The organism is Microbacterium sp. NPDC089321, from assembly GCF_040684935.1.
Classification (GTDB): Bacteria; Actinomycetota; Actinomycetes; order Actinomycetales; family Microbacteriaceae; genus Microbacterium.
The window spans coordinates 283,884-339,918 of record NZ_JBFBGX010000002.1; the positions used below are offsets into that span (position 1 = coordinate 283,884).

Consider the following 56,035-nt stretch of genomic DNA (forward strand, 5'->3'; position numbering starts at 1 on the left):
GCCGCCGGTAGATTGTCGTCCGCGCGGCTTGTGCCGTGCGGACGACGGTGTGCGCATCGTCTCCTCGACCCGACACAAGAACGGACCCATTCATGAACGGCACCGCCCGCAAGGCAGTGGCGGAAGCACTCGCCACCTTCCTGTTCGTCCTCAGCATCATCGCCGCCGTCAACAGCGGCAGCCCTCTCACGCCCCTCGCCATCGGCATCGCGCTCGCCGTGCTGGTGTACGGCACCGGGCACATCTCGGGTGCTCACCTGAACCCGGCGGTCTCGATCGCCGTCTTCATCCGCGGCGGTCTCACCGTGGTCGACCTCGTCGCGTACATCGTGGCGCAGCTGGTCGGTGCGGTGCTGGCTGCTCTGGTCAGCTTCGCCGTGTGGCCGGCGGCCGAGAAGGCCGTCGAGATCGATCTCGGCAAGGCCTTCATCGTCGAGCTCGTCTTCACGCTCATCCTCGCCTATGTCGTGCTCAATGTCGCGACCTCGAAGGACACTGACGGCAACTCCTTCTACGGCCTCGCGATCGGTGGCGTCGTCTTCGTGGGCGCCACGGCGGTCGGCTCGATCTCGGGCGGCGGCTTCAACCCGGCAGTGGCGCTCGGCCTGTCGGTGAGCGGCCAGTTCGACTGGGGCAACCTGTGGCTCTACGTCGTCGCGCCGATCGTCGGCGCCGCGATCGCGGCTGTGCTCTTCCGCGTGCTGAACGCAGACGACAAGGTCTCGGCCTGATCGTTCGCGCCCGCGCCACGGGGTCCTCGCTTCATCGAGCGAGGGCCCCTCTGTGTTCCGACACGCCGGTATCGCCGTCGTCTTTTGATTTGATCCAATCAAAGTTAGGGTGGTGCACATGACCGCACAACAGCTGATCCCCGCCGAGGTCGCCATCCGCGCCCGCGGCCTGCGGGTGACCGAATCGCGTCGTGCGGTCTACGACGCGCTCGCCGGACACGCCCACGCCAGTGCTGACGAGGTGTTCGAGCGCGTGCGATCGCAGCTCGAGTCCACGAGCCGGCAGTCGGTGTACAACGCGCTCGGCGACTTCACGACCGCGGGCCTCGTGCGCCGTATCGAGCCCGCAGGGCATCCGATGCTCTTCGAATTGCGGGTCGACGACAACCATCACCACCTCGTGTGCACCGGCTGCGGTGCGGTCAAGGACGTCGACTGCGCCGTCGGCCCCTCTCCGTGCCTGACACCGGCCGACACACACGGCTTCGCGATCACGACGGCGGAGGTGACGTACTGGGGACTGTGCCCCGCCTGCTCCGCGAAGAACTGACCATCCACCAAGAAGGAGACCGATGACCGACGCGATCCAGAACCAGGCCGACAGCGCGCAGTGCCCTGTGGTGCACACGTCCCCGCGCGAGAAGAGCACCAGGAAGGCGAGTCACGACTGGTGGCCCGACCGGCTGAACCTGCGGGTGCTGGCGAAGAACCCGCCGGCGACCAACCCGTACGGGCCCGAGTACGACTACCGTGCGAAGTTCGCCACCGTCGACCTCGACGAGCTGCGCCGTGACATCGAGCACGTGCTGACCGACTCTCAGGACTGGTGGCCGGCCGACTTCGGCAACTATGGGCCTGCGTTCATCCGCATGGCCTGGCACAGCGCCGGAACCTACCGTGTCACCGACGGCCGTGGCGGCGGCAGCACAGGTCAGCAGCGCTTCGCGCCCCTGAACAGCTGGCCCGACAACGCCGGCCTCGACAAGCCGCGTCGCATCCTGTGGACCGTGAAGAAGAAGTGGGGCGACCGCATCTCGTGGGCAGACCTGATGATCTTCGCAGGCAACGTCGCGATGGAGCAGATGGGCTTCACCACCTTCGGCTTCGCGGGCGGGCGAGTGGATGCCTGGGAACCGGACGCCGACATCTACTGGGGCTCGGAGACGACCTGGCTCGCTGACGACCTGCGCTACTCGCCCGAGGGGCGACGTGAGCTCGAGAGCCCACTGGCCGCCGTGCAGATGGGTCTCATCTACGTGAACCCCGAAGGCATCGGAGGCAACCCCGACCCCGTCGAGCTCGCGCACGACATCCGTGAGACCTTCGCCCGCATGGCCATGAACGACGAGGAGACCGTCGCCCTGATCGCCGGCGGCCACACGTTCGGAAAGACCCACGGCGCCGGTCCCGTCGATCTGGTCGGACCGTCGCCCGAGGACTCGCCCATGGAGCACATGGGAATGGGGTGGAAGAACACCCACGGCACCGGGATGGGCGACGATCAGACCGCCAGCGGCCTCGAGGTCACCTGGACCTATCACCCCACGCGCTGGGACAACGAGTTCTTCCACATCCTCTTCGCGTACGAGTGGGAGCTCATGGAGAGCCCGTCCGGCGCGAAGCAGTGGCGGCCGAAGCACGGCGCCGGCGCCGACATGGTGCCGATGGCGCACGACGCGACCAAGCGCCGCGAGCCGCGCATGCTCACGAGCGATCTCTCGCTGCGGTTCGACCCGATCTACGGCCCGATCTCGAAGCGGTTCCGAGACGACCCCGAGGCATTCGCCGACGCCTACGCCCGTGCCTGGTTCAAGCTCACCCACCGTGACATGGGGCCGTCGAGCCGATACCTCGGGAAGCTCGCGCCCACCGAGGAGCTCATCTGGCAGGATCCGGTCCCCGCGGTCGATCACGAGCTGATCACCCCGGAGCAGGCCGAGCAGCTCAAGAAGAGCATCCTGAAGTCCGGACTGACGGTGTCGGAGCTCGTGGCGACCGCCTGGGCCGCCGCCGCATCCTTCCGCAGCAGCGACAAGCGCGGTGGCGTGAACGGCGCTCGCATCGCTCTCGAGCCCCAGCGGTCGTGGGCCGCGAACAACCCCGAGCGCACCGAGAAGGTTCTCGACGTGCTGCGCGGCGTCAAGGCATCGTCGGAGGAGTCGGGTGTTCGCGTCTCGCTCGCGGACCTCATCGTGCTCGCCGGCAACGCCGGAGTCGAGAAGGCAGCTCGGGATGCCGGACACGAGGTCACGGTGCCCTTCCGTCCTGGCCGGACCGACGCCACGCAGGACAAGACGGACGTGCACTCGTTCTCGTTCCTCGAGCCGATCGCCGACGGATTCCGCAATTACGTCGGCCCGCTCGCGACCGCCGCGGAGGTGCCGGCCGAGAAGCTGCTGGTCGACAAGGCGAGCCTGCTCGACCTCACGGCGCCCGAGATGACCGTGCTCGTCGGGGGCCTGCGTGCGCTCGACGCGAACTGGGACGGCTCGAAGCACGGGGTGCTCACCGACCGCCCCGGTGTGCTGACCAACGACTTCTTCGTGAACGTGCTCGACATGGGCTACGAGTGGACGCCGCTCGACCCGGGGTCGCACGCCTTCCTCGCGACTGAGCGGGCGAGCGGCGAGCGTCGCTGGGTCGGCACCCGCGCGGACCTCGTGTTCGGCTCGAACTCCGAGCTGCGCGCTGTGACCGAGGTGTACGCCGCCGACGGATCGGGCGAGAAGTTCGTCGCCGACTTCGTCGCCGCGTGGACGAAGGTCATGGAGCTGGATCGCTTCGACCTCGTCTGACCTCCTGCGACAGAACGTCGGCCCCCGTCCGAGAGGACGGGGGCCGACGTTCGTCATGCGGTCAGAGCCGTCCGGCGGCCTTCAGCTCGAGGTAGCGGTCTGCGATCCGCGGCGGCAGCTGCTCGGGGTCCGAGGCGATCGCCTCACCGCCGGCGCGCCGGATCGCGTCGGCCACGATCTGGGCATCCGACATGGTCTGCTCGGCCGCGGCCGCGAGGTACACGTCGGCGCGCGAGTCGCGTCGACGAGCGAGCTCGCCGATGGCCTCGTCGGTCACCGACCCCACGAGCACCGTCGTCGCACTGGAGGCGTTCGGGAAGGCGCCGAGGAAGCCGCGCGCGGTCTCGGCGGCATCCTGCGCAGTGAGCACCACGATGAGCGAGGGACGTGTGGTGAGCGTGCGGATCGCCGCGAAGGCACCGCCCCAGTCGGTGTCGACCAGTCGCGCGTGCACGGGCGCCATGGCATCCGTCAGCGCGGGTAGGAGCGCGGCGCCGTCGACGCCGGTCACCCGAGCGCGGGCCACGCGGTCGTACATGAGCAGGTTGATGTGGTCGCCGGCGCGTGCGGCCAGCGCCGCGAGCAGCAGCGCTGCCTCGAGCGAAGCGTCGAGACGGGTGCTGTCGCCGACCCGGGCGGCGGCTGTGCGACCGGTGTCGATCAGGATGACCACCTGCCGGTCGCGCTCGGGACGCCAGGTGCGCAGCATCGTGGTGCCGGCGCGTGCGGTGGCGCGCCAGTCGATCGAGCGGATGTCGTCGCCGCGCACGTACTCGCGCAGCGAGTCGAACTCTGTGCCCTGTCCGCGCACCTGGATCGACGTGTTGCCGTCGAGCTCGCGAAGGCGTGCGAGTCGCGACGGAAGGTGCTTTCGGGAGGTGAACGCGGGCAGCACCCGCATGGTGCCGCGCACGTCGTGGCGAGCCTGGCGCCCGGCGAGGCCGAGCGGACCGCGCGAGCGCACCACGACGAACTCGCTCACCAGCTCGCCCCTGCGGCGCGGATGCAGCAGCACCTCGACACGCCGGCGCTCGCCTGCCGGGACGCTGATGCGGGGCCGCTCGGCTGGGGCCCCCGCGGTCGGCTGCCACGCGTCGCGCAGCTGGCCGCGAAGAGTGCGCGACCCGATGTTCTGCACGGCGACGCTCGTCAGCACGGGTTCGCCGAGACGGCCTCGCGCGGGCACCGAGCGCGTGACGATGAGGGCGCGCGGACTCGGGGCGGTGATGACATCGATCGAGACCAGGACGATGCACAGCAGCATCCAGGCCCCGAAGACCGCCCATGGCGGCGCGCCGGCGGTGCCCAGCAGCACCGTCGGCACGACGCCCAGCGCGATGAGCGGGGCGAGAAGCGCGGTGACGAACATGTCAGATCGGCACTCGCGTCTGCTGCACGACGGACTGCAGCACGGCATCGGCCGATACGCCCTCCATCTGCGCGTCCGGCCGGAGCTGCAGACGGTGCCGCCACACGGGCATGAGCATGGTCTGCACGTGATCAGGCGTCACGGCGCTCGAGGCGTTCAGCCATGCCCATGCTTTCGCCGCCGCCAGCAGCGCGGTCGACGCGCGGGGACTGGCGCCGAGCTCGACCGAAGGCGACTGACGCGTCGCGCGGGCGAGGTCGACGACATAGCCCAGCACGTCGTCGTTGACCTGCACGCGCGCCGCCGCATCCTGCGCGGCGCGGATCTCGTCGGCCGTGACGGCCGCCTCGACGCCCGTCAGCAGCCGGGGCGAGAAGCCGCTCGCGTGCAGACGCAGCACAGAGACCTCGGCGTCGCGCTCGGGCATCCCGACCACGAGCTTCATCAGGAATCGGTCGAGCTGAGCCTCGGGCAGCGTGTACGTTCCCTCGTGCTCGACGGGATTCTGCGTTGCGGCGACGAGGAAGGGGTCGGGCAGCGGCCGGCTGAGCCCGTCGGCCGAGACCTGGCGCTCCTCCATCGCCTCGAGCAGGGCGGCCTGCGTCTTCGGCGGAGTGCGGTTGATCTCATCGGCGAGCAGGATGTTCGTGAAGACGGGCCCTGCGCGGAACTCGAACTCGCCGGTGCGCGCGTCGTAGACGAGCGATCCGGTGACGTCGCCCGGCATGAGGTCGGGGGTGAACTGCACGCGCTTGGTGTCGAGGCCGACCGCACGTGCGAAGCTGCGCACGACGAGCGTCTTGGCGACGCCGGGCACCCCCTCCAGCAGCACGTGACCACGGGCGAGCAGGGCGACGAGCAGTCCGGTGACGGTGCCGGCCTGACCGACGACGGCCTTGTCGACCTCGGTGCGCACGCGGTGCATGGCCTGGCGCAGCGCGTCGTCCGACGGCGGCGCGGGGGGAGTGGTGCTCTCGTCGCTCACGGGCGGTTCCTTTCGGTATGGGCGGTGTCGACCGCCGTCTCGAGTTCGGCGAGTCGTCTGGCGAGATCGATGAGCTCGCGGTCGTCGACGGGCGGCATGCCGTCGAGCAGGCCGTGCAGCGATCCGCGGGGGATGCCGAGGCGGTCGGATGCCGCGTCCGCGATCTCGGCAGACGTCGCACGAGGGCTGAGGGCGAGACGCCGTGCGAGTCGTGCGCGGGTGCCGGACCGGATGGCTGCGGCCGCGTGCGGGGCATCCGCCGCCTTGGCGGTCAGCCGAGCGCGACCGTGCATGGTCTCGGAAGCCCGGACGGTCACCGGGAGCGACTCCGAGACCAGCGGCCCGAAGCGGGCGCCGCGCCACCAGACCGCCGCGATGCCCGCAAGGAGCAGGAGGAGGATGGCGGGGGTCAGCCACGTCGGGGTGAGGTCGCCGAGCGAGGCAGGCTCATCTGCGACGCGGTCGCCGTCTTCGAACGATCCCGCGTACCAGACCACGTGATCCGTCTGCGCGAGCAGCGCGAGGCCGAGAGCGGCATTGCCGTTCTCCGTCAGATGGCGGTTCGAGAGCATGCGAGAGGCCTCGATGAATGAGAGCTGCGCTCCCTCGCGTTCGGCAAGAAGCAGGGCCGCACCGCCGCCGGTGCTGCGGAAGCATCCGACGACGTCGTCGGCAGGGGTGAACATCCGCTCAGCCTCGACCTCTCCGATCGCGGCGAACTCCGGCCGGTCGCAGCCGGCCTCCACGGAGTCCAGACCGCCGGCTCCCGTGCCCAGCTCGAGCAGGTCGAGCATGCGCGTGCTCGTGCTGAGGAGCACCACGCGGTCTGCTTCGCCGATGAGGGTGAGCACCGCCTCATCGCTGAGCGCGACGGGATCGGCGAGCACCAGGGTGCCGCCCGGCTCGAGGGCGCTCGCCGCTGCCGTACGGCTGCGCACCACCTCCACCTCCGTGCCCTGCTGACGCACCAGCTCGGCGATCGCCTTGGCGCCGCCCGGACCAGGGGACTCCGGGTTGAGGACTCCGGCGAGCGAAGGCGCCGTGGTCACCAGCCGAAGCGACAGGAGGGCGATTCCGACGAGCAGGACGGCCACGAGCAACCAGCCCAGGACGTTCGCCCGCCGTCCGGCGCGCCGCGGCGCTGCCGTGCTGCCGGTCACGTCGTCGTTCGCCGTGGCGAGGGCGGTCATGCGGGCACCTGCCCGGACGTGCGGTGCACGTCAGCGGCGAGCTGCGGCGCGGTGGCCTGGACGGCATCGTCGGTCGCCGCGAGCGTGCGGTACTGAGCCTCGGTCGCATCGGAGCCGAGGTACCGCACGGCATCGAAGAGCGATGCGGCTTCGTGCAGCGCCTCCGTCATGGCGGCAAGAGCAGGAGCGGCTTCGCGGGCGATGCCCTGCGCGGTGGCGCCCGGTGCCGGGTCGATGAGGTCCCTCTCGAGGAGTCCACGAGCAAGCGCGCGGAAGCGCAGCACGACGGCTCCGCTCCAGTCGCCCTCGCGGACGCGTCGTTCGGCGTCCGCGCGCAGCTGAGCCGCCGTGCGGTCGTTCTTCTCGCCGAGCAGGTCGCCGCGACGGCGGGTCGTCCGTGAGGCACGCGGACGACCCCAGACGAGCAGGGCGACGACGATGGCGGCCACGACGGCGATGGTGATCAGCGTCAGCGCGAGGGGCGCGACCGAACCCGCTCCGTCACCGGTGAAGAGCCCGAAGAACCATTCGGCGGCATCGGCGGCGAGCTGGTCGAACCAGTTCGGCTTGGCCGCCTGGTACTCGGCCTTGGAGAGCTCCTCCTGCGCCCACCGCCGCGCGTCGTCGCCGTCGGGGACGAAGACGTCTGCGGGAAGAAGCACTGCGATCATCCGGCTCCGCCCGGCGCGGCCCAGCCGTCGGACGACGGCTCTGCGGGGGCTGCGGCCGCGGATGCGTCATGCGCCGTGTACGGCTTGCCGGGCGCCGGCGGCTGCGCGGCGTACGGCGACTGCTGCGGCGCACCGGGGTGCGGCTGACCCGGGTACGGCTGGCCGGGGTAGGGCTGGCCGGGGTACTGCTGTCCCGGGTGGGGCTGGCCGGGGTACTGCTGTCCCGGGTACTGCTGGCCGGGGTACTGCTGGCCCGGATGCGGTGCGGGATAGCCGTTGGCGACGAATGCACCCGGTGCGGCTGAGGGCTGGGCCGCGTACCCGGCCATCTGCTTGGGCGGGGGAGTCTTCGACACGGCTCGTGCGGGATCGACCACATACGGGTCGCCGAGGTCTGCATCCGATGCGCCGAGGGCGCTGCGCTCGATGTGCCTGATCAGCGTCTGGTCGAGGCCTTCGTAGCGCATTCGGCTGTCGAGGTAGATGAGCGTCGCGCCCGTGCCCTGCACGACGAGCGTGATCGCCTGCACGGCGAGCACGAGGATCTGGGGGAGCACGGTGAGCGCGATGAGTCCGATGACCTGGCTCTCGTCTGTCGAACCCGTGGGTGCCATGACGCCGCCGATCACCCCGGAGAGGATCGAGCCCGGCACGCTGACCACCTGCGCCGCGAGCCCCATGATCGCTCCGATGAGGAACATCACGCCGAGCGCCGGCCAGAAGCGTCCGCGGATCAGACGCCACGACCGCACCAGGGCGCCGCCGATCGTCGCCTGCTCGAGCACGAGCGCCGCGGGCACGACGAGCAGCTTGGTGGTCAGCCACACCGCCAGCGGAATGCTGGCGAGAACGAGCAGAACCACGAGACCGACGGCGATGCCGATCGAGCCATCGGCGAATCCGCCGCCCGCCATGATCGCGATGGCTGCGCCGCCGACCGCGAGCATCCACAGCAGCGCCGCGAGGCCCTGCAGCAGCGCGTAGGCGAAGAGCCGCCAGAAAGCAGGACGCACCCGGCTCCAGAGCGTGCGCAGCGTCGCCCTGCGTCCGAGGGCCGCGAACGACACATCGGCCGCGACCAGGCCCTGCACGATCGAGGTGAAGGCGACGCTCGCCAGGGTGAGGACGACGCCGAGCAGGATGCTGAGCGCGATGGTTCCCGCGACGATCGGGCCCTGGTCGGGGGAGCCGGGTGGGACGCTCGCGATCCGCGCCGCAGCGAAACCGGCCACGAGCACGATCACGACCACCGCTATCGCCGTGATCGCGAACTGCACCGCGACCGCGAACCCGAACAGGACCTTGGGGTTGTGGCGCAGGGCGCTGAAGGATCGACCGAGGATCATCCCGAACGTCATCGGGTGCAGTGGGATCGCACTCTTCCTCGGCGCGGGCGTCCAGGTGTGACCGCTCATTCGCATTCCCTCCGTGTGCTCCTCCATCGTGGCACACCGCTCGCCTGAGGCGGAGCGCGCACGCCTCCGCGCGTACGGGGCAATCTCAAGTAGGCTGATCCGAGTCGCACGGCTGGGGGGAAAGCCGGTAACGCGCAGGAGAGAAAGCTGAGGCGGAGCGGAACATGACCTCTCGTATCCTCGTGGTCGACGACGACACAGCGCTCGCCGAGATGATCGGCATCGTGCTGCGAACCGAGGGGTTCGAGGCGCTGTTCTGCGCCGACGGGGCACAGGCAGTCGATGAGTGGCGCGCGACGCGCCCCGACCTGGTGCTGCTCGACCTCATGCTCCCCGGCATGGACGGCATCGAGATCTGCACGCGCATCCGCGCCGAGTCCGGTGTCCCGGTCATCATGCTCACCGCGCGCAGCGACACCGCCGATGTCGTGCGCGGGCTCGAGGTCGGCGCCGACGACTACATCGTGAAGCCCTTCAATCCGAAGGAGCTGGTCGCCCGCATCCGCACGCGCCTGCGACCCGCACCTCAGGCCGAGACCGAGGTCCTCCGCGTCGGCGACCTGACGATCGACGTCGACGCACACGAGGTGCGGCGCGGCACGGCGCCCATCGCGCTGACACCGCTCGAGTTCCAGCTGCTCGTCGCCCTGGCATCCAAGCCCCAGCAGGTCTTCTCCCGCGAGATGCTGCTCGAGCAGGTGTGGGGCTACCACTACAAGGCCGACACCCGGCTGGTGAATGTGCATGTGCAGCGGCTGCGCGCGAAGGTCGAGCTCGACCCCGACAACCCGCGCATCGTGATGACCGTGCGCGGCGTGGGCTACCGCGCCGGCAGCGTCGGCTAGGCGCAGATCATGGCCGCGAACCCTCCGACGCGGGCCGTGCCCGCGCTCCGGGGCGGCCCGAGCGCGTGGTCGGACGCGATATCGGCATCATGGCGCAGCTCGATGCGCTTCAGGGCCACCGCGATCACGCTGATGGCCACCTCGCTCGCCATCTTCATCATCTGCGTGGTCATCGCCCTCGTGATCAGGAGCGATCTCTTCGAATCGCGCAAGGACGAAGCGCTGCACAACGCCCGCGCCGCAGTGTCGGCGGCGCAGAAGCAGCTCGACTCCGGTCAGACCGGTGACGATCGGGCCACCATCGCAGCAGTATGGGGCGAGGCGCAGCGAGTGCTGGGGCGCACCGCATCGTCGAGCCGCATCGTGGGGTTCATCTCCGAGACCCAGGGAGACGGATACACCCCGACCGGCTTCCGCAGCCTGGAGTACTCGTCGAATCAGATGACCATCAGCGACGAGCTGCACACCCGCGTGACTCAGGTGCGCAATCGTCAGGCATGGCAGTCGATCCCGCTGCCGCAGTCCGACGGCTCGGAGGCGGCGGGCATCGTCGTCGGGCAGCTGCTCGAGTTCCGCGGTGTGGGCACGTACGAGGTGTACATCGCCTATGACCTGATCGATGCCGACGAGACCCTGCTCTTCGTGCAGCGGACGCTGTGGTTCGCCGGCATCACCCTGGTCGCCCTCATCGCGGCCATCTCTTGGCTGGTGCTCAGATCCGTGTCCGCGCCGATCATCGAGGCGGCCGAGACCAGTGAGAGGCTGGCGGCCGGAGACCTCGAGGTGCGCCTGCCCGTGCACGGCGAGGACGAGCTGGCCAGCCTGGGCCGCTCGTTCAACGCGATGGCCGACAGCATCCAGAGTCAGATCAAAGAGCTCGCGGAGCTGTCGCTCGTGCAGCAGCGGTTCGTCTCCGACGTCTCGCACGAGCTGCGCACGCCGCTCACGACCATCCGCCTCGCGGCCGAGATGATCAACGACACGCGTGAGGATTTCGATCCGGTCACCGCCCGAACCGCCGAGCTGCTTCACACGCAGGTGCAGCGCTTCGAGACGCTGCTCGCCGACCTGCTCGAGATCAGCCGCTATGACGCGGGCTCCGTGCAGCTCGAGGTGGAGGCCACGAGCCTCGCGCAGCTGGCCGAGGAGATGGTCGAGCAGCTGCGTCCGCTGGCCGCCGCGCACGACACCGAGCTGCGCCTGGTCGCGCCGGGAGGGTACTCGCCGGTGGACATGGATCCCCGACGTGTGCGCCGCGTGCTGCGCAATCTCATCGGCAACGCCATCGAGCACGGCGAGGGCGAGCCGATCATCGTCACGGTCGACAGCGACCAGCGCGCAGTCGCCGTCGGCGTGCGCGATTTCGGACTCGGCATGCGCCCGGAGGATGCGGAGCATGTGTTCGACCGCTTCTGGCGTGCCGACCCGTCGCGCAAGCGCACCATCGGCGGCACCGGGCTCGGACTGTCGATCGCGCTCGGCGACGCCAAGCTGCACCGGGGCACCCTCGAGGTCTGGTCCGAGCTCGGCGTCGGGACGAACTTCGTGCTGACCATCCCGCGCAGCGCGGATGTCGAGATCGGACGAGGTCCGGTGCCGTTGGAGCCGGAGGATTCGGTGGTCGATCTCGTCGACGTCACCGAGCCGATCACCGTGCGCGGCGTGCGCGATCTGATGCATGATGCAGACCCTTCGGGCCGGGATGATGCCGTAACCGGCTCCGCGGACGCGGACGGGGATGACGCCGGGCACGGCCCCGCAGAGCAGAGGGAGCAGAGTTCATGACCGCGCGTCTCCGCATCCGCCTCTCCGCGATCGCCGCGGCACTCACGACCGCGCTCGTCCTCGCAGGCTGCACGGGTCTGCCGACGGCCGGCCCGCCCAATGCCGGTCTCGAGGTGGGGGGCGAGGAGACCGACGAGCGGCCGTTCTCGGCGATCGCGGAGGGCCCGGAGCCGGGCGGCAGCCCCGCGCAGATCGTCGAGGGCTTCCTCGACGCGTCGATGTCGCCCACGAACTCGTGGGAGACGGCGCGGAAGTTCCTCACCGAGGACTTCAGCCGCGAGTGGAAGCCCGAGGCCGCGGTGACTGTCGACTCCTCCGTCGATGAGCGCGACTACGACTCGTCGGTTCAGCCCGACGACGAGGACGCGACCTCGGCGGAGGTCGGCGTGACCCTGGACCAGGTCGCGAGCGTCGATGCAGACGGCGCGTACAGCGCTGACACCGGAACCGCGAAGGCCATGTACCGGCTCGTGCGCGAGAAGGGCGGCGAGTGGCGCATCGCCGAAGCCGCTCGCGACGGCATCACCCTCGACGTCGAGACCTTCACTCAGGTGTACGAGAAGTTCTCGCTCAAGTACTTCGACCCGACGTGGACGCATCTCGTGCCCGACGTCCGCTGGTTCCCGCGTCGAGCCGCCATGGCCACGACCGTGGTGCGCGCTCTGATGTCGGGTGAGCCGAGCGAGTGGCTGGCTCCCGCCGTACGGCCGTTCTCGTCGGATGTGGAGATGGTCGGCGACGCTGTGACCGTCGACGAGTCGCAGGTGGCGTCGGTGCCGCTGAGCCGGGCGGCGCTTTCGGCCTCGCCGACGGATCTCGCCCGGATGCGGACTCAGCTCGAGGCGAGTCTGGAAGGCGCGGGAGTCACCCAGGTGCGTCTGGTCGTCGACGGTGTGCCGCTCGATGCGGGCAGGGTCACGGTCGAGGAGCCGATCGTCGACCCCGGCGTGCTGGTGCTCGACGACGAGACCTTCGGAACCGCCACATCCGGTGGTGAGATCACCCCCGTCGCCGGGCTCACGGCGCAGATCGCCAAGATCGTGGACCCCATCGGCGCGATCGATGTCTCTGCCGACGCCCAGCTGGCCTCGGTGCAGCTGCGCGACGGCCGTGTCTTCGCGGTCAGCGACGGCGACACCAACCAGGTCGACGGCCGTCCCGGCCTGATCGCGCCGTCTCTGGACCCCTTCGGATTCATCTGGACGGTGCCGACATCGAGTGCGTCGAAGCTGCAGGTGGCGACGACCAAGGCCGAACCCCTGTTCGTCGCGGATGCCTGGCCCGGCGCCGAATCGATCAGCCAGCTGCGGGTGTCGGCCGACGGTGCGCGAGTCGCCGCCATCGTGAGTTCGGGGGGCGGTCGCCGTGTGGTCGTCGCGGCCGTGATCCGCGACGAGGAGCAGCAGCCCATCGGTCTCGGGGCGCCGTACGAGGTAGCCCCGCTGGCAGGGCCGGCGCAGGGGCTCTCCTGGGTGGGTGCCGACTCGGTGGCCGTGCTCAGCACCGTTCCGGATCCCACTCTCACGATGCACATCATCGGAGGACCGTCGACCGTGTCATCGGCGCTCGCTCCTGCCGGCGCGATCACGCTCGCGGGGGCGAAGACCGTCACCGGTCTTCGTGTGCTGTCCTCCGATGAGTCGGTGTACGCCCAGCGCGGGTCCTTCTGGCAGGAGGCTGTCTCGGACGTTCGCGTTCTGGGCACCCGAGCCGGCTACTGAGTCCTTCTGCACGGACGACCCGCGCCGCCGGTTCTCCACAGAGAAGGACGTCGGCGCCTCCCGACCGCCCGGGGACGCGGCAGAGTCGGGGCATGAGATCGGATGCCTGGCAGCGGATCGCCCATGACGCGCTCGCGCTGCTGCTCGCGTCGAGCTGCCCTGGCTGCGACCGCGGAGGAACTCTGCTCTGTGACGACTGCCGGATGCTGCTGCGGTCCGACCCTCACGACACCTGCACACCGCAGGGGCGGGCCGTGCATGCCGCGCTGCGATATGGAGGCGTGCCGGCGCGCGCGATCAGACGGCTGAAGGAAGAGGGCGCGACCATGCTGTCCTGGCCCCTCGGTGCCGCGCTGCGGCCGGTTCTGCAGGCTCAGGGGAGTGAGGCGCTGATCGTCCCGGTGCCGACGAGCCGGGTCGCGTTCCGGCGTCGCGGCTACCGGGTCCCCGAGCTTCTCATCCGTCGGACAGGTCTCACGGCGCACCGCGTGCTCGTCCCGGCCCGCCGCACCCAGGACCAACGCGAGCTCGGTCGCGCCGCGCGCGCCCGGAACGTCGCCGGCAGTATGCGCGCGCGGGTCCACGGGCGAGGCGCGGTGGTGATCGTCGACGATGTGGTGACCACGGGGGCGACGCTCGACGAGGCGGCGAGGGCCCTGCGCGCCGCCGGATTCACCCCGGTCTGCGCTGTCGCGCTCGCAGCCACGCCTCGTCTTCACGACACGGCGAATTCATGATGAACGGATAGTGACATGTCGGTGTGCGGGGACTAGCGTAGGTGGTCACAAGGCGACCACGGTCCGCCCTTGGCCGGGAGGACCGGGACAAGGAGACACTGATGGAAACGAGCATCGTCGGCGTCGGAGTGAGCATCTCCGACCGATTCCGCACCGTTGTCGAAGAGAAGACAGCCCGTATCCAGACCCTCGCCCCGCGCGCGCAGCGACTCGAGATCAAGGTCACCCATCGCGCGTATCGCAACGGCCGACTGCCTGATGAGACGGTCGAGCTCACGCTCCTCGGAAAGGGGCCTGTGGTTCGCGCCGAGGCGATCGATCCTGACAAGTTCGCGGCATTCGACATGGCGCTCGACAAGCTCGCCGAGCAGCTGCGCCGTGCGAAGGAGAAGCGGATCGACGGCCGGAACCACCCGCGTGGCGCGCACTTCGAGAAGGGAAGCGGGGCGCTCGAAGGCATCGACGTCCAGCCGGCGTCGGTCGATGTGCTGCACGCCGTCGCCACGGGGGCGATCCCGGTGCAGCAGGACGAGGAGGAGACGTACTCGCCCGTCGTCATCCGCACCAAGAGCTTCGACCCGGAGTGGATGACCGTCGAGGAGGCGGTCGACCGCATGGAGCTGGTCGGCCACGACTTCTTCCTCTTCGTCGACGCCCGAACCGATCACCCCAGTGTCGTGTACCGCCGCAAGGGCTGGGATTACGGCGTCATCGCGCTCGAGACCGCCGCTCCGCCGGCGGAGGAGGAGCTGGCATCCTGACCCGCTGAACACGACAAGAGAGGCTCCCTTCGCGGAAGGGAGCCTCTCTTGGCGTGTATGACGCGGATGGCTGTCAGTCGAAGAATCCGTCCAGCATGCTGCCGATCACCAGTCCGCCCAGGACGCCGCCCATGATGTCGCCGCCGCCCATGCCACGGCGACCGCCGCCGTAGGCATCGTTGCCCCACCCCTGGTTCTGAGGGCGGGAGGAGTCGATGTCGCGCTGCGCGAGCTGAAGGGCTTCGGAGGCCAGCAGCGCCACGCGCCTCGCCGAGGAGAGCGCCTGCTCTCTGGTGTCCTCTGCGGGCAGAAGGTTCGGCACATCGATGCGCAGCCGTTCGGCCTCGGCCAGACGCGTTCGAGCATCGGCGCCGATCCATCCCCGGTGCCCGGCGATGAGACCCCGCGCGACTCCGAGCTGGCGATCCGCATCGTCGAGGGCGTGCTGAACGTGCTCGAGCGAGGGGAGCGGATTCTGCGCGCGGTACTGCGCCTTGGCGATGGCCTCGTCGAGCGCGGTGTTGGCACCGCGCAGCTGGGTGAGCTCGGCGAACGGATCGTTGCGGGTTCCCGAGGGGGTGAGCGCCAGCAGCGCCGCCTCGAGTTCGCCGGTCGCCTTGGCCACCTCTGGCGTCTGCGGTGCGTTGCGGGCGGCGATGATGTCGGCCCGGGAGTCGGCGACGACGTCGGCGAGCGTGGACTCGGCGCGCAGCGCCTGGATCTCGAAGTCCTCCACGGCATCCAGCAGCGCACCGGCGCGGCGCACGGCTTCCGTGGCCGTCTCGAGTGCGAGATTCGCCTCTTCGTTCTGGCGCGCGGCGCGGCGGCGCTCGGAGACGTCGGCACCGTGCGTGGCGAAGGCGAGCAGCTGCTCGGCCTCATCGCCCGACGAGGCGATGCGACGCATTGCGGTCTCGGAGTATCGCGACGACAGACGGTCGATCGTCGAGCGGGCCTGCGGAATGCGCGACGCCAGCTGCTCGGCATCCCGTCGCACCTGCGCGATGATCTCGGGAGCACGGCGCACCTTGGCGACCGTCTCGGCGAGGTCGCCGGTCTTCTCGTCCAGCAGGCTCTCGGCCCACTCGCACAGCTGCATGATCCGTGCGTTGCGGGTGCGCAGCTCTTCGACGGTGTCGGGGATCTCGTCGTGGTTCAGCTGGTGCAGCTGGAAAGCCTCTCCCAGGTGGGTGCGCACCGACCGCAGCGCGTTGTCGAGGTCGGCCGTCAGCGAATCGCCGAGCTCGGCCTGCGCGAACGCCAGCTCGTCGGCGGTCGTGCGGATGCGCTCGTCTGCGGCGACCAGCGCCTGCTCGGCCCTGCGCGCGAGATCGGCGTCCTGCGCGGCGAGCGCCTCTTCTTCTCGTTTACGTCTGCCCCAGAAACCGGCCATGTTCTCGATCCTACGGTCGTCGGACGATGCGCAGGCTGTGCATCCGGTGCGCCCGCGGCGAACAGCGCGAGTCCATCCGGATGCAGGGGGCGCAGGCGATCGCGGTGGGGCGAGTCAGCACGTCACGATCGGACCTTCGCCGGGCGGCCGCGCTTGGGTCGTTCGGTCGAGAGCTCGAGATCGAGTGCGTGCTGTGGATGCATGCTCAACCGCTGCTCGGTGTGGTCGAGCCAGCGCACCTCGGCTTCTGCCGCGAAGATCATCGAGTCGACCACGAGAGACCAGGCGAGCTGCTCCGGCCCGTCGGGGTCGGCGCCTGCGTACGTGGCGCGGTTCAGCTCCTGCAGCTGCCCGAGCGACACGCGGCGCTGCCGGTGTATGACGTCCGCGACGTCGACGCCGGGAAGGGTCGCGGCGACGGCCAGCTTGATCGCGAGCTCATCTCGTGTGCCCTGCGTGCGCTCGACGGGGGAGTCCAGCCAGGCTCGCACCTCGGCGCGGCCCTGATCGGTGATCTCCCAGTACACGTGCCCCTGCTCGTCGACGTCGCCCTTCGCGGCGAAGCCGTCGCGCTCGAGACGCTCGAGGGTGTTGTAGATCTGACCGACGTTCAACGGCCAGGTCGACCCGGTGCGCCTGTCGAACTCGGCGCGCAGCTGGTATCCGTAGCACGGGCCCTGATCGAGGATGGCGAGCAGACTCTGGCGGACGGACATGACGACTCCTCGAGGACGTTTCCCGGTATTGGGTTTCTCGGTAAATGCATATCGGGAAAGGTGCGGACTGCGCAAGACGCGCGCCGGTATGTCTGTTCGCCGCGAGCGTGTCAGAAGGATCGGCGGGCGCACAGCGTGCGCAGGTCACGCGCCGGTAACATGGCAAAGCATGCCCGGCGCTGACCCATGCGCAGGGACGAGAAATCCAAGGGAGACATCCGTGGCGAATCCTCTCGAGAAGCTGCTGCGTGCGGGCGAGGGTCGCATCCTCCGCCGGCTGAAGCAGGTCGCGAAGGCCGTGAACGCACTCGAAGACGAGTTCGAGAAGCTCACCGACGACGAGCTGCGGAACGAGACCGCCGAGCTGCGCGCCCGGTTCGACAAGGGCGAGACCCTCGACCAGCTGATGCCCGAGGCCTTCGCGGCCGTGCGTGAGGCAGCTCGCCGCACCCTCGGCATGCGCGCGTACGACGTGCAGATCATGGGCGGGGCCGCTCTGCACTTCGGCAACATCGCCGAGATGAAGACCGGTGAGGGCAAGACTCTCGTCGCCGCTTTCCCGTCGTACCTCAACGCGATCGCGGGCAAGGGCGTGCACGTCATCACGGTCAACGACTTCCTCGCCTCGTATCAGTCCGAGCTGATGGGGCGTGTGCATCGCGCCCTCGGCATGACCACGGGCACGATCGTCTCGGGTCAGACGCCCGAGGTGCGCCGTCAACAGTACGCCGCCGACATCACGTACGGGACGAACAACGAGTTCGGCTTCGACTACCTCCGCGACAACATGGCGTGGCGCAAAGAGGACCTCGTGCAGCGCGAGCACTTCTTCGCGATCGTCGACGAGGTCGACTCCATCCTCATCGACGAGGCCCGCACGCCGCTCATCATCTCGGGACCCTCCTCGGGTGAGGCGAACCGCTGGTTCACCGAGTTCGCGAAGATCGCGCGCACCCTCGAAGCAGGCGTCGACTACGAGGTCGACGAGAAGAAGCGCACGATCGGCGTGCTCGAGCCCGGTATCGAGAAGGTCGAGGACTATCTCGGCATCGACAACCTGTACGAGTCCGCGAACACTCCGCTGATCTCGTTCCTGAACAACTCGATCAAGGCGATCGCCCTCTTCAAGAAGGACACCGACTATGTCGTGATGAACGACGAGGTCATGATCGTCGACGAGCACACCGGCCGCATCCTGGTCGGTCGACGGTACAACGAGGGAATCCATCAGGCGATCGAGGCCAAGGAGGCCGTGCCGGTCAAGGCCGAGAACCAGACCCTCGCCACCGTCACGCTGCAGAACTACTTCCGCCTCTACGACAAGCTCGCCGGCATGACGGGTACCGCCGAGACCGAGGCGGCCGAGTTCATGTCGACCTACAAGCTCGGCGTCGTTCCCATCCCGACGAACCGGCCCATGATCCGCAAGGATCAGCCTGACCTCGTCTACAAGAACGAGCAGGCGAAGTTCGCACAGGTGGTCGAGGACATCGCCGAGCGTCACGCCGCGGGGCAGCCTGTGCTCGTCGGCACGGTGAGCGTCGAGAAGAGCGAGTACCTTTCTCGACTGCTCGCCAAGAAGGGCATCAAGCACGAGGTGCTGAACGCCAAGAACCACGCACGGGAGGCCGAGATCGTCGCGCTCGCCGGAAAGCTCGGCGCCGTCACGGTCGCGACCAACATGGCCGGTCGAGGCACCGACATCATGCTCGGCGGCAACGCCGAGTTCCTCGCCGTGCAGGAGCTCAAGGCCAAGGGACTCGACCCCGAGGAGACGCCGGAGGACTACGAGGCCGCGTGGGACGAGACCTATGAGGCGATGAAGAAGCGCGTCGCCGAGGACGGCAAGAAGGTCGCGGAGGCGGGTGGACTGTACGTGCTCGGCACCGAGCGCCACGAGTCGCGTCGCATCGACAACCAGCTGCGCGGTCGATCGGGCCGCCAGGGCGACCCCGGAGAGAGCCGCTTCTACCTCAGCCTCACCGACGACCTCATGCGGCTGTTCCAGTCCGGTGCGGCCGAGGCGATCCTCGCGCGGACGAACTTCCCCGACGAGGTCCCGATCGAATCGGGACTGGTCAGCCGAGCGATCCGCAGTGCGCAGTCGCAGGTCGAGGCGCGCAACGCGGAGATGCGGAAGAACGTCCTCAAGTACGACGACGTGCTCAACCGTCAGCGCGAGGCGATCTACGCAGACCGTCGGCACATCCTGCACGGCGACGACATCGCCGACCGCGTGCAGCACTTCATCGAGGATGCGATCGGCGGCATCGTCGACGACCACACCAGCACGGGCCACACCGAGAGCTGGGACTTCGATGCGCTCTGGGCCGAGCTCAAGACGCTGTACCCCATGGACGTCACGATCGACGAGGTGGTGGCCGAGGCGGGCGACCGCAAGGGCGCCATCACCGCCGAGGGGCTGAAGCGCGAACTGCTCTCCGACGCGAAGATCGCCTACGAGAAGCGCGAGGAGGCACTCGGCGAGGCCGCCACCCGCGAGCTCGAGCGCCGCGTCGTGCTTCAGGTGCTCGATCGCCGCTGGCGCGACCACCTCTACGAGATGGACTACCTCAAGGACGGCATCGGCCTGCGGGCCATGGCGCAGCGCGACCCGCTGATCGAGTACCAGCGTGAGGGCTACGCGATGTTCCAGGCGATGATGGGACAGATCAAGGAGGAGTCGGTCGGCTATCTGTACAACCTCGAGGTCGAGGTGCGCCGCGCAGGCGACGATCAGACCGAGGTCGAGGCCAAGGGACTGATCGACGAGCAGCCGGTCCAGAAGCTCGAGTACTCGGCTCCGAACGACTCGGGTGACGTCGAGGTGCGCAACGAGCGCGGACAGGTGCAGCAGGCGGCGACCCAGCGCGCCGCCGCGGCCGCGCGCGGCTCGTTCGGCCAGCAGGTGGATGCCGAAGAGCAGCCCGCGGGCAACCGCGAGCAGCGACGGGCGCAGAGCAAGAAGAAGAAGTAGTTCCGCTGTCAGACGCTGCTACGCAGAAGGCCGGTCCCATCGGGGCCGGCCTTCTGCATGTCGGAGGGTGTTCAGGAGTTGAGCGCCCGGAACTCCGTCCAGATCGACGCGCAGTCGTCGCGCCCGGCGTCGAGGTGGATCATGTCCAGCGTCGAGGTGTCGCTGCCGTCGAGATACCGCCGCAGGTGCACATCGCTGAACCCGTGCTCTCCGGCATCCACATGAGTCGACGCGTAGTAGCAGGTCGTGATGCCTGCCCACATCATCACCGAGACGCACATCGGGCACGGCTCACAGGTCGCATACATCACATGCCCCGAGAGGTCGAGCGTGTTCAGCTTGCGGCAGGCCTCACGGACGGCGACCATCTCGGCGTGACCCGAGATGTCGGTGTCCCGGATGACGGTGTTGCCGACTGCGACGACAATCTCGCCCTCGGGATCCACCAGGGTCGCGCCGAAGGGCCCGCCTGTGCCCGAGCGCATGCCCTCGATCGTGACCTCGACGGCCGGGGTGAAGTACTTCTCGAGCGTCTCCGCGGCGGGGATGGGGTGAGTCATGGTGTTCTCCTTGAACGCCCGCGTCAGCGGGCCTTGCGTGCGGTGAGGGTGAGGAGGGCATAGCCGGCGAACCCGATGATCAGACCCGAGAAGAAGGCCAGGTTGTTCACCTGCGCCAGGAACTCGATCGAGGCGACGCCGGGAAGGCGGCCGATCATGGTGATCGCGAAGCTGACGACGAGCACACCCAGTGCCCGCCAGTTGTACGCGGGCAGCGAGCCGCGCTGACCTCCCCTGTAGTCGGCGTAGATGCCTTCGATGTCGAGCGTCCTCCGTCGCTCGACGAAGTACGAGGCGAGCATGATGCCGGCGATGGGGCCGAACATCGAGCCGATCAGCGAGTAGAACAGGAACAGCGCGTCCGTGTTCTCGACGAACTGCCAGGGCAGGATGAGCGTGCCGATGATGGCGGCGAGGATGGCACCGCGCCTGAGTGTGAAGAGCCTCGGCAGCTGAGCGGTGAGCTGAAGGCCGGCAGGCAGCATGTTGCCGAACACGACGAAGGCGATCGCGCCGACGTTCATCGCGAGGATGAGGAGCACGACGACGAACGGGTTGCCGACTCCTTCGCTGATGGCCTGGATGAACACCCCGGGACGGTTGATGTCGAAGCTGCCGCCCGAGACGACCTGCAGAGCGGCGACGAACGACACGGTCACCAGCGCGAACAGCAGGTACGAGCCGATCACGCCGATCGGGAAGCCGATCGCGGGTGCCCGCATGGACGTGGCGTTGCGGGTGTAGTCGCCCGTGTTGACGATGGGACCCGCCCAGTTCGACACGAGGATGGATACGCAGGTGATGAAGATCAGCGGAGTGACGGGCGTGTCCACGACTCGCGTCGAGAACACCGCGCCCATGCCGCCCGCGTTGACGACGGCGAGCACCACGGCGATGACCACCAGGACGAAGACGGCGGGGTTGGCCCAGTTGCTGAACCGGCCGAGGAACGCCTGCCCGCCGAGGAACAGTCCGACGGTGAGCACCCATGTGACCAGGTACGAGATGGCCGTCGGCACGGGCAGACCGAGGATGTCGGCGCCGTCGCCGATCTGCGTGAAGCCGGGCCAGATCGTCTCGAAGACCACGTCGAAGGCCTGCGCCGACGACACGCTCGTGATGCCGAAGAACATGAAGCCGGCGATGATGCCACGCACCCACGTCGGCACCAGGGCGCCCTTGTGGCCGAAGGCCTCGCGCAGCTGCATCGCGAACGGAACGCCGTACTTGGCGGCCGCCTGACCGTTGAGGATGTAGCCGATCGAGACGATGACGGCCGCGGTCATGATGGCGCCCACCACCTGCCAGGCGTTCAGACCCAGTGCGAAGAAGGTCATCACTGTGAAATACGACAGGATGTTGTGGATCGGGCCCATCCACACCGTGATGAACTGCGGGGTCTTCCACGTGCGGGCCTGCGGGCGGATCGGGAGCACTTCGTCGGCATAGCCGCGCGACGCATACTCGGCGATCCGCTCCGCGCCCGGGTCGACGAGGACGGGATCGATTGCGGGGGTGGACATGGCCATCCGTTTCTCTGTGCACACCGGGTCTGGGGGGAGACGGGCTCGGAGGGGGGTGCTCCTCCGAGCCCGCCGGGTCGGTCAGCCCTTCGTGGACTGGATGAGGGACGGTGAGACGGCGCTGCTCAGCGTCATCTCGTCGTTCGGACCGAAGGTCACCGTGTCACCGGTGATGCGATCCTGCACCCACTTGGCCACGAACAGCGCTGCGACCATGAGGTAGGCGACGAGGAACAGCACGTGCGCGTCGCTCAGCGCCCAGGCCTCCGGCAGGCTGGGCTTCGCCGCGTGGATGATGCCGAACAGGGAGAGCAGCGCTGCCAGAGCGCCGACGATCGCACCCAGCAGCGGCTTGTTCCGGATCGCGAAGATCGCGATCATCCCCCAGAGCAGCGACGACAGCGGTGCGCCGTTGCCGAGGGTGGCGATGCCCGAGAAGTACGTGCCGGCCTGGTTCAGAGCATCCGCTCCCACCTCTCCCGCATTGGTGCCGACGGCCTTCAGCGTGTTGTTCACCAGGCTGTTCGCCCAGTTCGCGATCCACGGGAACAGTGCGACGAAGATCACCGGCAGCTCGACCTTCGGCGTCTCGCGAACCGACTGGGCGGCCGTGACGATGCCGATGTAGATCAGGATCGGGGCGATCGCAGCCATCGGTACGATCGACAGCAGCAGTGCGCTCATGCCGAACAGGCCCACCGCGAACATCGTGATGCCGTTCAGCATCGTGTAGCCGATGCCCGCACCCATCTCCTTGTATGCGGTGTGGCCGATGTACACGGTGACAGGGTACGGGTTGCCCATCAGCGCACCGACCATGGTCGCGCCGCCGTTGACGAGCATGACCGGTCGTGCGCTGTAGTGGTCACCGGCGGCCTCTGCGGCCTCGATGTTCTCGAGGTCGAACACGTAGTTCGCCAATGCGAGCGGCACAGCCGAGGCGAGGAACGGCGCAGAGTGGGCGATGCCGTCGATGAAGCTGCCGATCGACACCTGGGGCGGGTGCCATCCGGCGTGCACGAGGGCTGCCTGCACCGCCTCGGGCGTCTGCAGCCCGAATGCCCACGCCGCAGCCGTCCCGACGATCAGCAGCAGCAGACCGGTCGGCACCTTGCCCAGGAACGGCGAGCGGCCGAACCAGTTGATGAACACGATGACGAGCACGAGGAAAGCGACGACCGGGAACTGGAAGCTCTGCAGCATGGGGTTCATCGCGAGCAGCAGCAGACCCAGGCCCGCCAGGCAGGCGAGCAGCACGGAGCGAGGGACGGCGCGGCGCAGCAGGTCGCCGAAGAACGACCCGACCACGAGGATCAGGCCCTCGAGGAAGCCCCAGACCAGTCCGATGCCGACGGCCAGCTCCGCGTCCTGCGTGGTCGAGTAGACGGGGAGGATCACGAGGAAGGTCACGGTGAAGATCGACGGCGCGCTCGGGCCGGAGGGCAGGGCCACGACGTCGCCGCGGCCCTCTCTCGCGGCCAGGCGGCGGGCGAACCACACGTACATCGACGAGGTGATGAGGATCGCGAGCCCGAATGCGGGAGCGATCCGGCCCACCACCATGTCGACGGGCAGACCCGCCATGGTGAGCAGGGCCGTGAAGGTGATGATGTTCGTGAGGTTGTTCGTGAAGAGGGCGAAGAAGGCCGCGATGTCGCCCTTCTTCCACCACTTCAGCTGCGTCCCCGCGGCAGCGGGCGCCGCGGCGGTCACGGCTTCACCGTGTCGGCAAGGGCGCGCAGCGCCTTCTGGAACGCCTCGACAGGCGGGTGCGTGATACCGGCGCCGATCATGCCGATGCCGGGCTCCTTATGCGCGATCGCGGTGTTGATGACGGGCAGGATGCCGGTCTCCATCACCTTGCGCACGTCGATGCCGGAGGGGACGCCCATGAAGTCGAGCGCCGGAATCGTGATGTTCGGGTTGTTGCCGGTGGTGATCGCGTTCATCGTGCGGGAGTAGCCCATGGCCTCGTCCACCGTGCCGCCGACGAGCGCGACGATCGCGGGAGCAGCCGCCATCGCGAAGCCGCCGATGCCGAACGTCTCGGTGATGGCGGAGTCGCCCATGTCGAGACCGGAATCCTCGCGCGTGTAGCCGGCGAACATCGGGCCGATGACCTCCTGCGCCGGCCCGGTGAACCACTGTCCGCCGGTGCCTGCGACGCGGATGCCGAAATCGACGCCGTTGCGAGCCATGGTGGTGACGATCGTCGAGTTCTCGACGCCGTTCGCGGCGTCCATCGACGCCTTCGCCGCCACCATCCAGGTGGGACCGGAGAAGTAGTCCGAAGAGGCGACGAAGTCGAAGACCTCGCGCTTCTCCTTCGTGGTGAAGTCGGTCTCGAGGATGTACGGCGCGAGCGCCTGGATCAGCAGCGTCGTGCCTGCGACGTTGCGGTTGTGCGCCTCGTCTCCCATGTGCAGCGCCTGCGACAGCATCAGGCGGAGGTCGAGGCCGTCCTCGTTCAGCGACATGGCCGCCGAGAGGATCGGACCGAACACGTCGCGCATCCAGTTGAGGCGGTCGATGACCGACTGGTCGTTGGCGCCGAAGCGGAGGATCTTCGACAGCTGCTCGGAGAGGTTGGTGAAGGCGGTGTTGCCGTGCGTGCGGTTGGTGACCTTGTGCACCCACATGCTGGCGCTCGTCACACCCGCCATCGACCCGACCGACTGGTGCTCGTGGCAGGGCGAGAAGGTGATCTCGCCGGACGCGGCGAGCTCGAATGCCTCGTCGATGTCCTTCGCGAGGCCCTCGAACACGAGCGCGCCCGTGACGGCGCCCTTCATCGGACCCGACATCCGGGTGAACTCGATGGGGGGACCGGCGTGCAGGATGGTCTTCGCGGTCATGCCGGGAACGGTGTCGATCGCCTGGCCGAAGCCCTCGAGGAACGGCTGGGCCGACAGGATCCGATCGAGCGCCACCTGGTTGGCGGCGTCGATGCGCTCGGCGATCGCGGGATCCTCGAGGCGGCTCAGCGCGGCGATGACCTCGGGGTCGCCGCCGCCCGGCGGGGTCCAGTCCATCAGGACCGGGTCGACGCCCTGCTTCTTCAGGTCGTCGGCGAACAAGTCGAGGCCGAGGTTGATCGGCTTCAGGTTCGCGGAGAACAGGTCGTTGACGCTCATCAGATGTCACCCTTCGCGACGAATTCGCGGGCCAGCAGCCCGAGGTTGGTGGAGGAGGAGGCGATGGTCACGCCGGCGGCCTCGAGCTGAGCGATCTGCTCGCCGATCGCGGGCGTGTCGAGATCGGTGCCCAGCACGTAGCCGAGGATCTCGAGGTGATGACCGCGCTCCGCGGCGATCGACTTCGCCTCGGTGATGGCGGGGATCGTGACGCCGACAGGGTCGGCGTGCGCGCCGAAGCCGAGCACGAAGTCCATCGCGATGACGCCGACCGACGGGTCCTTGGCCTCTTCGACGATGCGCTGCAGGCGCAGCGACGGGTCGATCATGGGGTGAGGACGGCCGTTGGTGAAGTCGTCGTCGCCCATGTCGAGGAAGGTGTGCTCGCGCGAGTCGTCCATGGCCCCGATCCGGTAGGCCGGGTCCTTCTGGATGTTCGAGTACACGTTGTCGTACTTCGCGAGGGCGGCGAACATCGACTCGTCGCACAGGGTGCCGCCGCAGAACAGGCCGCGCACGTACTTCTGCTCCGGGGCCAGCTTGGCTCGCACCTCCTCGATGAGCGGGATGTTCAGAGGGTGCTTGTCGAGAGTCGACTCGTCGATGCCCGAGGCGACGACCGCGGCGATAGCCAGGGGCTTGGTGCCGGCGGTGACCATCGTGACGTTCTCGAATCCTGATTCCGTGCGGTCGGAGCCGAGGAAGGTCACGAACACGGGCTTGGACGCCTGCCCCGCGACCGCCAGCACCTTCGTCGCGACATCCTCTGCCGGGGGCTTGGAGATGATGACGATCACCGAGGTCTCGGGGTCGGCGTCGAGGGCCCGGATGCCGTCGATCATCGAGATGCCGCCGATCTCGGTGCTCAGGTCACGCCCGCCGGTGCCGATCAGCTGCGAGACTCCGCCGCCGAAGTCGTGGATGCGCACCGACACCTCCTGGCTGCCGGTGCCGGAGGCCCCGACGATTCCGATGCTGCCGCGGCGCACGGCGTTCGCGAAGGCGAGACCCGTGCCGTTGATGATCGCCGTGCCGCAGTCGGGCCCCATGACGATGAGACCCTTCTCATGCGCGAGGTTCTTGAGCGCGAGCTCGTCCTCGACCGCCACGTTGTCTGAGAAGATCATCACGTTCTTGCCCGCGTTCAGCGCCTTGCGCGCTTCACGGGCTGCGAACGCGCCGTTGACCGAGATGATCACGAGGTTCGCGTCGGGTGCCTCCTGGAAGGCGCCGTCGAGGGTGCGGTAGCGCACCTCGTGGGCATCCGCAGCCTTCTTGCCCTTCCTGGCGAGGATGTCGTCGACAGCGGCGATCGCCGCCTCGAGCGCGTCGTCTGCGGCGTCGATCACGATCATGAGGTCGCTGGGGCGTGCTTCGTCGACGGAGGGGTCGTCGACGCCGACGTTAGCGAGCACCTCCTTGTTCATGGGGGTGGCCATGCCGAGCAGAGCCTGGGTGACGCCCTCGACGGCGTTCGCCTTGGTGCTCATCGACATGAGCGAGACCGAGTCGAGGTACGTGTTCTTCCTGATTTCGATGTGTCTGGTCATCGTCGTCCTTTCGGGTCTGTCAGGCCTGGTGGTTCTCGAGGATCGCGACGATCTCGTCGTAGCCGCGTTCGCGAGCGAGGTCGGCGGGGGAGGTGCCCCAGGGGTCGGGCATGCCGGGCTTCGCGCCGTGCGCGAGCAGCAGCTCGACGATCTGCTGCCGCACAGGTCCGCCGTCGCCGAGGATGATCGTCTCGATGAGTGCGGTCCAGCCGAGGTTGTTGGTGAGGTTCACGTTGATGCGGGTGTTCTCGAGCAGGTAGCGCACGACCTCGAGGTGGCCCTTCTCGGCGGCCGGCGTCAGGCCGTTGCCGCCCATGCGGGTCAGCCGCTTGAGGTCGGCACCCGCCTCGGCCATGATCTTCACGAGCTCGAGCTGGTCGTTGATGCATCCGAAGAGGAAGGGGTTCGAGCAGGTCTGGTCCTGCGCGTCGATGTCGACGCCCTCGGCGATGAGCGCCCGCACCACGTCGAGGTGGCCGCCACGGGCGGCCAGGAGGATCGCGGTCGCCTCTTCGCGGTCGACCGCGTTCTTGTCGGCGCCCTCTGCGAGGGCTGCCTTGACGCCCTCGAGGTCGCCCGCGGCGGCGCTGTCGAGGTAGCGCTCGTCGATCGTGGGTGCAGTGCTCATCGATGATCTCCTTGATCGGATGGGATTGGTCGGATGGTGGTGGATGCGGAGAGATGCATCCCCAGGCGGATGCCGGTGAGGATGTCGTGTCCGGAGCTGTGGCCGATCTCGGCGGTCTTCGCCACCGCGGTGCGCAGGTCTCTCTCGGCGCGGGCGATGACGGCGTCGACGAGATCGTGCATTCGCCGGCGCGCGCGTCCGGTGAGCGCGGCGCGCAGGGTCACCTCGCTCAGCTGGGTGGTGCGGCGGTCTGCGGTCGCGGCGGCAGCCCGCAGCGGAGGGAGGAGCGCGGCCAGATGGAAGCCGGGGTGGGCGCAGACGAACGCGAGGCCGGTGAGCACGTCGTCACCAGAGGGAGTCAGTCCCTCGCCCAGCCCGAGCAGTCGTTCGGCCGCGGTCGCGACGGGCGCATTCATAGCCGGGTCGCCGGACGCGAGCAGCCCTCGCGCTGCGGCCTCGAGGCGACGGATGCCCGCGATGAGGGCGTCGGCCGCGAGAGCGCCGAACGGCGTCGCCGGTGCAGGTGAGGGCATGCCGTCGAGCACGGAGAGCGCGAGGCGAAGCGACTCGTGCGACGGGATGCCCGTATCGGCGCGGAGCACCACGGCATCCGCCGGCGCGAGAGTGATCCGCAGGTCATCGTCCTCCGGGCGCAGAACGACGGCATCGGCTGCGAAGGCGACGCCGTCGCCGACGCGGGCCGAGGCGATCATCGGCCAGTCGTGCTCGATGATGCGGATCGTCCAGGGCGCGTCATCGAGATCCCCGTGTGCGAGCGCGATGAGCTTCGCCCCACAGCGAATGTTGACCACGCGCGCGTGCACCGAATGAACAGCGGCAACGCCGGCGGCCGGGGCATCGCTGCCGCCTGAGAGCGTCTCCTCAAGCGCAGCATCCCAGGTGTGCGCGCGAAGCGCGACAGGGGTGGCGACGGGGGTCATCGTCTTCTCTCCGAGGCATTCGCGCCGCCCGAGGTGACGGTCAGCGGAACGCTGTGAATGTCTTCATCACAGGTATACCATTTGTTCAAATGGAATACCATTCATGAACCTGGAGTACCAGCTCCGCTCAACGAAGGAGACAGAATGCGCATCGTGGTGGCACTGGGAGGCAACGCCCTTGCACGTCGTGGCGAGCCCATGACCGCTGAATACCTGCGGGCGAACGTCCGTTCCACCTGCGAGGCGCTCGCCGCTCTGGCGAGTGAGAACGAGATGGTAATCACGCACGGCAACGGCCCGCAGGTCGGCCTGCTCGCGCTGCAGAACCTCGCCTACCAGGACGTCGCCGCCTACCCGCTCGACATCCTGGGCGCCGAGACGCAGGGCATGATCGGGTATGTCGTCCAGCAGGAGCTCTCGAACGCGCTGAACGGCTCACGCGAAGTCGCCGGCATCATCACCACCACCGTGGTCGACGAGTCGGACCCGGCCTTCGAGCGCCCCACCAAGCTCATCGGCCCGCAGTACTCGGCGCACGACGCGGCCGAGGCCGCCGCCGAGTACCGCTGGACCATCGCCAAGGACGGAAACGCGTTCCGCCGCGTCGTGCCGTCGCCGAACCCGCTGTCGATCGTGCAGGCGCCGCTCATCCGTCGCCTGCTCGAGGCGGGAAGCCTGGCGGTCTGCGTCGGTGGGGGCGGCGTCCCGGTCCGCGTCGACTCGAAGGGCCGCCATGTGGGCGTGCAGGCCGTGGTCGACAAGGACCTCGCATCCGCCGCTCTCGCGGCCGACATCGGGGCCGACACGCTCATCATGCTCACCGACGGCGACTACGTCAGCGAGAACTGGGGCACCCCGGAGCAGCGCGACATCCACACGGCATCGGCGGATGCGGTCGCCGCGATGACCTTCGCCGAGGGCTCGATGCAGCCGAAGATCGACGCGGCCATTCGCGTCGCCCGTGCGGGTGGGCGAACCCTCATCGGCCCGCTCGACCGCCTGGACGATCTGCTCGCGCGCCGCATCGGCACCGAGATCGTGCCCACGCTCAAGGAGGGCATCCGCTGGGTGGAGAGCACGCCGACCAAGTCCGCCTGACGCCGCACGGGCGGACTTGGTGCGAGGATGAACCTGTGAGCAGATCAGACGACCGCGGGCTGGAGTCGGAGAGAGTCGCGGCGTGGCTGCGGGATGCCATCCTCGACGGAGTCCGCAAACCCGGCAGCAAGCTGATCGAGCGCGACCTCGCAGGCGAGTTCGGTGTCAGCCGCGTGCCCGTGCGCGATGCCCTGAAGGTGCTCGAGACCGAGGGGCTGGTCGAACTGCGTCCGCGCACCTGGGCCATCGTCCGCGAGTTCACCGCCGCCGACCTCGCCGACCTGGATGAGGTTCGCGAGGTGCTCGAGCCGATGGCGTTCCGCCTTGCGGCGGAGCGCCATCGTCGGGACGGGCTCGACCGGCTGCAGCTGGCGCTGCGCGAGGAGCAGGACAGCGCGGCCGAGAGCGACAGCATCGTCTCGCGGCGCGCAGCCGCCGACTTCCACGAGATCGTCGTCGAGCTGGCGGACAACCGCCTGCTCGCGGCGCTCATGCAGAGCATCCGCAGCCGACTCCGCTGGTCGCTGGTGCAGCACGACGACCTCGTGCATATCGCCGACGAGCACGTCGCGCTCTTCGAGGCCATTCGCGATCGCGACGGCGACCGCGCGAGCCGGCTCGCCTACGCGCACGTCGAGAGCAGTCGTCGCGAGCGGCTGTCGCACGCGGCATCGATGCATTCCGCCCCCGGTATCCTTGCGGAATGACCCGCCGCACCCTTGACCAGTCGTCGAAGCTGAGGAACGTCCTCTACGAGATCCGTGGCAAGGCGCTCGTCGAGGCGGCGCGCCTGGAGTCCGAGGGACACCAGATCCTCAAGCTGAACACCGGCAACCCGGCGACCTTCGGCTTCGAGGCTCCGCACCAGATCGTGCGCGACATGCTCGCGGCTCTGCCGACCGCGCACGGCTACAGCGACAGCAAGGGTGTGATCACGGCGCGTCGAGCCGTCGTCAGCCGCTATGAAGAGGTCGAGGGATTCCCGCGTTTCGACCCAGACGACGTGTACCTCGGCAACGGCGTCTCCGAGCTGATCACCATGGTCATGCAGGCGCTGCTCGATGAAGGCGACGAGGTGCTCATCCCCGCGCCGGACTACCCGCTCTGGACGGCGATGACCTCGCTCGCGGGCGGCACCCCCGTGCACTACCTCTGCGACGAGGAGAACGGCTGGCAGCCCGACCTCGAGGACATCCGCTCGAAGGTGACACCCCGCACCAAGGCGATCGTCATCATCAACCCCAACAACCCGACCGGCGCCGTCTACTCGCGCGAGGTGCTCGAGGGCATCGTGCAGATCGCGCGCGAGAACGAGCTGTTGCTTCTCTCCGATGAGATCTACGATCGCATCCTGTTCGACGATGCCCAGCACATCCCGACCGCGACGCTGGCCCCTGATCTGCTCTGCCTCACATTCAACGGCCTCTCCAAGACGTACCGGGTGGCCGGCTATCGTTCGGGATGGCTGGTGATCACCGGACCGAAATCGCACGCGCGCGGATTCCTCGAGGGCATCACGCTGCTGGCATCCACCCGACTGTGCCCGAACGTTCCTGCGCAGTACGCTGTGCAGGCGGCGCTCGGGGGAGTGCAGTCGATCGACGCGCTCATTGGTCCGACGGGGCGACTGCACGAGCAGCGCGACATCGCATGGAAGGGCCTGGAGGCGATCCCCGGCGTAAGCTGCGTGAAGCCGGCGGGTGCGCTGTACGCGTTTCCGCGTCTCGATCCCGAAGTGCACGAGATCCGCGACGACGAGAAGCTCGTCTACGACCTGCTCGTCTCGGAGAAGATCCTGCTCGTGCAGGGCACCGGCTTCAACTGGGCGACGCCCGACCACCTGCGCGTGGTGACGCTTCCCGAGGCGCGTGTGCTCAGCGAAGCAGTCGAGCGCCTCGGGAACTTCCTGTCGAGCTATCGGCAGTGATCGCGGCCCTCGCGCCGAGGCCCGCCGCTATGCGCCGCGCCGCACTCACCAGCTGAGAGCGCGGCGAGACGTCGGCGATCGCTCTCGCATGCAGGGCGGCAGCATCCGCCGCCCGCTGCTCCTGCGGGACGAACGCGACCTCGTCGATGCCGGCGAAGCGGCTCAGCGTGCGGCGGATCTGCCCACGGGCGTCGACGCCGAGCGGACCAGGGCGCACTCGATTGGCCACGACCGTCACGGGCGTGTCGCCCACGAGATGACGCAGCTCTGCGTACCCGCGCAGGAATCGACTCACCCCCAGCGGATCCGCGCTCAGCACCGCCACCACGGCGTCGGCCTCCAGCAGGACCGCTGCCGTCGCGGCATGGCGCTGGGGACCTTCAAGGCCGAGCAGGTCGTCGTCTTCGTCGAACGCCGCGGCGACGTCGACCACGATCTCGTCCTGCCACTCCCGCGCCACAGCGAGCGTCGCCCGCAGCCGACTTGCTGCGAGCTCCGGCCACCTGCTCGGCCGGTTCAGGCCGCCGAGCACGTCGAGCATGCCCGCTGAGGTCTCGACCGGCGTTGCGAGCCGTGCGAGCTCGGCCACATCGAGGCTGCCGAGCTGCGCACGACGGCACGCGGCTGCGAGCCCCGGCGACTCATCACCGAGCCCGAGCTGCAGCGCGACAGAGGGGGCGACGCTGTCGGCATCGACGAGCGCGCATCGACGACCCGCGCGAACGAGCTCGACGGCGAGCTGGATCGCCACCGTCGTCCGTCCCGGTGCGCCCTGAGGCCCCCACACCGCGATCACCCGGGGCGGCGGGGCAGGGGCAGCGGCCTCTACTGTCGCCTGCTCGGCGGCTACGGCCGCCATGACCTGCGCCGCAGGCGTGTCAGGAGCGAGCGATGCGGGAAGCCCGAACCGCGAGGCCACCCGTGAGCCCGCCGGCCCGATCGGCACGAGCCGCACCCCGGCGCGGTCGCACGCGCTGACCAGGTCGGCCGTCAGCACCGAGCGGACGGGTGGGATCAGCAGCGCGTCGAAGCCGGACAGATCGAATCCCGGGAGCGCGTCGGGCGACACGAGAGTCACCTGCGCGCCCTCGAGTTCCAGGTCGGAGGCCATCAGCGCCGAGTCCGCTCCGGCGTCGACGACGATGAGCCTCGTCACGATCCCGCTCCCGACGGCACCAGCGAGATCGCGTCGCCGCCCGTGATCGCCGCGAGCACATCGCCGACGTCGGTGCGGTCGACGATGACCTCGACGTCGGTGCGCCCGCCCGCCAGCATCCCCGCTTCCTCGGCGACATCGGCGACCACCGCGTCGGCGACGAGGATCCGCGGCTTCTCGAACGCACGGCCGTCGTCGACGGGAGGCGCATGCCACAGCTCGACCGCCGTGCCGGCCTTCACCTCCGCGGGGATCGCGGTACTGGCGATCACCACGGACGTCGAGCCGACATCGTCGGCGTCGCCCACTGCGGTGAGGGGGGGACGATCTCACCTGCGCTCAGGGTGCGCACCGCGACAGTGCCGGGATCGAGACTCTGCGGGGTGAGGTACTCGTCAGCCACCGGACCGAGCCCGACGTCGACCACCCGCAGCTCTGCCGAGCTGATGGTCTCTCCTGGCAGCACGGTGCGCGTCGCCTGCAGCACCGGCGAGGTCTGCCTCGATGATGCGACGAGGAGCCACACGCCTGCGATGGACGCGATGACGAGCAGCACGCCGATGACGAATCGGAGGTCGCCGTAGAAGCGGCGGTGAGCGCGCGATCGGATCATGCACACATCGTCACAGAAGACCGGGACATCTCGCCGGGGTTATCCACAGCGATCGACGGGGACTGCTTTTTCGCCGGTCTCGGGAGACAATGAGGACATGCCCGAAGCTTCCCCCACGGAGCCGCGCTTCCTCGCCCCCGCGCAGGTCGCAGAGCTCCTCAGCATCGAGGTCGATGAGGTGATCGCCCTCGTACATGAGGGCCGACTGCGCGGCGCGCAGGTCGGCTCCCCGCCGCGCTGGCGCGTCGAGCACTCGAGTCTGGCCGAGTATCTGGACGCGCAGACCGAAGAGGCCCGCCGTATGGCGCTCTGGCGCCAGTCGAACGAGGCCAGCTTCCCGGAGGTGTGGGGTACGACTCCGCTCAGGCACGACTGACGAGGGTCGGGCTCGGGCTCCGTCAGAGCACGCCTGACGCGTCCTCCAGGCGCACCCAGCTGAGCGCCGAGAACGGGATGCTGCGGAATCCGCGGACCGAGTGCATGCGTCGCGCTTCGGACGCGTCGTGCAGGGCGAGATCGAGGTGATCGGCGCCCGCTCGATCGATCGTGCCGTGCTGCGGGTCGCCGGAGCGTCGACCTACTGTCACCGGCACACGCCGCCGGGCGAGGTCGCGCAGGACGAATCCGACGGTCATGCGTCCGCGCAGCCCCGGATCGGGCGCGTCGGAGGCGAGGCTGGCGAGCAGCGAGCCGTGATCGACCCCGACGGATTCGATCGCAGCCAGCGGTGCGACCCGCAGACGGGGGTCGCCGCCGGCGCTGACACCCACCCAGTCGGCGCCGATGACCCGCAGCGAGGCGTCCCAGCACTCGCCACCGGCGAGCTCGAGCACCACCCTCGCACCGCGCGCGCTCATCGTCCGCAGCCGGTCGTGCAGCGTCAGCTTCGAGATCCGCAGCCGTTCGGACTCGGCATCGAGCGCAGCACGCTCGGACTCCCACTCCGCCGCGAGCTGACCCTCGAGATCATCGAAGAGGTGCTCCCATTCCACGAGGTCGAGGCTAGAGGACGGGAGCGGGCCGCGTCGGGTTATCCACAGGTGCTGAAGGAGGCGACGGCGACCGCGCGAGCGTGTGTTACCTTCGGGGGGTTCGCTGCGATGGGGGCAGCGCCACGACCGGGGGGATCGCGGAGATGACGACGACGTTGCACGAGTACTTCGCTCGGCAGCCGACTCCGGCAGCAGAGCTGCCGGATCCGGTGCCCTTGCTGCGAAGCCTGACGCAGGGGGCGCTGGAGGTCCTCGCCGGAGTGCGCGAGGTCGAGCAGCTCGCGAGATGGTTCAGCGAAGACGCGTTCCGGGCGCTGGTCACGCGAGCCAATCTCTCCGCGCGCGCTCGCAGCGCCCGCAACCAGGCTCCGACGCGACCGAGCTTCCAGATCCTCTCGATTCGCACGAGTGCGCCCGCCGACAACGTGATCGAGGCGGTCGTGGTGGTCGCAGGACCGGGGCGCACCCGCGCCGTGGCGATCAGGCTGGAGGGTTTCGACGGCCGCTGGCGCGCCAGCTCGCTCGCGATCCTGTGAACGGCGTACGGATCCTCTTCGGTCGCCCGATCGGGCTGAGGGCTGCCCAGTAGGCTGAATCCGTGTCAACACTCAGCGACCTCGTCCACGCCCAGGGTCTTCTCACCGACGCCGACGTCGAATGGCTGCATCGTCTCGCCGGCGACGGCCAGCTGCTGGCGGATCTCGCATCCGCCGACATGGTGATCTGGATCAAGACGTCCGACGGTTCGTTCATCGCGGTCACCCATTCCCGTCCCAGCGGCGCCGCCACGCTCTTCTACCGCGACCTGGTCGGCGAGAAGGTGCGGCCCCAGTGGCGCACCCAGGTGCAGTCGGCCTTCGAGTCCGGGACCATCGTCGACTCTTCGTCACCCGACTGGTTCGAAGAGACGCCGACCCGAGTGCGGGCGGTGCCGATCCGACGTCGCGAGGGCAACAGCGACGAGGGGCGCATCATCGGCGTTCTCACCAGGCACACCAACCTCGGGGAGGTGCGGATGCCGTCGCGCCAGCAGATCAGCTTCGACGAGTGCGCGAACGAGCTGTTCCAGATGATCACCTCTGGCGAGTTCCCGGACCTGGCGGCTCCGACAGCACCGCGACGCGGCGCACCGCGTGCATCCGATGGCCTGATCCGTCTGGATGTCGACGGCATCGCCACCTTCGCCAGTCCGAACGCGCTGTCCGCCTTCAACCGGATGGGCTTCGACGACGAGCTCGAGGGGGAGTCGCTGGCCGAGGTCACGACCCGCCTCGTCCCGCCGTCACGCCAGGTCGACGAATCCCTGCCTGTTGTCGTCACGGGCCGTGCGCCTTGGCGCACCGACATGGAGGCCCGCGGTGTCACCGTGTCGCTGCGCGCCATCCCGCTGAAGGACCACGGCACTCGCATCGGCGCGATCGTGCTCTGCCGTGACGTGTCCGAGCTCCGCCATCAGGAGCAGGAGCTGATCACCAAGGACGCCACGATCCGCGAGATCCACCACCGGGTGAAGAACAATCTGCAGACCGTCGCGTCGCTGCTGCGCATCCAGGCGCGCCGTACCCATTCGGAGGAGGCGCGCGACGCGCTCACGCAGGCGATGCGCCGCGTCGAGTCGATCGCCGTCGTGCACGACACGCTCGCGAGCGGCCTCGCTCAGACAGTCGACTTCGACGAGGTGTTCGACCGCGTGCTGAAGCTCGTGGCAGAGGTGGCGGCAGCGCCCAACACCCGCGCCCGCACGCAGCTCGAGGGGCGCTTCGGCGTGCTGCCGAGCGAGTACGCCACGCCGCTGGCTCTCGCACTCACCGAGGTGGTCACGAACGCCGTCGAGCACGGGCTCGCGGGGCAGGAGGGCATCGTGCGCATCGAGGCGACCCGCACCTCCGAGCTGCTGCGGGTGACGGTGGCCGACAGCGGTCACGGATTGCCGGAGGGACGGGTGGGCCAGGGGCTCGGCACGCAGATCGTCCGCACCCTGATCCAGGGCGAGCTGAGCGGCAGCATCGAGTGGAAGGGCGCCGAGGGCGAGGGCACCGAGGTGATCATCGAGATCCCCATGCGCTGGATCTCGGTATGACATCCGCTCGCTGAGACGACGAAGCGCCGGTCCGTCGGGGCCGGCGCTTTCGCGTGGTCGGTTCAGCCTGCGCGACGGGCGCGGGCCGCGCGGCGCTTGAGAGCGCGGCGCTCGTCTTCCGAGAGGCCGCCCCACACGCCCGAGTCCTGGCCGGACTCCAGGGCGTACTGCAGGCAGATCTCGGTGACGGTGCAGGTGGCGCAGACGGCCTTCGCCTTCTCGATCTGGTCGACCGCCGGTCCGGTGTTTCCGACGGGGAAGAACAGCTCGGGGTCGACGGTCAGGCAGGCTGCTTTGTCGCGCCAATCCATACGGGGGGCTCCTCAGAGGTAGGTGTTCGGTGTGGGGCGCCGTTCTCGACGCGCGGGTCGGGCTGCGGATCGGGGTCAGCTACCCTGGTGATGCGGGCTTCCGCCCGCCCCACTCCGATGTGGGAGCACATGGCTTTGACTATTGTGTTACAGATACCTACTGAAATCAAGGGTTTTCTGACAGCTCTTGAGAGGAGCACGCGTGCGCCCGTCCGGACCGGCCATCGCCGCCGCCATCGTCCTTGCGCTCGAGGCAATCGCACTCGGGGTCGTCTGCCTGTTCGAGGTTCTCGCCCTCGGGGCGGGTCAGGCGTCGTCCGACATCGGCGGCATCGCGCTCATCGTCCTCACGCTGCTCGCAGCGGTCGCGCTCGGCGCCTTCTCATGGGGCACCCTGCGACGCGCGTCGTGGGCCCGCTCCGGAGGAGTGGTCTTCCAGGTGCTCGGGGTCGCCCTGGGCCTCGCCTCGCTCACCATCGAGCCGAAGGTGTGGCTGTTCACTCTTGCGGTCGGCGGAACCGCGCTGATCGGCTTGATCCTGCTGATCAGCGCGACCCGTCTCGACGGAGCATCCGACCCCAGGCTCCACCGCGGCGAGGACCCGCGGGACGGAGTCTGACGCTCAGGCGTCGATGCCGAGGATCTTCCGCAGTCGGGCAACGTGTCCGGTGGCCTTGACGTTGTACTGCGCGAGCGTGATCACACCGTGCTCGTCGATGACGAACGTCGAGCGGATGACGCCCTCGACGACCTTGCCGTAGTTCATCTTCTCGCCCCACACGCCGTAGGCGGTGTGCACCGCGTGGTCGGGGTCGCTGAGCAGCTCGAACGTGAGCCCGTCGCGCTCGCGGAACGACGCCAGCTTCGCGGGCTCGTCGCGCGATACGCCGACCACCGTGTAGCCCGCTCCCTGCAGCGACGAGATGCTGTCGCGGAAATCGCAGGCCTGCGTGGTGCAGCCGGGCGTCATCGCAGCCGGGTAGAAGTACAGGATGACCTTCTCGCCGAGCAGATCCGCGAGTGAGACGGACTCGCCATCCTGATTCAGGAGCGAGAAATCGGGGGCAGGCGTACCGGGTTCGAGGCGTGTCGTCACCCGTCAAGCCTATCCGGCGAACGTAGCCAGCAGACGCTGCAGAGACTCCAGCCTCGCCCTGCCCGTCTCGCTGAGCGTGCCGTCTGACGCGGCCTCGTTCAGGGCGCAGTCCTCGGCGTCGGCCAGATGCGTGCAGCCGCGCGGGCAGTCCTCGGCGATCTCGGCGAGCTCGGTGTAGGCGGTGAGGATGTTCGCCGGATCGACGTGTCCCAGCCCGAATGAGCGTACGCCAGGGGTGTCGATGACCCACCCGCTGCCGTCAGCGCCCGTGTAGCGCAGCGAGACGGTCGACGATGACGTGTGCCGGCCCCGGCCGGTCACCTCGTTGACATGTCCCGTCGCGCGTCGCGCGTCGGGGACCAGGGCGTTCACCAGGGTGGACTTGCCGACGCCGGAGTGTCCCACGAAGACCGTGGAGTGACCGACCAGCGCCCTGCCGATCTCGTCGACGGGCATCTGCCCGCGGGAGCTGGTGAAGACGGTCAGGTCGAGTCCGTCGAAGTGCGACAGGAACTCCGCCGGATCGGCGAGGTCGGTCTTGGTGACGACGAGAAGCGGGCGGATGCCGGCATCCAGAGCCGCCACGAGATAGCGATCCACAAGACGGGCGCGCGGCTCCGGGTCGGCTGCGGCGACCACGACGAGCATCTGGTCGGCGTTCGCGACGATGACCCGCTCGACCTGATCGGTGTCGTCGGCGCTGCGGCGCAGCAGCGACGTCCGCTCGACGATGCCGACGATGCGCCCGAGCGTGCCCTCATCGCCGGAGCGATCGCCGACGACCCGCGCTCGATCGCCGGTCACGATCGGCGTGCGTCGCAGCTCACGCGCCCTGGCGGCCGTGATCATGCGCTCCTCGGGAGTGTCCTCGCCGAGCAGCACGCTGTAGCGGCCCCGATCGACGCCGAGGATGCGCCCGATCTCGGCATCGTCGTGCGCAGGACGGCGCTTCGTGCGCGGACGGTTGGCCTTCGGATTCGGCCGGGTGCGGATGCGGCTCTCGTCGAACTCCTCGATCTCGTCGAGGTCGTCGTCGCCGAGCCAGCTCACGCGATGGCGCCCTTCAGCATCCGCTCCCACAGCAGGGTGAACTCGGGAAGCGTCTTCGCGGTCGTGCCGATGTCGTCGATCTCGACCCCGGGCACACGCAGTCCGATCAGCGCGCCCGTCGTCGCCATCCTGTGGTCGTGATACGCCGGCCAGACGCCGCCATGGAGAGGACGCGGAGTGATGCGCAGCCCGTCCGGCAGCTCTTCGGCTTCTCCGCCCAGAGCACGCAGGTTGTTGACGAGCGCGGCGATGCGGTCGGTCTCATGTGCGCGGATGTGCGCGACGCCGCGGATGGTCGTGGGGCCGTCGGCGAAGGCCGCGAGGCCGACGATGGTGGGAGTGAGCTCGCTCGCCGCCGACAGGTCGATGTCGAGACCGCGGATGCCGTCTCCGGCGCGCACGGTGAGGGCGCCGCCGTGTCTGCTGGTGTGGGCGCCGAGGGCGTGCAGGATCTCGGGCAGCAGGGCGCCCGGCTGAGTCGAGTGCAGCGGCCAGCCGGTGACCGTCACCTCGCCGCCGGTCACCAGGGCCGCAGCCAGGAACGGTGCGGCATTGGAGAGGTCGGGCTCGATGGCGACATCCTTCGCTCTCGGGACGCCGGCCTCGACCAGCCATTCGCCGGCCGCCGGTCGCTCGATGCGGATGCCACGGCGGCTGAGCGATTCGATGGTCATGTCGATGTGCGGCAGGCTCGGGAGCCGATCGCCGGTGTGCACGAGATGCAGCCCCACGTCGAAGCGGGGTGCCGCGAGCAGCAGACCGGAGACGAACTGGCTCGACCCGGACGCATCGATCTCGACGCGGCCGCCGCGGATGCGACCGTGCCCGCGCACGGTGAAGGGCAGCGACCAGGTGCCCTCGTCGTCGATGTCGACGCCGAGGTCGCGGAGTCCGGTGATCAGGGCTCCCATCGGCCGGTGCAGCGCGCTCTCGTGCGCGGTGAGGTGGATCTCATCGTCGGCGAGACCTGCGAGCGGCGCGATGAAGCGCATCACGGTGCCGGCCTGGCCGCAGTCGATCGTCACGCCGCCGCCCAGGTGAGCGGGCGTGACGAGGAGGTCGGGTCCGAATTCCCCGTCGGACGGCTCCTCCTCGATCCCGACGCCCAGCAGCCGCAGCGCATCGATCATGCGCCGGGAGTCGTCGGAGTGCAGCGGACGGATGAGCCGGCCTGGACCGTCGGCGATCGCGGCTATCACCAGCTCGCGGTTGGTGAGCGACTTGGAGCCGGGGATGGTGACGGACGCGTGCACAGCATGGTCGACGTCCGGCGCGAGGTAGCGACCTCGAGCGGGTGCGGGGGAATACCGTTCAGTGCTCATCGGTTCTAAGCCTAGTGAAGCCCGCGACGCATGGAGAGGAGAAGACGTATGACGGCCACCGTGCTGCCCGACCGCATCGACGAGACCGCTGTCGACGTGCTCTCGCGCCTAGACTGGCCCGTGATGGACGAGACAGCTCCCAGCGATCCTCGACGCGACTTCGAGGAGCAGGCGATCCCCTTCATGGATCAGCTCTACGCCGCCGCGATGCGCATGACGCGCAACCCGGCAGACGCGGCTGACCTCGTGCAGGAGACGTTCGTGAAGGCGTACGGCGCGTGGTCGACGTTCTCGCAGGGCACGAACCTGAAGGCGTGGCTGTATCGCATCCTCACCAACACGTACATCAACATCTACCGCAAGCGCCAGCGTGAGCCGTTCCAGGGCACGATCGACGAGCTCGAGGACTGGCAGCTGGGCGGGGCCGAGTCGACGACCGCGTCGCACAGCCGGTCCGCTGAGGCGGAGGCGATCGACCGGATGCCGGCATCCGTCGTCAAGGATGCCCTTCAGGAGGTGCCCGAGGACTTCCGCCTCGCGGTCTACCTGGCTGACGTCGAGGGATTCTCGTACCAGGAGATCGCCGACATCATGAAGACCCCCATCGGCACCGTGATGAGCCGTCTGCACCGTGGCAGGCGCATGCTCCGCGAGCTGCTGGCCGACTACGCCGCTGAACGGGGAATCCGTGCGGCCGAACCGAGGAGCAGGAAATGAGCGACTGCGGCTGCGAGAAGGCGCGCCGGGATCTCGAGGAGTACCTCCGCAACGAGGTGTGCCGCACCGGGCACACCGAGATCCGCGAGCATCTCGAGAACTGCGAGTCCTGCAAGAACGAGGCGCTCGTCGCGAAGACCCTGACCGAGGTCGTGGCGCGCGCGTGCAAGGAGACCGCGCCCGAAGAGCTGCGCGATCAGGTGATGGCTCGCCTGCGCGCCGCCCAGGCCACGCACTGACCTCGCGAGCGCGCACCGTCCGACCCTGCGCATAGGGTGGGTGCATGACCGCGACGAACTCGAGCCCCGTTCCCGTCGACCCCCGGTCCGAGCAGCGCTTGAGCGAGGCCGGGCTGCGATACCGTCTCGTCGACATGGACGACGCCGTCGACGGAGAGGCGTTCCTCCGCGCCGATGCCCGCGGCTTCCTCGATGAGGAGCCGACCGACGCCCAGGTCGAGCAGATGCGGGCCACCATGCGGCTGCGCCGCAACATCGGCGTGTTCGACGAGGCCGCAGGTACGTGGCCGGTCGCTACCGTCAACAGCTGGGTCACCCCGCTGACGGTGCCAGGGGGCGAGATCGACATGTGGGCGATCAGCTCCGTCACGGTCGCCGGCACCCATCGACGCCGCGGCATCGCACGCAGCCTGCTCGAGGGCGAGCTGCGCGCCGCGCATTCATCGGGCGTCGCCATCGCCGGTCTCACCGCGTCCGAGGCGACCATCTACAGCCGCTACGGCTTCGGCGCGGCGGTGCCCGTCATGCGGTTCACCGTCGACACGGCGCGCGCGGGGTGGGCGGCGACATCTCCGACGGACGGCCGCGTGTCCTACGTCGACAAGCAGACGCTCGCAGACGACCTGGAGCGGCTGCACGAGGTGTCCCGCACCGTCCGCTCCGGTCAGGTCGCGGGGTGGCGCGGCCGGTGGCTGCGTATGGCAGGACTCGCCGCGGGAGACAAGGATGCAGCTGCCGTTCGCGGTCTGCGCTTCACTGACGGAGAGGGCGTCGTGCAGGGCGCGATGGCCTATACGCTCTCCGAGCTGCCGGGCGCCTTCCGCTCGGAGATGAGGATCCGATCTCTCATCACGACCTCGGACGAGGCGCTCCGCTCGCTCTGGCAGTTCGTCGTGCAGCATGACCTGGTCACGAACGCCCGCGTCGACCAGCGCCCGCTCGACGATCCGCTGCCCTGGCTTGTCGCCGATCAGCGAGCCGTCACCGCCGAGGTGCATGACCACGGCTGGCTGCGTGTTCTCGACGTCGAGGCCGCTCTGACCGCGCGCACCTACAGTGCACCGCTCGACGCCGTGCTGAGCGTCACCGACCCGCTCGGCTTCGCTGAAGGCCGCTGGCGGGTTCGCATCGACGCAGAGGGACGGTGCTCGGTCGACCCCACCGACGCCGATCACGACATCAGTCTCGGAGTCGTCGAGCTGTCGGCGCTCTACGCCGGGGGAGTGCCCGCGACCCAGCTCGCCGCAGCAGGACGTATCGACGGCGATCCTGCGGCTGTCGCCGCATTCTCGGCCGCGTTCCGCACCCAGCCTGCCCCCCACCTCGGCATCTGGTACTGAGCCGGCCCGCCGCCAGGACGGCCGGAGCACCGGTGCCGGCGGCGTCATCCGGCCGAAGTGCGCAGCATCACCGCCGATCCGTGGCGGTGCCTCCGCTGCGCCGCCGAGCAGGGCCGCCGCCGGCGCTGACGTGAGCGAGTGAGCACCAGGAGCTCCGTGCGGAGAGGAGCGCAGCCGCGGGGACATGCAGAACCGCCGCTCCTCACGAGGAGAAGCGGCGGTTCGATGCGATGCGACGATCGTCAGCCGACGGTCAGAGCGGTCTTCAGCAGTGCCACCTGCTCGGCGGCGTGCACCTTCGACGAGCCGGTCGCGGGCGAGGCGGCGGCAGGACGCGTCACGGCGTGGAACTGACGGTCACCTGGCACCTCTGCGAACTGCAGCGCCAGGAACGGCCAGGCGCCCTGGTTCTCGGGCTCGTCCTGCACCCACACCAGCTCCGCGTTCGGATACGAGTCGGTGATCGCCTTGAGCTCGTCGATCGGAGTCGGGTAGAGCTGCTCCAGCCGCACAAGCGCGATCTCGGGGTTGGGGTTCTTCTCGAGCTCACTGCGCAGATCCCAGTGGATCTTGCCCGAGTGCACGAGCACGCGCTTGACGGCGTCCCGATCGAGACCGCGGTCGTCGTCGATGACCGGCTCGAAACGGCCCTGGGTGAAGTCCTCGACCTCGCTGGTCGCGCCGCGCAGACGCAGCATCGCCTTCGGGGTGAAGACGATCAGCGGCTTGCGCGGGCGAGCGTACGCCTGGCGACGCAGCAGGTGGAAGTGGGATGCGGGGGTCGACGGGCGCGCCACGATCATGTTGTCCTGGGCGCACAGCTGCAGGAAGCGCTCCATGCGTGCCGAGGAGTGGTCGGGCCCCTGGCCCTCGTAGCCATGCGGCAGCAGCATGACCACGCTGGACTGCTGGCCCCACTTCTGCTCGGCCGCGGAGATGTACTCGTCGATCACCGACTGCGCGCCGTTGGCGAAGTCGCCGAACTGCGCCTCCCACAGCACGAGGGCGTCGGGGTTCTCGACCGAGTAGCCGTACTCGAACCCCAGGGCGGCGTACTCGCTGAGCAGCGAGTCGTAGACGAAGAACCGGCCCTGGCTGTCGGACAGGTTCGCCAGAGGCAGCCACTCCTGGCCGTTCCGCCGGTCGTGCAGCACCGCGTGCCGCTGGACGAACGTGCCGCGGCGCGAGTCCTGACCGGCGAGGCGCACAGGGGTGCCCTCGACGAGAAGCGAGCCGAAGGCCAGCAGTTCGCCGAAGCCCCAGTCGATGCCGCCCTCGCGACTCATCGACACGCGCTTGTCCAGCTGCTGCTGCAGCTTGGAATGCACGGTGAACCCATCCGGCTTGTTGGCGTGAGCGTCGCCGATGAGGTGAATGACCTCGAGCGGGACGCCGGTCACCTCGGGGGAGCCCACCTGCTCGTCGACAGGAGTCACCTCAGGTGCGATCGGCGTCGCCCCCGTCTCAGCCGCGTGAGTCTCGGCGAATGCGATCTCGAGGCGGTTCTGGAAGTCCGCCTTGGCCTGGTCGTACTCCTCCTCGGTGATGTCGCCGCGACCGACGAGACCATCCGTGTAGAGCTTGCGCACCGAGCGCTTGGCCTGGATCAGGTCGGTCATCAGCGGCTGGGTCATCGAGGGGTCGTCGCCCTCGTTGTGACCGCGGCGGCGGTAGCAGACCAGGTCGATCACGACATCGCGGTGGAAACGCTCGCGGTACTCGAACGCGATCTGCGCGACGTGGATGACCGATTCGGGATCGTCGCCGTTCACGTGGAACACCGGCGCCTGGATCGTCTTCGCGACGTCGGTGGCGTACACCGAGGTGCGCGAATCGGTGGGCAGGGTCGTGAAGCCGACCTGGTTGTTGACCACGATGTGCACGGTGCCGCCCGTGCGGTAGCCGCGCAGCTGCGACATCTGCAGGGTCTCGACCACGACGCCCTGACCGGCGAAGGCCGCGTCTCCGTGCACCAGGATCGGCAGCCACGCGAAGGTGCCGATCGGCTTGCGGTCCTGCTTGGCGCGCACGATGCCCTCGAGGACGCCGTCAACGGTCTCGAGGTGCGAGGGGTTCGCTGCGAGGTAGACCGGCAGCTCGGCGCCGTCTTCGGCGACGAAGGTCCCCTCGGTGCCGAGGTGGTACTTCACGTCTCCCGAGCCGCGCTGGTTGCCCGGCGTGAGCGATCCCTCGAACTCGCGGAACACCTGACCGTATGTCTTTCCGGCGATGTTGGTGAGCACGTTGAGGCGGCCACGGTGCGCCATGCCGATCGCTGCTCCGTCGAGTCCGGCGGTCGCAGCTCCCTGCAGGATCTCATCCAGCAGCGGGATGAGCGATTCCCCGCCTTCGAGCGAGAAGCGCTTCTGCCCGACGAACTTCGTCTGCAGGAAGGTCTCGAACGCCTCGGCCTCGTTCAGCTTGCGCAGCACGCGCAGCTGCTCGTCGTGACCGGGCTTGACGTACTTGACCTCGAGCTTCTCCTGGAACCACCGGCGCTGCTCGGGGTCCTGGATGTGCATGTACTCGATGCCGAGCGTGCGGCAGTACGAGTCGCGCAGAACGCCGAGGATGTCGCGCAGCTTCATCACGCGACGACCGCCGAAGCCACCCGTGACGAACTCCCGGTCGAGGTCCCAGAAGGTGAGTCCGTGGCTCTCGATCTCGAGGTCGGGGTGCGAGCGCTGCACGTACTCGAGCGGGTCGATGTCGGCCATCAGGTGACCGCGGACACGGTACGAGTTGATGAGCTCCTGAACGCGCGACTGCTTGTCGACGCGCTCGGCGAGGTCGACCGCGATGTCGGCGTTCCAGCGGATGGGCTGGTAGGGGATGCGCAGCGAGGCGAAGATGTCCTCGTAGAAGCTGCGCTCGCCGATCAGCAGCTCGTGCACCTTCTTGAGGAACTCGCCGGAGCCGGCTCCCTGGATCACGCGGTGATCGTAGGTGCTCGTGAGCGTGATCGTCTTGCCGATGCCCAGCTCGGTGAGCGTCTTGGTGCTCGAGCCCTGGAACTCGGCGGGATAGTCGAGGGCGCCGGCGCCGATGATGCAGCCCTGGCCCTTCATGAGGCGCGGCACCGAGTGCACGGTGCCGATCCCGCCCGGGTTGGTGAGAGACACGGTGGTGCCCGCGAAGTCGGCGGCCGTGAGCTTGTTGCTGCGCGCGCGGGCGATGAGGTCCTCATAGGCGGTGAGGTACTCGCCGAAGGTCATGGTGTCTGCGCGCTTGATGCTCGGAACGAGCAGCGCGCGGGTGCCGTCGGGCTTGGGGATGTCGACGGCGATGCCGAGGTTGACGTGCGCGGGCGCGACGACCGACGGCTTGCCATCGATCTCGGCGTAGAACACGTTCTGACTCGGGAATTCCTTGAGGGTGCGGATCAGCGCCCAGCCGATGAGGTGCGTGAAGCTCACCTTGCCGCCGCGTGTGCGCGACATGTGGTTGTTGATGACGATGCGGTTGTCGATCATCAGCTTGGCCGGCACCGTGCGGACGCTCGTGGCGGTCGGGACCGACAGGGACTGATCCATGTTGGCGGCGAGCGTCTTCGGCATGCCGCGCAGCGGGGTGACCGTCTCCTCCTCGGCAGGCGCCTCGTCCTTCGCCTCGCGCTTGGGCGCCTGGGCGGGGATCGGAGCCTGCTTCGCGGGCTTGGCGGTCGTGCGCGCGACCGGCTGAGCGCCGATCACCGGGATGGGGGCCGTGACCGGATGCGCGGGCTGAGCGGAGGCGGCAGGCGTCGCGGCAGGCTGAGCCGCGGCATCCGGCGTGTACTGCTCGAGGATCGGCCACCACTCCTTGTCGACCGAGTTGCGGTCCTTCTTGAACTGCTCGTAAAGCTCGTCCACGAGCCAAGAGTTGGCTCCGAACCCCCCGTCGCCACCGACGCCGGTCACCTGGTTCGACACGCTCTATCGCCCTCTTTCGTCGCTGAAGCTCACATGCGACCGTTCGCTGACTGCAGCGCTCGGGTCGCACTTGCGTAACAGTCATCAAGCCTAACGCCAAACAGATTCCGAAATGCCTGACATGGCCCCCGTTTCGCCGGACCTGCCCCGACGGGCGGCGTCAGGATGGGACGATGCGCACGCACAGCCGGATTCTGTAAGATCGGGCGCACCATGGACGACCCTCCTTCTTGTAGTACATCGCCCCACTGCCCGCTCCTCGCGAATGCCGAGGGACACAGCTGATGGAATTCGTGCTGTTGGGCGTGGGGCTGCTGCTCATCGTGGGAACAGGTCTCTTCGTCGCGAGCGAGTTCGCTCTGGTCAATCTCGACCGCGCAGAACTCGAGGCACGTCAGGCGCGCGGGGAATCCCGCCTCAGCCTGACGATCCGCGCGCTGAAGATCACCTCCACGCACCTCTCGTCGGCCCAGCTGGGAATCACGCTGACCACCCTGCTCACCGGGTACACGATGGAACCCGCGATCTCGAAGCTGCTCTCGCCGATGCTCGAGGACTGGGGGCTTCCGGATGCCGTCGTGACACCGATCTCGGTCACCGTGGCGATGTTCGTCGCCACGATCCTGTCGATGATCCTCGGCGAGCTCGTGCCGAAGAACTTCGCCCTGGCGCTGCCGCTGGCGACGGCGAAGCTCGTCATCCCCTTCCAGACCGTGTTCACGGCGGTGTTCAAGCCGGCCATCGTGCTGCTCAACGGCAGCGCGAACGGGGTGCTGCGCAGCATCGGGATCGAGCCGAAGGAAGAGCTGTCGGGTTCGCGCAGCGCCGAGGAGCTGTCGTCGCTGGTGCGGCGGTCGGCCAGCCAGGGCGTGCTCGAGAAGGACACGGCGACCCTGCTCGACCGCAGCCTGAACTTCGCGCGCCTGACCGCGGACGACATCATGACTCCGCGTCCGAGCATGCACGCGATCGCCGTGGGCGATTCCGCCGACGATGTCATCAGGCTCGCCCGTCGCACCGGGCACAGCCGCTTCCCGGTGTACGACGACGACCTGGACGACATCACCGGCGTGGTGCATGTGAAGGCCGCCGTATCGGTGCCGCGCGAGAAGCGGGCCGAGGTCCCGGTCGGCGCTCTGAGCACCGAGCCGCTGCGGGTTCCCGAGACCGTGCACCTCGACGTGCTCGTCGCCGAGCTGCGGACGAAGGGCTACCAGATGGCCGTCGTCGTCGACGAGTACGGGGGCACGGCAGGCATCGTCACCCTCGAGGACCTCATCGAGGAGATCGTCGGCGAGGTGTCGGACGAGCACGATCGCTCGCGCGCGGGCATCGTCCGCCGCGTCGACTCGATCACCTTCCCCGGTGAGCTCCGCCCGGACGAGCTGCTCAGCCGCACGGGGATCGAGGTGCCGGCCGGCGAGGTCTACGACACCGTCGCCGGATACATGATGAGCGTTCTCGAGCGGGTTCCCGTGATCGAAGACGAGGTGCGCATCGAGACGGGCACTCTGCGCGTCGTACGGATGGACGGGCGGCGCATCGACCGCATCCGGTACACCGCCGACCCGGTGGACGCGACGACGGAGGAGGAGCGATGAGCGACTGGGCAGGGCTCGTATGGCTCGTCGTGCTGCTGGCGGCGAACGCCTTCTTCGTCGGCGGCGAGTTCGCCGTCATCTCGGCTCGTCGCTCGCAGGTCGAGCCGCTCGCCGAACGCGGCTCTCGCGCCGCCAAGACCGCTCTGTACGCGATGGAGCACGCGACGCTCATGCTGGCGACATCGCAGCTGGGCATCACGATCTGCTCGCTGCTGATCCTGAACGTGTCGGAGCCGGCGATCCATCACCTGCTGGAGGTGCCGATGCACGCCCTGGGCTGGGACCCGGGGGTGATCAGCGTCAGCGCGTTCGTGATCACGCTCGCCCTCGTGTCGTTCCTGCACGTGGTGTTCGGCGAGATGGTGCCGAAGAACCTCGCCTTCTCGATCCCGGATCGCGCCGTGCTCGTGCTCGCCCCGCCTCTGGTGTGGGTCTCACGGGTGTTCAAACCCGTGATCTGGACCCTCAACGGCATCGCCAACGGCGTGCTGCGCCTGTTCGGGGTGGAGCCCAAGAACGAGGCCGCGTCGACGTTCACGCTCGAAGAGGTCGCCACGATCGTCGACCGCTCGCGACGGGAGGGCGTGCTCGCCGACTCGTCGGGCGCGGTCGCCGCGGCGGTGGAGTTCACCGACAAGAAGGCCCGCGATATCGCGGTGCCTCTCGCCGAGCTGATCACCCTGCCCGAGACGGCCACACCGGATGACGTCGAGCGCGCCGTCGCCCGCTATGGCTTCTCGCGCTATGTGATCGTCGACCACGAGCAGATGCCGATCGGGTACGTGCACCTGAAGGACGTGCTTCGTGCCGCCGAGGGACCAGAGCCCGATGAGAAGATCTCGCAGCCCCTCCCGTCCAAGCGCATCCACCACATGCTCCCGGTGCAGGAGGAGACCGACCTCGAGGACGCCTTGGCGTCGATGCGCCGGGCGGGACGCCACCTCGCGAAGGTTCGCGACAGCTCCGGCGAGACCACCGCGGTCCTGTTCCTCGAGGACATCCTCGAAGAGCTCGTGGGCGAAGTGCAGGACGCCACACGACGAGGCTACGGACGCTGATCCGAGGCCGAGCCGCGCACGACGCCGGCACCGCGGGGCCCCGCGGTGCCGGCGTCGCCCGTTCAGCGCCAGCGTGCGCGGAGATACTGCGGCTGCCAGGGCACCTCGGCGCCGAGCTCATGGGCGGCGCGAAGCCCGAAGTGCGGGTCGCGCAGCCACTCCCGTCCGGCGAAGATCGCGTCGGCGGCACCCGACGCGAGGATCTCCTCGGCCTGGCCGCCCGTGGTGATCAGACCGACCGCTGAGACAGGGATGCGACCTGTCCGCCTGACGGTGGCAGCGAGCGGAACCTGATAGCCGGGGTGCACGTCGATCCGCTGATGGGCGACGAGGCCGCCGCTGGAGACGTCGATCAGGTCTGCACCGTGCTGCCCGCACCAGGCACCGACGGTGCCGGCCTCGTCAGGCGTGAAACCGCCCTCGGCGTGATCGGTGGCGGAGATGCGCACGAAGACGGGAATCTCGTCAGCCACCACTGCGCGGATCGCGTCGAGCACGCGCAGCAGCAGGCGGGCGCGGTTCTCGAGCGAGCCTCCGTACTCGTCCGACCGGAGGTTCGACAGAGGGGAGAGGAACTGGTGCAGCAGGTACCCGTGCGCCGCGTGGACCTCCAGCACATCGAATCCGGCGTCGATCGCCCTCTGCGCCGCAGCGGCGAACGCCTCGACGACCCTGTCGATCCCCGCGGAGTCGAGGGCGTCCGGCGTCGCGAACCCCTCGAAGGCGATCGGGGAGGGCGCCGATGTCACCCAGCCGCCGTCCTCCGGCGGCACGGAGCCGGCCGCATCCGCCCACGGCCACCAGGTCGAGGCCTTCCGCCCGGCGTGTGCCAGCTGGATGCCGATCAGCCCGCCGCGTTCGTGCACCTCCCCGACGATCCGCGACCAGGCGTCGCGCTGCTCGTCGTTCCAGATGCCCGTGTCACGCGGCGAGATGCGCCCCTCCGGGACGACTCCCGTCGCCTCCGCCATGATCAGTCCGGCACCGCCGGACGCGAACTGGGCGAGGTGCGTGCGGTGCCAGTCCTGCGGCACGCCGTCTACGGCGCTGTACATGCACATGGGAGACACCCACAGCCGGTTGGGGACGGTGAGCGACCGGACGGTCAGGGGAGCGAAGAGTCGAGGAGCGGAGAGCGCAGTCACATCACGACGCTATCGTCCGTACGGGGGAGCGGGGCCGCTAGCGTGGTGGTCATGCTGCGGGAGTGGACGAGAGCCGACACCGAGTCGATGCTGCGGGTGCCGACCGTCGATGATGACAAGTACTCGCGCGGGGTCGTGGGGCTGCGCACCGGATCGCTCGCTTACCCGGGCGCGGCTGTCCTCGGAGTCGAAGCCGCCTGGCGCGCGGGCGCCGGCTACGTGCTGTACACGGGCGACGCGAGGGATGCCGTCCTCGCCCGCCGGCCCGAGACCGTCGCGAGGGCCGAGGCAGGCAGAATCCGCGTCGGGGCGTGGGTGATCGGCTCGGGGACGGATGCCGAGCACCGTGACTCCGCGGAGAGCGACGCCCTCGATGCGATCCTCCACGGCGACGCGGCCGTGGTGGTCGACGCGGGTGCGCTCGATCTCGCTGCAGAGGGAACGGCCCCCAGGGTGCTCACGCCGCACGCCGGGGAATTCGCCCGACTGCGCGCTCGCCTCGGACTCCGCGAGCAGGACCTCGACGATCAGAAGGCCCGGGAGGACGCCGTGCTCGAGACGGCACAGCGGGTGCGGGCCACTGTGCTCCTCAAGGGCGCCCGAACCGTCGTCGCCGATCCGAGCGGCGATGTGATCGTGGTGGCGAACGCCCCGACCTGGCTCTCGACCGCCGGCACCGGCGACGTGCTCGCGGGTGCGATCGGCGCGCTCATCGCCGCCGACACCGGTCGCGCGCTGGCGGAGTCCGCCGCGACGGCGGTGTGGTTGCACGGGCATGCCGCGGCACGGGCATCCGGAGCCGGGGGGGACGACGGCAGCCGGACCCCCGGGCATCCGATCGTCGCCCTCGACGTCGCAGAGTCGCTGCCGGGAGCGATCGGAGAGCTGCTGTCGGGGCGCCGCGCGTGACCTCGCGCGTCCGGCTGATCTGGGTCGCATTCCTCCTCGCCCATGCGATCGTCGCCGTCGCGGGGTGGCTCCTGCCGAGTCAGCCCATGGGCGATGTCGTGCTCGTGTATCTGCCGTGGTCGCAGTCGGCGCTCACCGGAGGGCCGATCGTCGGCATCTCCGAGAGCTGGGTGTATCCGCAGCTCGCGCTGGTGCCGATGCTGCTCGCCCAGGCGCTCGCGCTGCCGTTGGTGGGGCTGCTGGGCAGTGCTCCCGCCTACCTCGTGGGCTGGGCGCTGCTGGTGACCCTCTGCGATGCACTCGGACTCGCAGCGCTGCTGCGCCGAAGCGGGAGGGGGAGAGAGGCCGCAGCGTGGTTCTGGATCGCAGCCCTGCTGCTGCTCGGGCCGATCGCGATGTACCGGATCGACGCCATCACGCTGCCCCTTGCGCTCGCCGGCGGCCTCTGGCTGGTGGCGCACCCTCGACTCGCCGCCGCGGCGCTCACCGTCGGAGCCTGGATCAAGGTCTGGCCGGCTGCGCTGCTGATCGCGGCGACGGCTGCCGCTCGCAACGGCCTGCGACTGCTCGTGACGGCGGCCTCGGTCTGCGGCCTGATCGTGATCGTGCTGCTCGCGCTGGGCGCGGGCGAGAACCTGCTCGGTTTCCTGACCGCGCAGAGCGGACGCGGGCTGCAGATCGAGGCTGTCTTCGCGACGCCGTTCCTGTGGGCCGCGATGCTCGGTGAGGCGAGGATCGAGTACAGCTTCGACATCCTCACCTACCAGGTGGTCGCGCAGGCCGCGCAGGGCGTCGCCGCCGCGACCACTCCCGCGATGGCGGTCGCGGTCGCGGTCATCGTGGTCCTCGGACTCATGCGGTCGCGTCGCCGCGCGCGCTGGCAGAGACTGCTGCCGCCGCTCGCCCTCGCGCTGACCGTCGCCCTGATCGTCATGAACCGAGTCGGCTCGCCGCAGTTCACGGTGTGGCTGATCGTGCCCGTGATGCTGTGGATCGTCCTCGATCGCATCCGCGCTCACACCGCGGCCGCGCTCGTGCTGCTGCTGTGCGCGCTGACGTTCTGCGTGTATCCGCTGACCTACGACGGACTTCTCGCCGCTCACGGCCTGCCGGTTCTGCTGCTCAGCCTGCGCAATGCCATGCTCGTGGTGCTGCTCGTCGTCGCGGTGCGCGCGGTGGTGCGCACACCCGTCTCCGCCCGCTGAACCCCTCGACCGACCAACACAGGAGGAACCATGCTCGTCGCATTCTCTGTCGCCCCGTCCGGCGACGGCCGCTCCGATTCCGTGCACGACGCCGTCGCCGCAGCCGTGAAGGTCGTGCGCGAATCGGGACTCGCCCATCGCACGACGAGCATGTTCACCGAGATCGAGGGGCCCGACTGGGACTCGGTGATGGATGTGGTCAAGCGCGCCACCGAGGCCGTGATGCCGTTCGGGTCGCGGGTATCGCTCGTGCTGAAGGCCGACATCCGGCCTGGATACAGCGGCGAGCTGGATGCCAAGGTCGAGCGCCTCGAGAGGGCCATCGACGACGCGTCGTAGGGTGGGCGGATGAGCGACCTCGCAGACGGCATGCGCGTCGCGGGCACCGCAGTGGTGCTGCGCGACGGCGACGACGGACTCGAGGTGCTTGTGCTTCGACGACCTGCCACGGGGTCGTTCCCGGGCGCCTGGGTGTTTCCGGGAGGTCGCGTCGATCCCGGAGATGAGCGGGCCGGTGACGACGAGGAGCAGGCGGCCCTCCGAGCAGCCGTGCGCGAGACCCGTGAGGAGGCGGGGATCGGCATCCGGAATCTGGCCACGCTGTCGCGCTGGGTGCCTCCGATCGAGACACCCGTCAGGTTTCGCACGTGGTTCTTCCTCGCCCGCGAAGACGGTGACGAGGTGAAGCCCAACCCGGGCGAGATCGAGGAGGCCGCATGGATGACTCCGCGACGCGCCCTCGACCGGCACGCCGCTGCGGGGCTCACGCTCTTTCCGCCGACCTGGGTGACACTGCACGTGCTGCGAGAGCATCGAACCGTCGACCACGCGTACGCCTCGCTGAGCTCTTTCGCGCGCTATGAGACGCACATGCAGAAACTCGAGAGCGGCATGCGTGCGCTGTGGGCCGGCGATGAGGAGCATCCTGGCGCTCCGGGCCTCGCAGGCGGGCGGCACCGCCTCACGATGGGGACGCCGCCCTGGATCTACGAGCGCAGCTGAGCGGCATCCCGGCGTCTGTGCAGGAGCGGCTCACGACGCGAGCAGACGCTCCAGATGCGCGCCCACAGGGTCCGTCTCGATGAGGAAGCCGTCGTGGCCGAAGTCGCTCGTCAGCACGACCGCCTCGTCGTCGATGAGGTTCGGCACGCTGCGCGCGATGCGCTGCTGCCCGTCGACCGGGAACAGCCGATCGGTGTCGATGCCGAGCACGAGGGTCTTCGCGGTGATCGTGTGCAGAGCCTGCTCGACCCCGCCGCGGTCGCGTCCGATATCGTGCGAGTTCATCGCCTCGACGACGGTCAGATAGCTGTTCGCGTCGAAACGGCGGGTGAACTTGTTGCCATGGAAGTCGAGATAGGACTCGACCGCGAACCGGCCGCCTCGGCCGAGCGGCGAGACATCCGACTGCCATGAGCGCTGAAAGCGCTGATTCAGCTCGATCGGGCTGCGGTAGTTCAGCAATGCCATCCGTCGGGCGAGCGCCAGGCCACGGTGCGGGCCTTCGCCCAGCGCCGCGTCGTAGTACTCGCCGCCGGCGAATCGGGGATCCATGCGCACGGTCTCGAGCTGCACGAAGTTCAGGGCGAGCTGGTCGGCCGTGGTCACCGGCGGAGACGAGAGCACCGCAAGCCGCTCGACGCGCTCAGGCTGCATGATGGCCCACTCCAGAGCGTGCATGCCGCCCATGGACCCCCCGATCACGGCGGCCCACCGCTCGACGCCGAGCGTGTCGGCGAGGCGGGTCTGCGCGGCGACCTGATCGCGGATGGTCAGGTAGGGGAAACGCGACGCCCATTCCCGGCCGTCGGGGGCGATGCTGGCGGGGCCCGTAGAGCCCTGGCAGCCGCCCAGCATGTTCGGCGCGATGACGAACCACCGGTCGGTGTCGATCGCGGCGCCAGGGCCCACGATGTCGTCCCACCAGCCGGCAGTGGGGTGCCCGGCACCGGCCGCACCGCGCACGTGACTGTCTCCGGTCAGGGCGTGCAGGATGAGCACAGCGTTGTCGCGGGCCTCGTTCAGCTCGCCCCACGACTCCCACGCGAGCCGGGTGGCCGGAAGCAGGTCGCCGTTCTCGGTGCGGAAGTCTCCGAGGAAGGTGAACCGCCGCTCGCCCACGGGGTCTCCGTCGCGCCAGGCGCCGGTCGCGGGGGGACGAGCACGCAGCAGACGCACGTCCGCCTCGGTCACGGGCGCCGAGGGCACCGTGTCCTCTGAGGTCGTCTGCCAGTCCATCACCCCATTGTCGCCTGTCCCCGTCTCGTGCCTCCGAACGTTACGGGTGAGACACGTCGCGACCCGAGGACGTGAGGGGACGGAAAGACGCAGGATGCCCCGGACCATCCGGTCCGGGGCATCCTGCGTCTGAGGAGGACGGGCGTCAGGCGCGAGCGGCCTCGGCGACGCGACGGGCGGCGCTCAGCGCATTCTCGAGGTCGGCCTTCAGGTCGTCGATGTTCTCGATCCCGACCGACAGTCGCACGAGACCCGGCGTGACGCCGGCCGACAGCTGCTGCTCGGGCGAGAGCTGCGAGTGCGTGGTCGATGCCGGGTGGATGACGAGCGAGCGCACGTCGCCGATGTTCGCGAGGTGGCTGAACAGCGTCAGGCTGTTCACGAACTCCCGACCGGCTTCCACGCCGCCCTTCAGCTCGAACGACAGCACTGCGCCGACGCCCTTGGGCGCGTACTCGTTGGCCTTCGCGTACCAGGGCGACGAGGGCAGGCCGGAGTAGTTCACCGACGCGACGTCATCGTGGTTCTCGAGCCACTCGGCGATCTCCTGCGCGTTCTGCACGTGGCGCTCGATGCGCAGCGAGAGGGTCTCGATGCCCTGGATGAGGTTCCAGGCGCTCTGAGGCGAGATCGCGGACCCGAGGTCGCGCAGCAGTTGCACGCGGGCCTTGATGACGTAGGCGAGGCCGTCGCCGACCGCGGTCGTGTACGACGCGCCGTGGTACGAGGGGTCGGGCTCGGTGAGGCCGGGGAACTTGTCGACGTGCTGCGACCAGGCGAACGTGCCGCCGTCGACGATCGCGCCGCCGATGGTGGTGCCGTGGCCGCCGAGGAACTTCGTGACGGAGTGGATCACGATGTCTGCGCCGTGCTCGAAGGGACGGATCAGGTAGGGGGTCGCGATGGTGTTGTCGACGATGAGGGGCACGTCGTTCTCGTGCGCGATGTCGGCGACGGTGCGGATGTCGAGCACGTTGATCTTCGGGTTGCCGATGGTCTCGGCGAAGAACAGCTTGGTGTTCGGACGCACAGCGGCGCGCCACTCCTCGGGGTCGTCCTGGTTCTCGACGAACGTCACCTCGACGCCGAGCTTGGCGAGGGTGTACTTGAAGAGGTTGTAGGTGCCGCCGTAGATCGAGCTGGAGGCGACGAAGTGGTCGCCGGCCTCGGCGATGTTCAGGATCGCGAAGGTCGATGCGGCCTGGCCGCTCGAGAGCACGAGCGCGCCGGTGCCGCCTTCGAGCGCGGCGAGGCGCTGCTCGAGGACATCCTGGGTGGGGTTCTGGATGCGGGTGTAGATGTTTCCGAACTCGGCCAGCGCGAACAGGTTCGCGGCGTGGTCGGCGTTGTCGAACACGTACGACGTCGTCTGGTAGATCGGCGTGGCGCGAGCCTTGGTGACCGGGTCGGGCGCAGCGCCCGAGTGGATCTGCTTGGTCTCGAAGCGCCAGTTCTCGGCTGCGGTCATGACGTGCTCCCAGGTGTCGGGTGGTGGAGTCGTTCGGCTGGATGCCTGGAAGCGACACTACGAAGCGGCGTCGCGCGCGACAACCGAGGGGAAATGTTACGTAACACAGCTCGGCGGCCGGTTCTGCGGCCG

The 56,035-nt window shown here is 68.9% G+C and carries 51 protein-coding genes; 25 read left to right on the forward strand and 26 right to left on the reverse strand.

What is annotated here, in order from left to right; translation table 11 throughout:
- Nucleotides 1-92 precede the first annotated feature (92 nt).
- The 3 genes from AB0N59_RS09345 (at nt 93) to katG (ending at nt 3,526) form a co-directional block, all read left to right on the forward strand.
- Nucleotides 93-731 carry an aquaporin gene (locus tag AB0N59_RS09345; protein ID WP_363481982.1) on the forward strand — a complete coding sequence of 213 codons (639 nt, stop codon included), beginning with the start codon at nt 93-95 and terminating at the stop codon, nt 729-731.
- 118 nt (nt 732-849) lie between these two features.
- Nucleotides 850-1,281 (forward strand): Fur family transcriptional regulator, encoded by a 432-nt coding sequence (locus tag AB0N59_RS09350; RefSeq protein ID WP_363481985.1) that lies wholly within the window; start codon nt 850-852, stop codon nt 1,279-1,281.
- Between the two features lie 22 nt (nt 1,282-1,303).
- Nucleotides 1,304-3,526, forward strand: a complete 2,223-nt coding sequence (gene katG, locus AB0N59_RS09355; RefSeq protein ID WP_363481988.1) for a catalase/peroxidase HPI — start codon at nt 1,304-1,306, stop codon at nt 3,524-3,526.
- Between the two features lie 61 nt (nt 3,527-3,587).
- Here the strand turns inward: katG and AB0N59_RS09360 are convergent, their stop codons facing one another.
- The 5 genes from AB0N59_RS09360 to AB0N59_RS09380 are packed head-to-tail and all read right to left on the reverse strand — an operon-like array spanning nt 3,588 to nt 9,156.
- On the reverse strand, nt 3,588-4,895 hold the full coding sequence (locus AB0N59_RS09360) for a DUF58 domain-containing protein (protein ID WP_363481991.1): 1,308 nt from the start codon (nt 4,893-4,895) through the stop codon (nt 3,588-3,590).
- Between the two features lies 1 nt (nt 4,896).
- Nucleotides 4,897-5,820, reverse strand: a complete 924-nt coding sequence (locus tag AB0N59_RS09365; RefSeq protein ID WP_363484176.1) for a MoxR family ATPase — start codon at nt 5,818-5,820, stop codon at nt 4,897-4,899.
- A 56-nt stretch (nt 5,821-5,876) separates the two neighbouring features.
- Nucleotides 5,877-7,070, reverse strand: coding sequence for a DUF4350 domain-containing protein (locus tag AB0N59_RS09370; RefSeq protein WP_363481994.1), 1,194 nt, complete (start codon nt 7,068-7,070; stop codon nt 5,877-5,879).
- The gene (locus AB0N59_RS09375; protein ID WP_363481997.1) at nt 7,067-7,741 is read right to left on the reverse strand and encodes a DUF4129 domain-containing protein; all 675 of its coding nucleotides are present in this window, start codon (nt 7,739-7,741) and stop codon (nt 7,067-7,069) included. Before AB0N59_RS09375 ends, AB0N59_RS09370 begins: the two co-directional genes overlap by 4 nt.
- Complete coding sequence (locus AB0N59_RS09380) at nt 7,738-9,156, reverse strand: hypothetical protein (RefSeq protein ID WP_363482000.1); 1,419 nt, start codon at nt 9,154-9,156, stop codon at nt 7,738-7,740. The genes AB0N59_RS09375 and AB0N59_RS09380 overlap by 4 nt, the downstream gene beginning before the upstream one ends.
- 164 nt (nt 9,157-9,320) lie before the next feature.
- On the opposite strand from AB0N59_RS09380, the gene mtrA reads away from it, so the two are divergent.
- The 5 genes from mtrA (at nt 9,321) to raiA (ending at nt 15,005) form a co-directional block, all read left to right on the forward strand.
- The gene (gene mtrA / locus AB0N59_RS09385) at nt 9,321-10,001 is read left to right on the forward strand and encodes an MtrAB system response regulator MtrA (protein WP_363482003.1); all 681 of its coding nucleotides are present in this window, start codon (nt 9,321-9,323) and stop codon (nt 9,999-10,001) included.
- Nucleotides 10,002-10,010: 9 nt separating this feature from the next.
- Nucleotides 10,011-11,786 carry an MtrAB system histidine kinase MtrB gene (gene mtrB / locus AB0N59_RS09390; protein ID WP_363482006.1) on the forward strand — a complete coding sequence of 592 codons (1,776 nt, stop codon included), beginning with the start codon at nt 10,011-10,013 and terminating at the stop codon, nt 11,784-11,786.
- The gene (locus tag AB0N59_RS09395; RefSeq protein WP_363482009.1) at nt 11,783-13,507 is read left to right on the forward strand and encodes an LpqB family beta-propeller domain-containing protein; all 1,725 of its coding nucleotides are present in this window, start codon (nt 11,783-11,785) and stop codon (nt 13,505-13,507) included. Before mtrB ends, AB0N59_RS09395 begins: the two co-directional genes overlap by 4 nt.
- Nucleotides 13,508-13,599: 92 nt before the next feature.
- Nucleotides 13,600-14,244 carry a phosphoribosyltransferase family protein gene (locus AB0N59_RS09400; RefSeq protein ID WP_363482012.1) on the forward strand — a complete coding sequence of 215 codons (645 nt, stop codon included), beginning with the start codon at nt 13,600-13,602 and terminating at the stop codon, nt 14,242-14,244.
- 101 nt (nt 14,245-14,345) lie between these two features.
- Nucleotides 14,346-15,005 (forward strand): ribosome-associated translation inhibitor RaiA, encoded by a 660-nt coding sequence (gene raiA / locus AB0N59_RS09405; protein ID WP_363482015.1) that lies wholly within the window; start codon nt 14,346-14,348, stop codon nt 15,003-15,005.
- 73 nt (nt 15,006-15,078) lie between these two features.
- Here raiA and AB0N59_RS09410 read toward each other — a convergent pair whose 3' ends face one another.
- On the reverse strand, nt 15,079-16,398 hold the full coding sequence (locus AB0N59_RS09410) for a hypothetical protein (RefSeq protein WP_363482018.1): 1,320 nt from the start codon (nt 16,396-16,398) through the stop codon (nt 15,079-15,081).
- Nucleotides 16,399-16,520: 122 nt separating this feature from the next.
- Nucleotides 16,521-17,114 (reverse strand): PadR family transcriptional regulator, encoded by a 594-nt coding sequence (locus AB0N59_RS09415; protein WP_363482021.1) that lies wholly within the window; start codon nt 17,112-17,114, stop codon nt 16,521-16,523.
- 220 nt (nt 17,115-17,334) lie between these two features.
- Here AB0N59_RS09415 and secA point away from each other — a divergent pair, with 220 nt between their 5' ends.
- On the forward strand, nt 17,335-20,091 hold the full coding sequence (gene secA / locus AB0N59_RS09420) for a preprotein translocase subunit SecA (protein WP_363482024.1): 2,757 nt from the start codon (nt 17,335-17,337) through the stop codon (nt 20,089-20,091).
- A 71-nt stretch (nt 20,092-20,162) separates the two neighbouring features.
- On the opposite strand, the gene AB0N59_RS09425 is transcribed toward secA, so the two are convergent.
- From AB0N59_RS09425 to AB0N59_RS09455, 7 genes are all read right to left on the reverse strand, one after another.
- A complete protein-coding gene (locus AB0N59_RS09425; protein ID WP_363482027.1) occupies nt 20,163-20,651 on the reverse strand; it encodes a nucleoside deaminase in 489 nt (162 codons plus the stop codon).
- A gap of 23 nt (nt 20,652-20,674) precedes the next feature.
- Nucleotides 20,675-22,174, reverse strand: a complete 1,500-nt coding sequence (locus AB0N59_RS09430) for a cytosine permease (RefSeq protein WP_363482030.1) — start codon at nt 22,172-22,174, stop codon at nt 20,675-20,677.
- Between the two features lie 81 nt (nt 22,175-22,255).
- Nucleotides 22,256-23,887, reverse strand: a complete 1,632-nt coding sequence (locus AB0N59_RS09435; protein ID WP_363482033.1) for a hypothetical protein — start codon at nt 23,885-23,887, stop codon at nt 22,256-22,258.
- Complete coding sequence (locus AB0N59_RS09440) at nt 23,884-25,308, reverse strand: DUF1116 domain-containing protein (RefSeq protein WP_363482036.1); 1,425 nt, start codon at nt 25,306-25,308, stop codon at nt 23,884-23,886. Before AB0N59_RS09440 ends, AB0N59_RS09435 begins: the two co-directional genes overlap by 4 nt.
- On the reverse strand, nt 25,308-26,858 hold the full coding sequence (gene fdrA / locus AB0N59_RS09445) for an acyl-CoA synthetase FdrA (RefSeq protein WP_363482039.1): 1,551 nt from the start codon (nt 26,856-26,858) through the stop codon (nt 25,308-25,310). The genes AB0N59_RS09440 and fdrA overlap by 1 nt, the downstream gene beginning before the upstream one ends.
- A gap of 19 nt (nt 26,859-26,877) precedes the next feature.
- Nucleotides 26,878-27,486 (reverse strand): ankyrin repeat domain-containing protein, encoded by a 609-nt coding sequence (locus AB0N59_RS09450; RefSeq protein WP_363482042.1) that lies wholly within the window; start codon nt 27,484-27,486, stop codon nt 26,878-26,880.
- The gene (locus AB0N59_RS09455) at nt 27,483-28,427 is read right to left on the reverse strand and encodes a DUF2877 domain-containing protein (protein ID WP_363482045.1); all 945 of its coding nucleotides are present in this window, start codon (nt 28,425-28,427) and stop codon (nt 27,483-27,485) included. The genes AB0N59_RS09450 and AB0N59_RS09455 overlap by 4 nt, the downstream gene beginning before the upstream one ends.
- A gap of 144 nt (nt 28,428-28,571) precedes the next feature.
- Between AB0N59_RS09455 and AB0N59_RS09460 the strand changes: the two genes are divergently transcribed.
- Genes AB0N59_RS09460 through AB0N59_RS09470 form a run of 3 tightly spaced genes read left to right on the forward strand, consistent with a single transcriptional unit; the run spans nt 28,572 to nt 31,452 of the window.
- Nucleotides 28,572-29,525: a carbamate kinase gene (locus tag AB0N59_RS09460; protein ID WP_363482048.1), complete on the forward strand. Its 954-nt coding sequence runs from the start codon at nt 28,572-28,574 to the stop codon at nt 29,523-29,525.
- A gap of 35 nt (nt 29,526-29,560) precedes the next feature.
- On the forward strand, nt 29,561-30,232 hold the full coding sequence (locus AB0N59_RS09465; protein WP_204976123.1) for a GntR family transcriptional regulator: 672 nt from the start codon (nt 29,561-29,563) through the stop codon (nt 30,230-30,232).
- Complete coding sequence (locus AB0N59_RS09470) at nt 30,229-31,452, forward strand: pyridoxal phosphate-dependent aminotransferase (RefSeq protein WP_363482052.1); 1,224 nt, start codon at nt 30,229-30,231, stop codon at nt 31,450-31,452. Before AB0N59_RS09465 ends, AB0N59_RS09470 begins: the two co-directional genes overlap by 4 nt.
- Here AB0N59_RS09470 and AB0N59_RS09475 read toward each other — a convergent pair.
- Genes AB0N59_RS09475 through AB0N59_RS09485 form a run of 3 tightly spaced genes read right to left on the reverse strand, consistent with a single transcriptional unit; the run spans nt 31,400 to nt 33,221 of the window.
- Nucleotides 31,400-32,608 carry a hypothetical protein gene (locus tag AB0N59_RS09475; protein ID WP_363482055.1) on the reverse strand — a complete coding sequence of 403 codons (1,209 nt, stop codon included), beginning with the start codon at nt 32,606-32,608 and terminating at the stop codon, nt 31,400-31,402. The genes AB0N59_RS09470 and AB0N59_RS09475 overlap by 53 nt on opposite strands.
- Nucleotides 32,605-32,883 carry a hypothetical protein gene (locus AB0N59_RS09480; protein ID WP_363482058.1) on the reverse strand — a complete coding sequence of 93 codons (279 nt, stop codon included), beginning with the start codon at nt 32,881-32,883 and terminating at the stop codon, nt 32,605-32,607. Before AB0N59_RS09480 ends, AB0N59_RS09475 begins: the two co-directional genes overlap by 4 nt.
- The gene (locus AB0N59_RS09485) at nt 32,877-33,221 is read right to left on the reverse strand and encodes an SAF domain-containing protein (RefSeq protein WP_363482061.1); all 345 of its coding nucleotides are present in this window, start codon (nt 33,219-33,221) and stop codon (nt 32,877-32,879) included. Before AB0N59_RS09485 ends, AB0N59_RS09480 begins: the two co-directional genes overlap by 7 nt.
- A gap of 97 nt (nt 33,222-33,318) precedes the next feature.
- Between AB0N59_RS09485 and AB0N59_RS09490 the strand changes: the two genes are divergently transcribed.
- Nucleotides 33,319-33,597, forward strand: coding sequence for a helix-turn-helix domain-containing protein (locus AB0N59_RS09490; protein ID WP_363482064.1), 279 nt, complete (start codon nt 33,319-33,321; stop codon nt 33,595-33,597).
- A gap of 22 nt (nt 33,598-33,619) precedes the next feature.
- Here the strand turns inward: AB0N59_RS09490 and AB0N59_RS09495 are convergent, their stop codons facing one another.
- Nucleotides 33,620-34,213, reverse strand: coding sequence for a hypothetical protein (locus AB0N59_RS09495; protein WP_363482067.1), 594 nt, complete (start codon nt 34,211-34,213; stop codon nt 33,620-33,622).
- Nucleotides 34,214-34,356: 143 nt separating this feature from the next.
- Here AB0N59_RS09495 and AB0N59_RS09500 point away from each other — a divergent pair, with 143 nt between their 5' ends.
- Entirely contained in the window at nt 34,357-34,749 is a 393-nt protein-coding gene (locus AB0N59_RS09500) for an Rv3235 family protein (RefSeq protein ID WP_363482069.1), read from the forward strand.
- Between the two features lie 62 nt (nt 34,750-34,811).
- Nucleotides 34,812-36,293 (forward strand): histidine kinase N-terminal domain-containing protein, encoded by a 1,482-nt coding sequence (locus AB0N59_RS09505; RefSeq protein ID WP_363482072.1) that lies wholly within the window; start codon nt 34,812-34,814, stop codon nt 36,291-36,293.
- A gap of 62 nt (nt 36,294-36,355) precedes the next feature.
- Here the strand turns inward: AB0N59_RS09505 and AB0N59_RS09510 are convergent, their stop codons facing one another.
- Nucleotides 36,356-36,604 carry a WhiB family transcriptional regulator gene (locus tag AB0N59_RS09510; RefSeq protein ID WP_071641453.1) on the reverse strand — a complete coding sequence of 83 codons (249 nt, stop codon included), beginning with the start codon at nt 36,602-36,604 and terminating at the stop codon, nt 36,356-36,358.
- A 202-nt stretch (nt 36,605-36,806) separates the two neighbouring features.
- Here AB0N59_RS09510 and AB0N59_RS09515 point away from each other — a divergent pair, with 202 nt between their 5' ends.
- Nucleotides 36,807-37,223, forward strand: a complete 417-nt coding sequence (locus AB0N59_RS09515; RefSeq protein WP_363482075.1) for a hypothetical protein — start codon at nt 36,807-36,809, stop codon at nt 37,221-37,223.
- Nucleotides 37,224-37,226: 3 nt separating this feature from the next.
- Here AB0N59_RS09515 and bcp read toward each other — a convergent pair whose 3' ends face one another.
- From bcp to aroA, 3 genes are read right to left on the reverse strand one after another with little or no spacing between them, the layout of a single operon-like run.
- The gene (gene bcp, locus AB0N59_RS09520; RefSeq protein WP_363482078.1) at nt 37,227-37,700 is read right to left on the reverse strand and encodes a thioredoxin-dependent thiol peroxidase; all 474 of its coding nucleotides are present in this window, start codon (nt 37,698-37,700) and stop codon (nt 37,227-37,229) included.
- Between the two features lie 9 nt (nt 37,701-37,709).
- A complete protein-coding gene (rsgA, locus tag AB0N59_RS09525) occupies nt 37,710-38,750 on the reverse strand; it encodes a ribosome small subunit-dependent GTPase A (RefSeq protein ID WP_363482081.1) in 1,041 nt (346 codons plus the stop codon).
- A complete protein-coding gene (gene aroA, locus AB0N59_RS09530; RefSeq protein WP_363482083.1) occupies nt 38,747-40,072 on the reverse strand; it encodes a 3-phosphoshikimate 1-carboxyvinyltransferase in 1,326 nt (441 codons plus the stop codon). Before aroA ends, rsgA begins: the two co-directional genes overlap by 4 nt.
- Before the next feature lie 48 nt (nt 40,073-40,120).
- Here aroA and AB0N59_RS09535 point away from each other — a divergent pair, with 48 nt between their 5' ends.
- Genes AB0N59_RS09535 through AB0N59_RS09545 form a run of 3 tightly spaced genes read left to right on the forward strand, consistent with a single transcriptional unit; the run spans nt 40,121 to nt 42,368 of the window.
- Nucleotides 40,121-40,789 carry a sigma-70 family RNA polymerase sigma factor gene (locus AB0N59_RS09535; protein ID WP_363482086.1) on the forward strand — a complete coding sequence of 223 codons (669 nt, stop codon included), beginning with the start codon at nt 40,121-40,123 and terminating at the stop codon, nt 40,787-40,789.
- Complete coding sequence (locus tag AB0N59_RS09540; protein ID WP_363482089.1) at nt 40,786-41,028, forward strand: zf-HC2 domain-containing protein; 243 nt, start codon at nt 40,786-40,788, stop codon at nt 41,026-41,028. The genes AB0N59_RS09535 and AB0N59_RS09540 overlap by 4 nt, the downstream gene beginning before the upstream one ends.
- Before the next feature lie 44 nt (nt 41,029-41,072).
- Entirely contained in the window at nt 41,073-42,368 is a 1,296-nt protein-coding gene (locus AB0N59_RS09545) for a GNAT family N-acetyltransferase (protein ID WP_363482091.1), read from the forward strand.
- Nucleotides 42,369-42,610: 242 nt separating this feature from the next.
- On the opposite strand, the gene AB0N59_RS09550 is transcribed toward AB0N59_RS09545, so the two are convergent.
- Nucleotides 42,611-46,279: a multifunctional oxoglutarate decarboxylase/oxoglutarate dehydrogenase thiamine pyrophosphate-binding subunit/dihydrolipoyllysine-residue succinyltransferase subunit gene (locus tag AB0N59_RS09550; protein WP_363482093.1), complete on the reverse strand. Its 3,669-nt coding sequence runs from the start codon at nt 46,277-46,279 to the stop codon at nt 42,611-42,613.
- Between the two features lie 284 nt (nt 46,280-46,563).
- On the opposite strand from AB0N59_RS09550, the gene AB0N59_RS09555 reads away from it, so the two are divergent.
- Together AB0N59_RS09555 and AB0N59_RS09560 are read left to right on the forward strand one after the other, a co-directional pair.
- Nucleotides 46,564-47,880, forward strand: a complete 1,317-nt coding sequence (locus tag AB0N59_RS09555; RefSeq protein WP_363482096.1) for a hemolysin family protein — start codon at nt 46,564-46,566, stop codon at nt 47,878-47,880.
- A complete protein-coding gene (locus AB0N59_RS09560; RefSeq protein WP_363482099.1) occupies nt 47,877-48,938 on the forward strand; it encodes a hemolysin family protein in 1,062 nt (353 codons plus the stop codon). Before AB0N59_RS09555 ends, AB0N59_RS09560 begins: the two co-directional genes overlap by 4 nt.
- Nucleotides 48,939-49,000: 62 nt before the next feature.
- Here AB0N59_RS09560 and AB0N59_RS09565 read toward each other — a convergent pair whose 3' ends face one another.
- Entirely contained in the window at nt 49,001-50,083 is a 1,083-nt protein-coding gene (locus AB0N59_RS09565; RefSeq protein WP_363482102.1) for an NADH:flavin oxidoreductase/NADH oxidase, read from the reverse strand.
- Nucleotides 50,084-50,134: 51 nt separating this feature from the next.
- Here AB0N59_RS09565 and AB0N59_RS09570 point away from each other — a divergent pair, with 51 nt between their 5' ends.
- The 4 genes from AB0N59_RS09570 to AB0N59_RS09585 are packed head-to-tail and all read left to right on the forward strand — an operon-like array spanning nt 50,135 to nt 53,199.
- Complete coding sequence (locus AB0N59_RS09570) at nt 50,135-50,992, forward strand: ADP/ATP-dependent (S)-NAD(P)H-hydrate dehydratase (protein ID WP_363482105.1); 858 nt, start codon at nt 50,135-50,137, stop codon at nt 50,990-50,992.
- Nucleotides 50,989-52,197 carry a hypothetical protein gene (locus AB0N59_RS09575; protein ID WP_363482108.1) on the forward strand — a complete coding sequence of 403 codons (1,209 nt, stop codon included), beginning with the start codon at nt 50,989-50,991 and terminating at the stop codon, nt 52,195-52,197. Before AB0N59_RS09570 ends, AB0N59_RS09575 begins: the two co-directional genes overlap by 4 nt.
- A gap of 30 nt (nt 52,198-52,227) precedes the next feature.
- Nucleotides 52,228-52,536 carry a thiamine-binding protein gene (locus AB0N59_RS09580; RefSeq protein ID WP_363482111.1) on the forward strand — a complete coding sequence of 103 codons (309 nt, stop codon included), beginning with the start codon at nt 52,228-52,230 and terminating at the stop codon, nt 52,534-52,536.
- 9 nt (nt 52,537-52,545) lie between these two features.
- Nucleotides 52,546-53,199, forward strand: coding sequence for an NUDIX hydrolase (locus AB0N59_RS09585; RefSeq protein ID WP_363482114.1), 654 nt, complete (start codon nt 52,546-52,548; stop codon nt 53,197-53,199).
- A gap of 30 nt (nt 53,200-53,229) precedes the next feature.
- Here AB0N59_RS09585 and AB0N59_RS09590 read toward each other — a convergent pair whose 3' ends face one another.
- Both AB0N59_RS09590 and AB0N59_RS09595 read right to left on the reverse strand, forming a co-directional pair.
- On the reverse strand, nt 53,230-54,435 hold the full coding sequence (locus AB0N59_RS09590) for a homoserine O-acetyltransferase (RefSeq protein ID WP_363482117.1): 1,206 nt from the start codon (nt 54,433-54,435) through the stop codon (nt 53,230-53,232).
- A gap of 145 nt (nt 54,436-54,580) precedes the next feature.
- Nucleotides 54,581-55,903: a bifunctional o-acetylhomoserine/o-acetylserine sulfhydrylase gene (locus tag AB0N59_RS09595; protein WP_204976147.1), complete on the reverse strand. Its 1,323-nt coding sequence runs from the start codon at nt 55,901-55,903 to the stop codon at nt 54,581-54,583.
- Nucleotides 55,904-56,035: the final 132 nt, after the last annotated feature.

What these genes read in the sequence shown, in the direction of transcription:
- AB0N59_RS09430 (WP_363482030.1), bottom strand. Translation starts at nt 22,174, where the DNA reads ATGTCCACCCCCGCAATCGATCCCGTCCTCGTCGACCCGGGCGCGGAG.
- AB0N59_RS09395 (WP_363482009.1), top strand. Translation starts at nt 11,783, where the DNA reads ATGACCGCGCGTCTCCGCATCCGCCTCTCCGCGATCGCCGCGGCACTC.
- katG (WP_363481988.1), top strand. Translation starts at nt 1,304, where the DNA reads ATGACCGACGCGATCCAGAACCAGGCCGACAGCGCGCAGTGCCCTGTG.
- AB0N59_RS09450 (WP_363482042.1), bottom strand. Translation starts at nt 27,486, where the DNA reads ATGAGCACTGCACCCACGATCGACGAGCGCTACCTCGACAGCGCCGCC.
- AB0N59_RS09365 (WP_363484176.1), bottom strand. Translation starts at nt 5,820, where the DNA reads ATGCACCGCGTGCGCACCGAGGTCGACAAGGCCGTCGTCGGTCAGGCC.
- AB0N59_RS09595 (WP_204976147.1), bottom strand. Translation starts at nt 55,903, where the DNA reads ATGACCGCAGCCGAGAACTGGCGCTTCGAGACCAAGCAGATCCACTCG.
- AB0N59_RS09555 (WP_363482096.1), top strand. Translation starts at nt 46,564, where the DNA reads ATGGAATTCGTGCTGTTGGGCGTGGGGCTGCTGCTCATCGTGGGAACA.
- AB0N59_RS09570 (WP_363482105.1), top strand. Translation starts at nt 50,135, where the DNA reads ATGCTGCGGGAGTGGACGAGAGCCGACACCGAGTCGATGCTGCGGGTG.
- AB0N59_RS09410 (WP_363482018.1), bottom strand. Translation starts at nt 16,398, where the DNA reads ATGGCCGGTTTCTGGGGCAGACGTAAACGAGAAGAAGAGGCGCTCGCC.
- AB0N59_RS09580 (WP_363482111.1), top strand. Translation starts at nt 52,228, where the DNA reads ATGCTCGTCGCATTCTCTGTCGCCCCGTCCGGCGACGGCCGCTCCGAT.
- AB0N59_RS09545 (WP_363482091.1), top strand. Translation starts at nt 41,073, where the DNA reads ATGACCGCGACGAACTCGAGCCCCGTTCCCGTCGACCCCCGGTCCGAG.
- AB0N59_RS09485 (WP_363482061.1), bottom strand. Translation starts at nt 33,221, where the DNA reads ATGATCCGATCGCGCGCTCACCGCCGCTTCTACGGCGACCTCCGATTC.
- AB0N59_RS09415 (WP_363482021.1), bottom strand. Translation starts at nt 17,114, where the DNA reads ATGTCCGTCCGCCAGAGTCTGCTCGCCATCCTCGATCAGGGCCCGTGC.
- AB0N59_RS09350 (WP_363481985.1), top strand. Translation starts at nt 850, where the DNA reads ATGACCGCACAACAGCTGATCCCCGCCGAGGTCGCCATCCGCGCCCGC.
- AB0N59_RS09590 (WP_363482117.1), bottom strand. Translation starts at nt 54,435, where the DNA reads ATGGACTGGCAGACGACCTCAGAGGACACGGTGCCCTCGGCGCCCGTG.
- AB0N59_RS09455 (WP_363482045.1), bottom strand. Translation starts at nt 28,427, where the DNA reads ATGACCCCCGTCGCCACCCCTGTCGCGCTTCGCGCGCACACCTGGGAT.
- AB0N59_RS09460 (WP_363482048.1), top strand. Translation starts at nt 28,572, where the DNA reads ATGCGCATCGTGGTGGCACTGGGAGGCAACGCCCTTGCACGTCGTGGC.
- AB0N59_RS09360 (WP_363481991.1), bottom strand. Translation starts at nt 4,895, where the DNA reads ATGTTCGTCACCGCGCTTCTCGCCCCGCTCATCGCGCTGGGCGTCGTG.
- AB0N59_RS09470 (WP_363482052.1), top strand. Translation starts at nt 30,229, where the DNA reads ATGACCCGCCGCACCCTTGACCAGTCGTCGAAGCTGAGGAACGTCCTC.
- AB0N59_RS09540 (WP_363482089.1), top strand. Translation starts at nt 40,786, where the DNA reads ATGAGCGACTGCGGCTGCGAGAAGGCGCGCCGGGATCTCGAGGAGTAC.
- AB0N59_RS09380 (WP_363482000.1), bottom strand. Translation starts at nt 9,156, where the DNA reads ATGAGCGGTCACACCTGGACGCCCGCGCCGAGGAAGAGTGCGATCCCA.
- raiA (WP_363482015.1), top strand. Translation starts at nt 14,346, where the DNA reads ATGGAAACGAGCATCGTCGGCGTCGGAGTGAGCATCTCCGACCGATTC.
- AB0N59_RS09370 (WP_363481994.1), bottom strand. Translation starts at nt 7,070, where the DNA reads ATGACCGCCCTCGCCACGGCGAACGACGACGTGACCGGCAGCACGGCA.
- AB0N59_RS09500 (WP_363482069.1), top strand. Translation starts at nt 34,357, where the DNA reads ATGACGACGACGTTGCACGAGTACTTCGCTCGGCAGCCGACTCCGGCA.
- AB0N59_RS09510 (WP_071641453.1), bottom strand. Translation starts at nt 36,604, where the DNA reads ATGGATTGGCGCGACAAAGCAGCCTGCCTGACCGTCGACCCCGAGCTG.
- AB0N59_RS09375 (WP_363481997.1), bottom strand. Translation starts at nt 7,741, where the DNA reads ATGATCGCAGTGCTTCTTCCCGCAGACGTCTTCGTCCCCGACGGCGAC.
- mtrA (WP_363482003.1), top strand. Translation starts at nt 9,321, where the DNA reads ATGACCTCTCGTATCCTCGTGGTCGACGACGACACAGCGCTCGCCGAG.
- mtrB (WP_363482006.1), top strand. Translation starts at nt 10,011, where the DNA reads ATGGCCGCGAACCCTCCGACGCGGGCCGTGCCCGCGCTCCGGGGCGGC.
- AB0N59_RS09440 (WP_363482036.1), bottom strand. Translation starts at nt 25,308, where the DNA reads ATGAGCGTCAACGACCTGTTCTCCGCGAACCTGAAGCCGATCAACCTC.
- AB0N59_RS09585 (WP_363482114.1), top strand. Translation starts at nt 52,546, where the DNA reads ATGAGCGACCTCGCAGACGGCATGCGCGTCGCGGGCACCGCAGTGGTG.
- AB0N59_RS09425 (WP_363482027.1), bottom strand. Translation starts at nt 20,651, where the DNA reads ATGACTCACCCCATCCCCGCCGCGGAGACGCTCGAGAAGTACTTCACC.
- AB0N59_RS09560 (WP_363482099.1), top strand. Translation starts at nt 47,877, where the DNA reads ATGAGCGACTGGGCAGGGCTCGTATGGCTCGTCGTGCTGCTGGCGGCG.
- aroA (WP_363482083.1), bottom strand. Translation starts at nt 40,072, where the DNA reads ATGAGCACTGAACGGTATTCCCCCGCACCCGCTCGAGGTCGCTACCTC.
- fdrA (WP_363482039.1), bottom strand. Translation starts at nt 26,858, where the DNA reads ATGACCAGACACATCGAAATCAGGAAGAACACGTACCTCGACTCGGTC.
- AB0N59_RS09490 (WP_363482064.1), top strand. Translation starts at nt 33,319, where the DNA reads ATGCCCGAAGCTTCCCCCACGGAGCCGCGCTTCCTCGCCCCCGCGCAG.
- AB0N59_RS09400 (WP_363482012.1), top strand. Translation starts at nt 13,600, where the DNA reads ATGAGATCGGATGCCTGGCAGCGGATCGCCCATGACGCGCTCGCGCTG.
- AB0N59_RS09535 (WP_363482086.1), top strand. Translation starts at nt 40,121, where the DNA reads ATGACGGCCACCGTGCTGCCCGACCGCATCGACGAGACCGCTGTCGAC.
- AB0N59_RS09345 (WP_363481982.1), top strand. Translation starts at nt 93, where the DNA reads ATGAACGGCACCGCCCGCAAGGCAGTGGCGGAAGCACTCGCCACCTTC.